This window comes from Oceanobacillus aidingensis, from assembly GCF_042654105.1.
Classification (GTDB): Bacteria; Bacillota; Bacilli; order Bacillales; family Amphibacillaceae; genus Oceanobacillus; species Oceanobacillus oncorhynchi.
The window spans coordinates 230,687-288,357 of record NZ_JBHSFT010000049.1; the positions used below are offsets into that span (position 1 = coordinate 230,687).

General features: G+C 39.5%; 45 protein-coding genes and 1 tRNA gene (2 of these 46 running past the window's edge). 40 read left to right on the plus strand and 6 right to left on the minus strand.

The annotated features are described in order from the left end of the window. The 13 genes from ACFO3P_RS20585 to carB form a co-directional block, all read left to right on the plus strand. On the plus strand, positions 1 to 228 hold the final stretch of the coding sequence (locus ACFO3P_RS20585) for a DNA-deoxyinosine glycosylase (protein ID WP_193062028.1). The gene continues 288 nt to the left of window position 1, outside the view; 228 of the gene's 516 nt are visible here — the last part of the coding sequence; its start codon lies off the left edge, out of view; the stop codon is at positions 226 to 228. 17 nt (positions 229 to 245) lie between these two features. After that, complete coding sequence (locus tag ACFO3P_RS20590; protein WP_256706207.1) at positions 246 to 1,319, plus strand: sensor histidine kinase; 1,074 nt, start codon at positions 246 to 248, stop codon at positions 1,317 to 1,319. A gap of 28 nt (positions 1,320 to 1,347) precedes the next feature. Next, positions 1,348 to 1,986, plus strand: a complete 639-nt coding sequence (locus ACFO3P_RS20595; protein ID WP_193062030.1) for a response regulator transcription factor — start codon at positions 1,348 to 1,350, stop codon at positions 1,984 to 1,986. A gap of 113 nt (positions 1,987 to 2,099) precedes the next feature. Continuing rightward, positions 2,100 to 2,915, plus strand: a complete 816-nt coding sequence (locus ACFO3P_RS20600) for a cytochrome c oxidase assembly protein (RefSeq protein ID WP_256706208.1) — start codon at positions 2,100 to 2,102, stop codon at positions 2,913 to 2,915. A gap of 183 nt (positions 2,916 to 3,098) precedes the next feature. Then, on the plus strand, positions 3,099 to 4,031 hold the full coding sequence (locus tag ACFO3P_RS20605) for an ABC transporter ATP-binding protein (protein ID WP_042533733.1): 933 nt from the start codon (positions 3,099 to 3,101) through the stop codon (positions 4,029 to 4,031). A 12-nt stretch (positions 4,032 to 4,043) separates the two neighbouring features. Next, positions 4,044 to 5,300, plus strand: a complete 1,257-nt coding sequence (locus tag ACFO3P_RS20610; protein WP_256706209.1) for an ABC transporter permease — start codon at positions 4,044 to 4,046, stop codon at positions 5,298 to 5,300. Then, the gene (locus ACFO3P_RS20615; protein ID WP_193062034.1) at positions 5,297 to 6,409 is read left to right on the plus strand and encodes an ABC transporter permease; all 1,113 of its coding nucleotides are present in this window, start codon (positions 5,297 to 5,299) and stop codon (positions 6,407 to 6,409) included. The genes ACFO3P_RS20610 and ACFO3P_RS20615 overlap by 4 nt, the downstream gene beginning before the upstream one ends. Positions 6,410 to 6,587: 178 nt before the next feature. After that, a complete protein-coding gene (locus tag ACFO3P_RS20620; protein ID WP_042536207.1) occupies positions 6,588 to 7,556 on the plus strand; it encodes an alpha/beta hydrolase in 969 nt (322 codons plus the stop codon). 324 nt (positions 7,557 to 7,880) lie between these two features. Next, positions 7,881 to 8,918: an N-acetyl-gamma-glutamyl-phosphate reductase gene (argC, locus tag ACFO3P_RS20625; RefSeq protein WP_042533738.1), complete on the plus strand. Its 1,038-nt coding sequence runs from the start codon at positions 7,881 to 7,883 to the stop codon at positions 8,916 to 8,918. Positions 8,919 to 8,954: 36 nt separating this feature from the next. Next, a complete protein-coding gene (gene argJ, locus ACFO3P_RS20630) occupies positions 8,955 to 10,175 on the plus strand; it encodes a bifunctional ornithine acetyltransferase/N-acetylglutamate synthase (RefSeq protein WP_042533740.1) in 1,221 nt (406 codons plus the stop codon). 9 nt (positions 10,176 to 10,184) lie between these two features. Beyond that, a complete protein-coding gene (gene argB / locus ACFO3P_RS20635; RefSeq protein ID WP_256706210.1) occupies positions 10,185 to 10,982 on the plus strand; it encodes an acetylglutamate kinase in 798 nt (265 codons plus the stop codon). After that, positions 10,975 to 12,168 carry an aspartate aminotransferase family protein gene (locus tag ACFO3P_RS20640; protein WP_256706211.1) on the plus strand — a complete coding sequence of 398 codons (1,194 nt, stop codon included), beginning with the start codon at positions 10,975 to 10,977 and terminating at the stop codon, positions 12,166 to 12,168. Before argB ends, ACFO3P_RS20640 begins: the two co-directional genes overlap by 8 nt. A gap of 3 nt (positions 12,169 to 12,171) precedes the next feature. Further along, entirely contained in the window at positions 12,172 to 15,423 is a 3,252-nt protein-coding gene (carB, locus tag ACFO3P_RS20645) for a carbamoyl-phosphate synthase (glutamine-hydrolyzing) large subunit (RefSeq protein ID WP_289584603.1), read from the plus strand. A gap of 109 nt (positions 15,424 to 15,532) precedes the next feature. Here the strand turns inward: carB and ACFO3P_RS20650 are convergent, their stop codons facing one another. Continuing rightward, positions 15,533 to 17,539 carry a S9 family peptidase gene (locus ACFO3P_RS20650; protein WP_193062041.1) on the minus strand — a complete coding sequence of 669 codons (2,007 nt, stop codon included), beginning with the start codon at positions 17,537 to 17,539 and terminating at the stop codon, positions 15,533 to 15,535. 201 nt (positions 17,540 to 17,740) lie between these two features. Between ACFO3P_RS20650 and ACFO3P_RS20655 the strand changes: the two genes are divergently transcribed. Continuing rightward, entirely contained in the window at positions 17,741 to 18,496 is a 756-nt protein-coding gene (locus ACFO3P_RS20655; RefSeq protein WP_289584602.1) for an STM3941 family protein, read from the plus strand. 379 nt (positions 18,497 to 18,875) lie between these two features. Further along, positions 18,876 to 19,499, plus strand: a complete 624-nt coding sequence (locus tag ACFO3P_RS20660; RefSeq protein WP_193062043.1) for a histidine phosphatase family protein — start codon at positions 18,876 to 18,878, stop codon at positions 19,497 to 19,499. A 289-nt stretch (positions 19,500 to 19,788) separates the two neighbouring features. On the opposite strand, the gene dat is transcribed toward ACFO3P_RS20660, so the two are convergent. Then, positions 19,789 to 20,661: a D-amino-acid transaminase gene (gene dat, locus ACFO3P_RS20665; protein WP_042533752.1), complete on the minus strand. Its 873-nt coding sequence runs from the start codon at positions 20,659 to 20,661 to the stop codon at positions 19,789 to 19,791. Positions 20,662 to 20,911: 250 nt separating this feature from the next. Here dat and ACFO3P_RS20670 point away from each other — a divergent pair. The 8 genes from ACFO3P_RS20670 to ACFO3P_RS20705 all read left to right on the plus strand — a co-directional run bounded on the left by ACFO3P_RS20670 (position 20,912) and on the right by ACFO3P_RS20705 (position 32,551). After that, positions 20,912 to 20,985, plus strand: a tRNA-Gly gene (locus ACFO3P_RS20670). A gap of 455 nt (positions 20,986 to 21,440) precedes the next feature. Further along, positions 21,441 to 23,141 (plus strand): ABC-ATPase domain-containing protein, encoded by a 1,701-nt coding sequence (locus ACFO3P_RS20675; RefSeq protein ID WP_193062044.1) that lies wholly within the window; start codon positions 21,441 to 21,443, stop codon positions 23,139 to 23,141. Positions 23,142 to 23,210: 69 nt separating this feature from the next. Beyond that, complete coding sequence (gene queG / locus ACFO3P_RS20680) at positions 23,211 to 24,347, plus strand: tRNA epoxyqueuosine(34) reductase QueG (protein ID WP_042533755.1); 1,137 nt, start codon at positions 23,211 to 23,213, stop codon at positions 24,345 to 24,347. 85 nt (positions 24,348 to 24,432) lie between these two features. Beyond that, the gene (locus ACFO3P_RS20685; protein ID WP_193062045.1) at positions 24,433 to 25,287 is read left to right on the plus strand and encodes an amidase domain-containing protein; all 855 of its coding nucleotides are present in this window, start codon (positions 24,433 to 24,435) and stop codon (positions 25,285 to 25,287) included. 86 nt (positions 25,288 to 25,373) lie between these two features. Next, a complete protein-coding gene (locus tag ACFO3P_RS20690) occupies positions 25,374 to 25,847 on the plus strand; it encodes a tRNA (cytidine(34)-2'-O)-methyltransferase (protein WP_042533758.1) in 474 nt (157 codons plus the stop codon). A gap of 737 nt (positions 25,848 to 26,584) precedes the next feature. Beyond that, positions 26,585 to 29,455 (plus strand): 2-oxoglutarate dehydrogenase E1 component, encoded by a 2,871-nt coding sequence (locus ACFO3P_RS20695; RefSeq protein WP_139089118.1) that lies wholly within the window; start codon positions 26,585 to 26,587, stop codon positions 29,453 to 29,455. Position 29,456: 1 nt separating this feature from the next. Beyond that, positions 29,457 to 30,731, plus strand: coding sequence for a 2-oxoglutarate dehydrogenase complex dihydrolipoyllysine-residue succinyltransferase (odhB, locus tag ACFO3P_RS20700; RefSeq protein ID WP_193062046.1), 1,275 nt, complete (start codon positions 29,457 to 29,459; stop codon positions 30,729 to 30,731). 632 nt (positions 30,732 to 31,363) lie between these two features. Then, positions 31,364 to 32,551, plus strand: a complete 1,188-nt coding sequence (locus ACFO3P_RS20705) for a NupC/NupG family nucleoside CNT transporter (protein WP_193062047.1) — start codon at positions 31,364 to 31,366, stop codon at positions 32,549 to 32,551. A 72-nt stretch (positions 32,552 to 32,623) separates the two neighbouring features. Here the strand turns inward: ACFO3P_RS20705 and ACFO3P_RS20710 are convergent, their stop codons facing one another. After that, a complete protein-coding gene (locus ACFO3P_RS20710) occupies positions 32,624 to 33,973 on the minus strand; it encodes an MATE family efflux transporter (RefSeq protein WP_193062361.1) in 1,350 nt (449 codons plus the stop codon). A gap of 103 nt (positions 33,974 to 34,076) precedes the next feature. Between ACFO3P_RS20710 and ACFO3P_RS20715 the strand changes: the two genes are divergently transcribed. After that, positions 34,077 to 35,159 carry an undecaprenyldiphospho-muramoylpentapeptide beta-N-acetylglucosaminyltransferase gene (locus ACFO3P_RS20715; RefSeq protein WP_193062048.1) on the plus strand — a complete coding sequence of 361 codons (1,083 nt, stop codon included), beginning with the start codon at positions 34,077 to 34,079 and terminating at the stop codon, positions 35,157 to 35,159. Between the two features lie 70 nt (positions 35,160 to 35,229). On the opposite strand, the gene ACFO3P_RS20720 is transcribed toward ACFO3P_RS20715, so the two are convergent. Further along, positions 35,230 to 35,784 carry a beta-class carbonic anhydrase gene (locus ACFO3P_RS20720; protein WP_042533770.1) on the minus strand — a complete coding sequence of 185 codons (555 nt, stop codon included), beginning with the start codon at positions 35,782 to 35,784 and terminating at the stop codon, positions 35,230 to 35,232. A 607-nt stretch (positions 35,785 to 36,391) separates the two neighbouring features. On the opposite strand from ACFO3P_RS20720, the gene ACFO3P_RS20725 reads away from it, so the two are divergent. The 7 genes from ACFO3P_RS20725 to ACFO3P_RS20755 all read left to right on the plus strand — a co-directional run bounded on the left by ACFO3P_RS20725 (position 36,392) and on the right by ACFO3P_RS20755 (position 45,721). Next, on the plus strand, positions 36,392 to 38,125 hold the full coding sequence (locus ACFO3P_RS20725) for an ABC transporter ATP-binding protein (protein WP_193062049.1): 1,734 nt from the start codon (positions 36,392 to 36,394) through the stop codon (positions 38,123 to 38,125). Positions 38,126 to 38,137: 12 nt separating this feature from the next. Next, complete coding sequence (locus tag ACFO3P_RS20730; protein WP_193062050.1) at positions 38,138 to 40,162, plus strand: ABC transporter ATP-binding protein; 2,025 nt, start codon at positions 38,138 to 38,140, stop codon at positions 40,160 to 40,162. Between the two features lie 599 nt (positions 40,163 to 40,761). Then, positions 40,762 to 41,577, plus strand: a complete 816-nt coding sequence (locus tag ACFO3P_RS20735) for a S1 family peptidase (RefSeq protein ID WP_226894669.1) — start codon at positions 40,762 to 40,764, stop codon at positions 41,575 to 41,577. 177 nt (positions 41,578 to 41,754) lie between these two features. Continuing rightward, positions 41,755 to 42,474, plus strand: coding sequence for a PRC-barrel domain-containing protein (locus tag ACFO3P_RS20740; protein ID WP_193062051.1), 720 nt, complete (start codon positions 41,755 to 41,757; stop codon positions 42,472 to 42,474). A 731-nt stretch (positions 42,475 to 43,205) separates the two neighbouring features. Further along, entirely contained in the window at positions 43,206 to 43,535 is a 330-nt protein-coding gene (locus tag ACFO3P_RS20745) for a hypothetical protein (protein WP_193062052.1), read from the plus strand. 594 nt (positions 43,536 to 44,129) lie between these two features. Continuing rightward, a complete protein-coding gene (gene sigI / locus ACFO3P_RS20750) occupies positions 44,130 to 44,870 on the plus strand; it encodes an RNA polymerase sigma factor SigI (RefSeq protein WP_193062365.1) in 741 nt (246 codons plus the stop codon). Next, positions 44,867 to 45,721 carry an anti-sigma factor domain-containing protein gene (locus tag ACFO3P_RS20755; protein ID WP_193062053.1) on the plus strand — a complete coding sequence of 285 codons (855 nt, stop codon included), beginning with the start codon at positions 44,867 to 44,869 and terminating at the stop codon, positions 45,719 to 45,721. The genes sigI and ACFO3P_RS20755 overlap by 4 nt, the downstream gene beginning before the upstream one ends. 173 nt (positions 45,722 to 45,894) lie before the next feature. Here ACFO3P_RS20755 and ACFO3P_RS20760 read toward each other — a convergent pair whose 3' ends face one another. Next, positions 45,895 to 46,134: a YhdB family protein gene (locus ACFO3P_RS20760; RefSeq protein WP_042533781.1), complete on the minus strand. Its 240-nt coding sequence runs from the start codon at positions 46,132 to 46,134 to the stop codon at positions 45,895 to 45,897. Between the two features lie 194 nt (positions 46,135 to 46,328). Between ACFO3P_RS20760 and ACFO3P_RS20765 the strand changes: the two genes are divergently transcribed. The 6 genes from ACFO3P_RS20765 to ACFO3P_RS20790 all read left to right on the plus strand — a co-directional run bounded on the left by ACFO3P_RS20765 (position 46,329) and on the right by ACFO3P_RS20790 (position 51,957). After that, positions 46,329 to 46,907, plus strand: a complete 579-nt coding sequence (locus ACFO3P_RS20765; RefSeq protein ID WP_042533783.1) for a YhcN/YlaJ family sporulation lipoprotein — start codon at positions 46,329 to 46,331, stop codon at positions 46,905 to 46,907. 234 nt (positions 46,908 to 47,141) lie between these two features. Continuing rightward, positions 47,142 to 47,603: an S-ribosylhomocysteine lyase gene (locus ACFO3P_RS20770; RefSeq protein ID WP_042533784.1), complete on the plus strand. Its 462-nt coding sequence runs from the start codon at positions 47,142 to 47,144 to the stop codon at positions 47,601 to 47,603. Positions 47,604 to 47,747: 144 nt separating this feature from the next. After that, positions 47,748 to 49,109 (plus strand): dipeptidase, encoded by a 1,362-nt coding sequence (locus ACFO3P_RS20775; RefSeq protein WP_042533786.1) that lies wholly within the window; start codon positions 47,748 to 47,750, stop codon positions 49,107 to 49,109. A gap of 199 nt (positions 49,110 to 49,308) precedes the next feature. Then, positions 49,309 to 50,061 (plus strand): (S)-benzoin forming benzil reductase, encoded by a 753-nt coding sequence (locus tag ACFO3P_RS20780; RefSeq protein WP_193062056.1) that lies wholly within the window; start codon positions 49,309 to 49,311, stop codon positions 50,059 to 50,061. Positions 50,062 to 50,663: 602 nt separating this feature from the next. Continuing rightward, the gene (locus ACFO3P_RS20785) at positions 50,664 to 51,368 is read left to right on the plus strand and encodes a cytochrome c biogenesis CcdA family protein (RefSeq protein WP_042533789.1); all 705 of its coding nucleotides are present in this window, start codon (positions 50,664 to 50,666) and stop codon (positions 51,366 to 51,368) included. A gap of 121 nt (positions 51,369 to 51,489) precedes the next feature. Further along, entirely contained in the window at positions 51,490 to 51,957 is a 468-nt protein-coding gene (locus ACFO3P_RS20790; RefSeq protein ID WP_193062057.1) for a CcdC family protein, read from the plus strand. Between the two features lie 30 nt (positions 51,958 to 51,987). Here ACFO3P_RS20790 and ACFO3P_RS20795 read toward each other — a convergent pair whose 3' ends face one another. Further along, positions 51,988 to 52,461 carry a DUF2621 family protein gene (locus tag ACFO3P_RS20795; protein WP_193062058.1) on the minus strand — a complete coding sequence of 158 codons (474 nt, stop codon included), beginning with the start codon at positions 52,459 to 52,461 and terminating at the stop codon, positions 51,988 to 51,990. A gap of 413 nt (positions 52,462 to 52,874) precedes the next feature. On the opposite strand from ACFO3P_RS20795, the gene ACFO3P_RS20800 reads away from it, so the two are divergent. The 3 genes from ACFO3P_RS20800 to ACFO3P_RS20810 all read left to right on the plus strand — a co-directional run. Further along, positions 52,875 to 53,981 (plus strand): ATP-binding protein, encoded by a 1,107-nt coding sequence (locus ACFO3P_RS20800; RefSeq protein ID WP_193062059.1) that lies wholly within the window; start codon positions 52,875 to 52,877, stop codon positions 53,979 to 53,981. 286 nt (positions 53,982 to 54,267) lie between these two features. Next, on the plus strand, positions 54,268 to 56,979 hold the full coding sequence (gene acnA, locus ACFO3P_RS20805) for an aconitate hydratase AcnA (protein ID WP_042533797.1): 2,712 nt from the start codon (positions 54,268 to 54,270) through the stop codon (positions 56,977 to 56,979). 156 nt (positions 56,980 to 57,135) lie between these two features. After that, on the plus strand, positions 57,136 to 57,671 hold the 5' portion of the coding sequence (locus ACFO3P_RS20810; RefSeq protein WP_042533799.1) for a TlpA family protein disulfide reductase. The gene runs 64 nt beyond the window's last position; only the first 536 of its 600 coding nucleotides appear in the window; it begins with the start codon at positions 57,136 to 57,138; the stop codon falls past the right edge of the window.

Genomic DNA, 57,671 nt, shown 5'->3' on the forward strand with positions numbered 1-57,671 from the left:
ATTGCAGGACTTTTAAAGGCATATCCTTCTATTCAGCTGATCGCTTGTAATGGAACAAAAGCATATCAAATGTTCCATAAGTTTATTGCTCCGGCGCTCCAACAGGAAATCGATGTGATAAAGCTTCCTTCTACAAGCCCTGTTCCCGGAAAATATAATAAAACATTTGAAGAGAAGATAGAAGTCTGGCGTGTAGTTACTACCTATTTAGAGGATATAAGGTCGTAAATCCAGAGGGGGACAGGATGAAACAATTTTGGCTGCAATTTCTGTTTTTTTCAATATTATGGGTTGGATTACTCTTATTTAACAGTACATTTATCCCTTATCATTTCTTTTTATTTGCACTGAGTCTGGCTTTTTTCTTTCTCTTATCGTTTCGAACGAAGAATCTGTATCTTTTCTTAGGCAATACCATCATTATTCTATGCGCCGGTTTCTTTTTCTCGGAAAATGTTTTATTTTCTATCAGTTTAATATGGTTTTTGCTGGTGTTAGCTGCCAGGCAGGTAGAAACACTGGCATATTATACGCTGTCAGCTGCAGCAATAGCAGCGTGTATGTTCTTTTCTTTTTTTTCATCGATTTCCCTTGAATTATTTCTTGGAAGCATTTTTATTTTGATAATAAGCATTCTTCTGCATCAGCAATGGAGTCATAACCAGTATTATAAGCGTTTATACGAGGAGTTGAATGATTCCTACAGGCAGCTGAAACGGCAGCATGTGGATGCGGAGAAAAATGCAAAAACAGAGGAAAGAGCACGTATCGCCAGAGATATGCATGATTCTGTCGGACATCATTTGACTGCATTAATGATGCAGATAGAGATGCTGTCGATTCAATATCCAGAGCTGGAAGTTGGACAGATGAAGGAATTGGCAAACAGAAGCCTGCAGGAAACCAGGGATGCTGTCAAAGCTTTAAAAGTGGAGGAATCGGAAGGTATCGCAACGGTCGTCCAGCTGATTCGGAAGTTGGAAAGTGAAAGTCATTTGAATGTGCATTTCACGATGAAGAACGGGGTTTTATCCGTGCCGATTTCTAATGCTAAAAGTGTTGTTCTTTATCGGGTGATTCAGGAAGGGATTACCAATGCCATGCGTCATGCCAACAGCCGTGAGGTTTTTGTAACTTTAAGTAAATCTGCAGATAAGGCAATCCATTTTGAAATCAGTAATAAAATACATCAAGTAAAAGCATATGAACCAGGATTTGGTCTGACAAATATGCAAAGTCGTGTGGAGGAATTCGATGGGAAATTAGAGATTCTTCAGTTACCTGATAAGTTTGTTTTATCAGGAAGGATTCCCAGCTGATATTGATGACGGAAGGAGATGATAATGTATGTTCCACGTGATGCTTGTGGAGGATCAGGAAATCGTACGTCAAGGGCTGCGTATGATCTTGGAGCAGGATGAGCAAATTCGGATAAGCTGTGAAGCAAGTAATGGCATCGAGGCGATGGAAAAGATGAGCGCGCATCGTGTTGACATTGTTTTTATGGACATCCGGATGCCGGATATGAACGGTATTGAGGCGACTAGAAAAATCAAAGAGCGGTGGCCGGATGTGCCTATTCTCATTCTGACGACCTTTAATGACGATGAATATGCACTGAAAGCACTGAATGAAGGAGCAAGCGGTTTTTTGTTGAAAACCTCTGACGGCAAAAAGCTTATTGAAGCAGTTTACAGCGTGATGAAAGGCGGCTTGGTGCTGCATGATGAGGTGACCGCGAAAGTAATGCCGAGATTGTTAAAGCAATCTAAAAAAACAAGCGCTGCAGCAAATATTGAGCTAACAGAAAGGGAAAGAGCAATTATTCAGAAGGTTGGACAGGGAAAAACGAATAAAGAAATCGCTGCTGAATTGTATCTTTCTATAGGAACGATAAAAAATCATATTTCTGTTATTCTGCAAAAGACTGATTTACGTGACCGGACGCAGCTTGCCATTTATGCGGTTACTCATGATATTTCGTAAATGAGGAAGTTTCAAGAACGAATGTCAAGAAATTGTACGAATTCCCTGCTGAAGTCCGCCGTTACATAATTTAAAATAGAAGTAACCTTAAATAAAAGTTTGGTGAAGAAGAGATGATTGCAATATTTTTAGATGAATTTCATTTTTCAACCCTGTGGAATGGCGGAATCTTTTTGTTTTGTGCATTTATGATTGTTTGTTATTTTTTTATGATTCCTTCCAAGGGAAAGAGCGGTATGCTTTATATTATCTCTTTTCTCTTCGGCATGGTTGTCTTATTTTTGTCTGTGGGAAGTCCATTAAATATTATTGGCAGGCTGACCCTGCAGGCACATATGTATCAAATTGTCGGTTTACTTTTTGTTGCGGCTCCCTTGCTTGTTATTGGATGGAGGCCAAAATCGTGGATCAGTGAAAAAATCAGCTGGATACAAAGCGCACTTGCTTATTTCCGGAAGCCTGCAGTAGCTATTACCCTGCTGACGGTCTTTTTTTACGGTTATCATCTGCCATTTATGTTTGATATTGCCCGTATAGAGCTGTACTGGAATCATTTCTTTATGATGTGTCTGTTTTTGGCTGCATTGAATTTCTGGGCTGCATTTTTCTATTATTGGCTGAATAATCGTGTCAGATGGTATGCAACGGCCGTTCAAATATCTGCATTCTTACCCTATTGCTTTTATGGTCTTTTAGCAGGTTCAGGCATTTATCAAACCTACAAGGATCCGGCTGTTTTTCTAGAGTCCTTACGCGTATGTATTCCGGTCGATTTGCAAATGCCGGATGAATTCTATATTGGTTTTCTGCCTTTTGACCCGGTTTATGAGCAGCAGATGGGAATTTTGATTTTTCTGTTCAGCATCGCACTCGTATTCGTTATTACGCTGGTTTGGTCTCAAAGGCAATTTAAAAATGAAAAAGGATGAATTACTTAATGACAGCAGAGCTGAAAATCAGTTCTGCTGTTTTTGTGTTAAGCAAGGAAAGAAGAAGTGTTGGATGAAAAAATGACTGGAGTCACTTTTTTCCATCCGATTAGTGACGGAGGAAAGTGTTGCTTTGCTCGGGAAGACGATAAAATATAAGTAGATTTGACAGGAGGGGCTAACATGCTGGAATTAGTTGATATTTCAAAGCATTTTAAAAAAATAGAAGCAGTAAAGGCATTAAATATGTTTATTGAACAGGGAGAAATCGTCGGTCTGCTCGGTCCGAACGGAGCTGGTAAATCAACGGCTATTTCTATCCTTTCTACATTGATTGAGCCGACACAGGGAGACGTCCGGTTTTTGAAAAAGTCTGTCATTAAAAAGCCATCTCCATTACGGAAAGCCATTGGGGTTGTACCGCAGGAAATCGCACTTTATCCGCAGTTATCGGCGGAAGAAAACCTGCTTTTCTTTGGAAGAATTTATCGTTTGAAGGGCTCAACTTTAAAACAGCGGGTGAATGAGATTTTAGAGCAAATTGGTTTAACAGAGAAGCGAAAAGCGCTGGTAGAGTCTTTTTCCGGAGGGATGAAAAGACGGTTGAATATTGGGGTAGCTATGCTCCACAGCCCTCAAATTTTAATTATGGATGAACCGACTGTCGGCATCGACCCGCAATCCAGAAGCTATATTTTGGAGACTGTCAAACGTTTGAACAAAGAAAATCAAATGACGGTCGTCTATACAAGTCATTACATGGAAGAAGTAGATTATCTGTGTGACCGTATTTATATTATGGATCAGGGGAATTTAATTGCTTCTGGGACGAAGGAGGAAATCAAGCAGATTCTTTCTTCCGAAAATACGATTTCAATCCAGGCTGACCATTGGAGTGAAGCATTTATTGCCCGTTTGAAGGACCATGAATCGGTGACAAATGTGCATGTGGAAGAAAAAGAGATTACATTAATTACGCCAAAGGAAGTCAATTTGTTTTCTGAAATTATTTCGATGACGGATAAATATGATATTTCTTTACGCTCGCTGCATGTGAAGTCCCCAACGCTGGAGGATGTATTCCTGCACTTAACCGGAAGAGCATTACGTGATTAGAGGAGGATTGCTATGATATTTCAACTAGTTAAAAAACAATTGCTCCTGCTATGGCGTAATCCTGTCCAGATTTTTTTACTTCTGGGGTTGCCGATTATCCTTATTCTTATTTTAAGCTTTGCATTGGCAGGGTTTATGGAAAGCGGCAGTCCAAAGCTTGAATTAAAAGTAGCCTGGCTGGAGCATGAAGATGAAGCGGATCAGGTCGAGCGATTTATCAATGAAATGGAAGCAATTGGTGCGCCGGCAGAGGCGTTTGGTGACAGCGAAGACCTGCATATGATTACGATGCTCCGGGAGGATATTTTTCAAGGGGAAGATTTGCAGGAAATGATTGAATTAGAGGTTATACAGGAAGACGAAAAAGCAGATGTGCTGGCGGATGATTCCTTTTCCGGTTTAATCGAAGTACCAGAAAATTTCACCTATGATATGCTGCAGGCTATCTCAGGGCAGGACACTGCCAAACCAGATTTAACGCTGCATGTCAATCAGGAGGATGGAATCTATTCATCTGTCTTATCACAAATTTTGGAGCAATTTGATGAGAATCTGACTACGCAGGCCTTTCTGCAGCAAAATGATTTGGATGTAGATATGAATGAAATGCAGGCTGCCTCAAACGTTGGCGAGCAGACACAGATTGAACAGCTGGATCCGATTTCCTCTCGTGATTATTATACGGTTGCCATGGCAGTTTTTACCGGGTTATATGTTGCTTCTACCATTGGTTTCTTTGCAACCAGGGAAAGGCAGGATCAGGTGTTTGACCGTATTATTGTCGGTGATATGCCGAGATGGATGTACTTCTTCAGTATCCTAATTTCTGGTATGATCATTGCCTTTATTCAGCTATTGATTATTTTTGGTTTTTCTTATGTTGTTTTCCAAGTCACATTTCAGGATGTGCTGGCATTTTTGTTAACTACCTTTTCCTATGCTGTTGCAGTAGGTGGAATCACCGTACTATTAACGGCTATCAGCTATCGTTTTAAATCAGATGCGATTGTTGGCTTTTTCTCAGGGGTTGTTACTTCTATTTTGGCATTTATCGGAGGGAGCTTTTTCCCGATTGGAGAATTATCGGAAATGATTCAGCGTATCGGTAATATGACACCGAACGGCTCTGGATTAAGTGCTTATATTCAGTTACTCCAGGGAAGCGGCATAGAGGAAATTTCGAATTATCTTATTTACATGATTGGTTTTGGTGCTCTGATGATTATAGTTGCTGCGATAAGCTTTCCAAAAAGGGGGTCCACACGATGAAAGGCATATTATTAGCACGGATAAGGGAGTTTATTCGTAATCCATTTACTTTTCTCCTTTTTACAGGAATGTCGATTGTCTTTGCCTGGGTTATTTCTTCTTTAAATGTAGGGGAAGGAGGCGGTGGAATTCCAGTTCCTGTCTATGTGGAAGATGGAGCAAGTGATTACCAGCAATCTCTGGAGGAGCAGGAAGCCTTTCGTTTTTATGAAGTTGATAAAGAAGCATTGCAAGAAGAGTTAAGGGAAGGGGATGCAGATACGGGCGTTATCTTATCTGTGGATCGTTTTGATATTTTAGTAGGAGTAGAATCTCCGAATGCAGGTCTGATCCAACAGACGGTCCAGGAAGTATATACAACAGATATGCAAGAGGCATTAATCCGGGAGGCAGCAGACGCAGAAGGAATGGAAGCCGATCAAGTCGTTTCATCCTACCAGGAAGCTGCCTCGGAAGGTACATTTGATTTGTCGGTACACAGCTTTTCAGGAGAGGAATCCTGGCAATATGATGATAATGTACATCGTGTGGGCGGCTTTGCATTATTTTTCGCTATTTATACCATCGCGTATGGGGTAGTCAAAATCCTGACAGAAAAAAGAATGGGTGTCTGGGACCGGATGATTTTATCGCCAATTAAGAAATCAGAAATGTATATTGCGAACCTGTTTTACAGTTTTATAGAAGGCTATCTGCAAATTATAATTATTTTTAGTTTCTTCTATTTCTGGCGGGGAATTACCTTTAATGATCGAATGATTGAAATTTTACTGATGCTGATTCCATATGCTTTAGCTATTGTTGCTATGTCTATTTTGATTACAGCACTTGTTAAAAATGTGGAGCAGTTTAATGCAGCGATCAGTATTATTACAGTAAGTTTAGCCATGATTGGCGGCGCATTTTGGCCGTTAGAAATTGTCAGCAATCCTGTCCTGCTGTTTTTAGCAAATTTGAATCCAATCAAATATGGTTTAGATATTATTCAGGGAGCAGCAGTGTACGGTTATTCCTTTACAGAGCTCCTGCAGCCAATCAGTATTTTAACATTGATGACTGTCTTATTTACCGGACTAGGCATTCATTTAATGGAAAGACGACATATTTAATCAAACAGCATGTGTAAAACGTATAAGGCTTTGTGCGCTAACAAAGCCTTATACGTTTATTTGTGTATGTACGATTAAACAAATTTCCTGGCATTCTCCCATAACTTGGATTATATACTTCAGGGAATTTCTAGTATAATAGGTAGTTAGAATGTTAGATAGAAAAGAGGGTCAGGGTGTGAAGAAAAAGAAGAAATGGATTTGGATTATTTCAGGAGTTGTGCTGATACTCCTTATTATAAATTTTGCTGCTGCGATTTTCTTTTATAACCTCGCCATTGAAAGGAATGTAAAAGATTTTTTAAACGATAATGATGACCTGGAAGTGGAAGCAGAGACACTGGATATTTTATTAGAAGGTGATTGGCGGGACTGGTCGGATGAACAGCCGTTTGAAACTTGGCATCAGACTTCCTATGATAATCTTGATTTACAAGGATATTATCTGGAAGCAGAACAGCCTACGAACAAAGTAGTTATTTTTGCTCATGGTTATTTAGGGCGCGGAAAAGATATGGCTTTATACGGACAGCATTATTATGAGGATTTAGGATATAACATTTTTACAGCGGATATGCGCGGACATGGAGAGAGTGAAGGAGATTATATCGGCTTTGGCTGGCACGACCGTTTAGATTTGCTTGATTGGATTGATAAAGTAATGGAACGTGTGGGTGATGATGCTGAAATTGTATTACATGGCGTTTCCATGGGAGGCTCCTCTGTTTTGATGGCAAGCGGGGAGGAACTGCCGCCGAATGTGAAAGCCGTTGTAGCGGATGCTTCTTATACAGATGTCAATGAATTATTCTCTTACCAAATTGACCGGATGTTCCATTTGCCTTCCTTTCCGTTTATCCCATCTACCAGTCTCGTAACACAGCTGCGCGCCGGTTACGGGCTGAAGGAAGCCTCTGCTTTAGATCAAGTTGCAAAAGCGGAAGTTCCGATATTATATATTCATGGAAAAGAAGATGTCTTTGTGCCGACTGAGATGACAGAGGAGCTCTATGAAAATACCAAAAGTGAAAAGGAGCTTCTGCTTGTGGATGAGGCGAGCCACGGGGAGTCCTTTGTGAAAGATGAGGAATTATATAAGGAAACATTGGATGGCTTTCTGGAACGGTTTGTGCGGGAAGCTGAATGAGGATGCAGGAGGACTGCATAAATTTTTTTCTGTTAGAAACAAGAGAAAATAACAGGAATCTGAGTTGAGATACTACGAAACTTGATTTAAGGATGCTTCAAAAACTCCGATATACAAAGGTTTGGATTCCATTTATTTAAGATGTGTGATAAGAAAAAGACATTGATCATAAAGCTTGATCAGTGTCTTTTTTATTCATATATTATACAAGTAAACAATTAATCTGAAGAAATTTCATTAATATTTATAAATTCCCTTGCATAAACATACATAAAAATTTATAATAATGAATAATTCATTTTTCAGACAAGGGAGAGAGCGTTTTTGAAGAAAGCAGCAATTATTGGCGGAACCGGGTATGGGGCGATTGAACTTATCCGGCTTCTCCAATCACATAAAGAAATCGAGATTACTAAAATTATATCACAATCACAGGCAGGAGAGGAGTTATCAGCTACTTATCCGCATTTAAACGGTATTATTACGAAAGAGATGGAAGCATTAAATACCGAGGAGCTAGAAAAAGAGATTGATATTTTATTTTTAGCAGCCCCAGCTGGTGTCGCTAAAAATATTATTCCTTCTTTCCAGGATACTTCCGTTCAATGTATCGATTTATCTGGCGACTTCCGGCTTACTTCAGAGGAATATAAGGAATGGTATGGAAAAGAGCCTGCTTCTGCAGATGTGCTGGAGAAAGCAGTATTTGGACTCAGTGATATTTTTACAGAGGAAATCAAATCAGCGTCGATTATTTCTAACCCGGGCTGTTTCCCGACTGCTGCTTTATCCGCATTAATCCCGCTTATTGATGGGAATAAAATTCAGACAGAGGGTATTCGCATCGATGCGAAAACAGGGATTTCCGGAGCTGGAAAAGGTTTAAGTGAAAAAGCCCATTTCTCTTCAGCAAATGAAAATGTTGTTCCATATAAAATTGGTCAGCATCAGCATATCCCGGAGATTGAACGTTATGCATCCCAATTTGCAGATAATGATGTAAAGGTTTCTTTTACAACGCATTTGATTCCAATGACAAGAGGGCTGTTATGCACAATATATGCAGATTTGAAAAGTCAGGAAACCACCGCCTCCATTTTAGATTATCTACAGGAATACTATCAGGAGAAATCCTTTGTCCGTATTTTGCCAGAAGGTCATTTTCCGGCAACAAAAGGGGTAACGGGCAGTAATTACTGTGATATTGGAGCGTATGTAGACGAGCGGACAAACAGCATTGTGATAGCGTCGGCGATTGATAATTTAGTAAAAGGAGCGGCTGGCCAGGCAATTCATAATGCTAATCTGATGAACGGATGGGATGAGACAATGGGATTGGAGTTTATTCCAGTATTTCCATAATCTAAAGGAGAACAACTTTGAGGAGGAAAATCATAGGTGGAACATACATTATCGAAGTCATTTAAAATTTTAGAAAATGCACATATTGATCAGCCTAAAGGATTTACTGCAGGAGGCATACACGCAGGGCTGCGGAAATCTAAGCGTGATTTCGGCTGGCTTTATTCCGATGTACCAGCAAATGCCGCGGGAGTGTATACGCAGAATACATTTCAGGCAGCCCCACTGGATGTAACACAGCAGGCACTAAAGCATTCCGGCCAGCTGCAGGCAGTCGTTGTCAATTCTGCTAATGCCAATTCGTATACAGGTGAACAAGGCTATCAGGATGCGTTAGAAATGCAGCAGCTTACAGCCAAAAAAATAGGAATTGACTCTTCCTTAGTGGCTGTTGCCTCCACGGGAGTCATTGGTGAGATGCTTCCAATGGATGTTATTAAAGGAGCCATTGCCCGTATTGGGGAGAGTGAAGCAGCTGTTGATTTTGAACATGCCATTTTAACAACGGATACGAAAACGAAGCATATTGCTGTCGAGGTTGAAATAGATGGAAAAGTCATCACCATTGCCGGCGCTGCGAAAGGGTCGGGTATGATTCACCCGAATATGGCGACCATGCTTTCCTTTATTACAACCGATGCAAACGTAGAAACGGAAAGTCTCCAGCAGGGATTAAGACAAATAACCGATCAGTCCTTTAATCGTATTACAGTGGACGGGGACAGCAGTACGAATGATATGGTACTTATCTTAGCAAACGGAATGCAGAATAATGAAACACTTCATCCACAGCATCCGGAATGGCATCAATTTATGGAAGCGTGGCAATTCGTCAGCCGGGAGCTTGCAAAAATGATAGCTAAGGACGGAGAGGGAGCAACCAAGCTGGTTGAAGTAAGTTTAGAAGGAGCTAGATCGGAGCAGGAAGCGGCGCAGATGGCGAAAGCAGTGATTGGCTCCAGTCTGGTAAAAACAGCAATTTATGGTGAAGATGCCAACTGGGGAAGAATCATCAGTGCTCTAGGTGCAAGCGGCGTAGCATTTGATAAACAGGGGTTATCGCTTGCGATTGGATCAGAGCAGATTATTAAGGAAGGGCAGCTGCTTGCCTTCCATGAACCGAATTGTGTAGAGGAATTGGTTAAAGATACGGTTCACCTTTTTATCGGGTTAACAGACGGCGTGGAGAAAGCAACTGTCTGGGGCTGTGATTTAACCTATGATTACGTACAGATCAACGCATCCTATCGAACGTGAGGTGTTCTAATGACAAAAGTAGTATTTAAAGTAGGCGGAAGTATTTTGCAGGAGCTGCCAAAGGCTTTTTATGAGCTGTTAATCGAGCTGAAAGAAAAAAAGATTTGTGAACCTGTTATTGTTCACGGCGGCGGTCCGGAAATCAATCAGGCGCTGGAGCAGATGAATATTGAAAGTACATTTGTCGATGGGCTTCGGGTTACTACGGAAGAAGTGTTAGAAGTTGCGCAAATGGTAATGAGCGGAACCATTAATAAACGGATTGTCAGTTCCTTTCAAAATCAAAATGGAAAAGCAATTGGTCTTAGCGGAGTGGACGGCAACCTGCTGCAGGCAAAACAAATTCAAAATGGGAAGCTTGGTTTTGTCGGAGAGGTTACCAAGGTGGAAACGTCCTGGATTGACATGATTCTGGATGCAGGCGGTATTCCTGTTATTTCCCCGATTGCAGCAGGCGAGGGAGAAACCCGTTTCAATATTAACGGCGATACAGCGGCTGGTGCAGTAGCAGAGGCATTAGGCTGTAAACTTGTTCTGATCAGTAATATTCCGGGTGTGATGGAAACAATCGACCAAAAAGAAGTAATCCACCACCATTTAACCAAAAAAGATGTTGAAGCATTGATTGATTCCGGCGTCATTTATGGCGGCATGATTCCCAAGGTGCGTTCGGCGTTGGCAAGCTTGCAGGGCGGCGTAGAGGAATCGGTTATTTTAAATGGATTAGAACCTAATGATATTTTGAAATATTTAGACGGAGAAAAAGTAGGGACGATTTTAAGTGAAAAGGAGTTTGAGCATGTCTAATACAATGACAACATCAGCATTAATGAAAAATTATCAGCGTTTGCCGCTTACTATTGTAAAAGGAAAAGGAAGCTATGTATGGGATGACCAGGGTGTGAAATACCTGGACTATACATCCGGGATTGCAACATGTAGTTTAGGCCATGTGCCGGATTATGTACAGGGAAAGTTATCCGAGCAATTAGAGAACTTATGGCATGTTTCTAATTTGTATCAGATTCCCCAGCAGGAAGCATTGGCAGAAAAGTTAGTTTCGTTAAGCTGCTTTGATCAGGCCTTCTTCTGTAACAGCGGTGCTGAAGCAAATGAAGCAGCAATCAAATTGGCTAAAAAATATGCAAAGGACCAACAGAAGCCGGAAAGAACAGAGATTGTTACTTTTTCAAACTCCTTTCACGGAAGAACCGGTTATACGATGGCTGCAACTGCACAGCCTAAAATCCATAAAGGCTTTACCCCATTAACACCTGGTTTTACTTATTTGCCGTTTAATCAGCCGGAAGCGCTGGAGCAAATAGATACCGATAAAACAGCGGGCGTCTTACTGGAGCTGGTCCAGGGAGAAGGCGGCGTTCATCCGGCGGATGCAGAGTGGATAAAAGCACTGTATGACTATTGTAAGCAGGCAGATATTCTGTTTATGGTCGATGAAATTCAGACTGGGGTCGGCAGGACGGGTACTTTGTTTGCCTATGAACAGTACGATATTGAGCCGGATGCTATCACCTTGGCTAAAGGATTAGGCTCTGGTTTCCCGATTGGAGCATTACTAGCAAAAAGTAAAGCTGCGGACAGTTTTTCACCAGGAACCCATGGCAGCACCTTTGGGGGAAATCCGCTGGCAGCAACAGCTGGGCTGGCTACATTAGAGAAAATTGCAGACCCGGCATTTTTACAAGATTTACAGGAAAACTGCACCCTGTTAGTTGAAGGGTTAATGAAGATAGCTGAAACCAATTCACTTATTACAGGGGTAAGAGGAAAAGGATTTCTTATCGGGCTGGAAGTTGAAAATAAAGCAGGGGTCTGGGTGGAGAAATTAAGAGAAAAACAGGTTCTTGTATTAACAGCAGGAGAGCATGTCGTGCGTATTTTGCCTCCATTAACAACAGAGAAAGAAGAGTTATTCACTTTTATCGGAGTGATAACGGCTATTGCAGCAGACATAGAGGAGAAGGGAGAATAAGATATGCCAATACATCAAGGGATGAAGAAAGTACTTGTTTTAGGATCGGGGCCGATTGTTATCGGGCAGGCGGCAGAGTTTGATTATGCCGGGACGCAAGCCTGTCTTGCTTTAAAGGAAGAGGGGCTGGAGGTTGTGCTTATCAATAACAACCCTGCGACCATTATGACAGATGAAACCATCGCCGACCAAGTCTATTTAGAACCGTTAGAAGTAGAGGTCGTCGAAAAAATTATTGAAAAGGAAAAGCCGGATGGTTTAATTGGAACCTTAGGCGGGCAGACAGGGTTAAATCTATCCTTAGAGCTTCATGAGAAAGGGATTCTGAAGAAACACGATGTAACCCTGCTCGGGACCTCCATTGCTTCCATACAAAAGGGAGAGGACAGAGAAAAATTCAGAGATTTAATGATTTCCATCAAGGAGCCCATTTCTGAATCACAAATTGTGACAAATATAGAGGATGGCCTGGCGTTTGCAGAGAAGATAGGCTATCCGGTTATTCTCCGTCCAGCTTATACTCTTGGCGGAGAAGGCGGAGGATTTGCAAATAATAAGGAAGAATTTTGCGAGCTGTTGGCAAAGGGGCTCCATCTAAGTCCGATTACGCAGGTGCTTGTTGAGCGCAGCATTAAAGGCTGGAAAGAGATGGAGTATGAAGTGATGCGCGATGAGAATGACGCATGCCAAATTATTTGTGACATGGAGAATGTCGATCCTGTCGGTGTGCATACCGGCGATTCCATTGTAGTCGCTCCTGCTCAGACATTAACTGCTGAACAAAGTAAAATCCTGCGTGACGCGTCGATAAAAATAATTCGTGCGCTGGAAGTGGTGGGCGGCTGTAACATTCAATTTGCCTTCCATCCGGAAACAAATGAATATTGTATTATCGAAGTAAATCCCCGCGTTAGCCGTTCTTCTGCACTGGCTTCGAAAGCAACAGGCTATCCGATTGCCAGAGTGGCAGCAAAATGTGCAGTCGGCTATCATTTGGATGAATTAGTTGATCCCGTCAGCGGAGCGACCTATCTTCATTTTACACCGGATTTGGATTATACCGTTGTAAAAATCCCGCGTTTTCCATTTGATAAATTTTCCGAAGCAGATCGTACGCTTGGAACACAAATGAAAGCAACAGGAGAAGTCATGTCCTTAGATAAAACCTTCGAAGGCGCATTAAATAAAGCGGTCCGCTCTCTGGAAATGAATATTCAATCCTTCCGCTGGACAGCCTTTGCAGAAAAGTCAGATGACGCATTGACAGCATTGCTTGAAGAGCCGAATGATTTACGTCTTTTCGCTATCGGTGAAGCCTTATGGCGCCAATTCTCTGTAGATGAGATTGCAAAGCGGACACTGATCCAGCCTTATTTTCTGGAAAAAATAGCAGCTATCATCCAATTGGAAAAGGAATTGGCAGCAACCGGCTGGGAGAATATAACAGAAGAGAAAATCTTGCAGGCAAAACAGTATAATATCAGTGATGTCCAATTAGCAAAACTTCTCCATATTGAACCGGCTGTACTGCGTGAATTTTATAAAAATCATGAGTTGTCGCCTAATTATCGTTTTGTTGATACGTGCCCGGGAACGTCGGGGAAACATTCTACCTATTTTTATTCAACCTGGTCAGGATCCAATCAAGTGCAGACCGTATCGGATAAGAAAAAAGCGCTGGTTATCGGCTCTGGTCCTATCCGTATCGGGCAGGGGGTTGAATTCGACTATTGCTCTGTGCATGCTGTGCAGGCACTGCAAAAAGCCGGGTATGAGGCAATTATGATCAATAATAACCCGGAAACGGTGAGTACGGACTATACAGTAGCTGATCGCCTTTATTTTGAACCATTGGCTCTGGAGGATGTATTAAATGTCATGGAAAAAGAGAATATTCAAGACGTCCTCGTCCAATTTGGCGGACAGACAGCTATTAACCTTATGAATCAGTTAAAAGAAGCCGGTGTCTCTGTTTTAGGAACAGCGCCTGAAAATATGGATAAAATGGAAGACAGAGAGCGATTTTATACCTTCTTAGAGCAATTAGATATTGCTCACATTCATGGCGAAATTGTCCATAGTGTGGATGAAGCGAAGGAAGCAGCCCATCAGCTCGGATATCCTGTTCTGATTCGTCCATCTTATGTGATTGGCGGTCAGTCGATGTTTGTCTGTTACAATAAAGAAGAATTACTCAGCAATGTACAAAGAGTACAGGTAGATACCTACGATCAATGCTGGCCGTTATTAATGGATTCCTATATGCCTGGATTAGAATGTGAAGTCGATGTCGTGAGCGATGGAGAAAATGTGATTATCCCAGGGATCTTTGAACATATTGAAAAAGCAGGGGTGCATTCAGGAGACAGTACGAGCGTATTCCCGGCTATCACATTAACGGATCAGCAAAAAGCGCAAATCTATCAAATCTCTAAAAAGATTGCCAGAGAGCTTCCGATTATCGGGATGATGAATATCCAGTTTGTTCTTTACCAAGATGAAGTATATGTTCTGGAAGTAAACCCTAGATCTTCCCGTACGGTTCCGGTTGTCAGCAAGGTAACAGGGATTCCGCTGGTGGCTTTAGCTGTCAATGCACAATTAGGGGAGTCTCTGCAGGATTTTATGAAAGAATTCTCTTCTTACCAGGAGCCGGAATATTACACGGTGAAAGCACCTGTCTTTTCTAAGAATAAATTAAAAGGTGTTGACCATATTTTAGGTCCGGAAATGAAATCAACCGGGGAAGCTATCGGGATGGATATAACGCTGGAAAAAGCAATTCGTAAGGCGGTGTTTCCTTCCCAGCACAAGCTGCATGATACAAAAAAATGGTTTGTATCGATCAGTGATCACCATAAGGAAGAAAGCATCCCGTTTATTCAGGAAATTGCCGGAAATACAGAAATAATCGCTACACAGGGAACGAGTACTTACCTGGAGAAAAACCAGATTCCTTCTACTGCGGTAAACCGTGAAATAGCTAACCTCAAAAAGCTGTTTTTACAAGATCCGCCTGCCTATGTGATTAATGTGCCAAGCGTCGGCAGAGATAAAGAACGATTTGGTTTTCAATTGAGAGAGCTTTGTACACAGCTGAATATTCCGTATTTCACCAGTCTGGAAACGGCAAAGCTCGTATGGCAATACCAGCACTTGAAGAATGAAGATATTCAATCCTTACAGACGTATTTACAGACATTGCGAACGCAGGAGGGTTATCACGCGCCAAAAGTTGGCAGTGTATCATCATAGGATAATTAAAAATAGAGGCTGACAGAAATTGTCGCCTCTATTTTTTAATAGACATTATGCTTATTGCTGAGAAGCCATCTGCAAAACTTCCGTTGAGTGAAGCTTCGTTTTACAAATATTTATTAAACCAGCGACAGATATTTTCCAGCCGGGCTGTACGCAGAGATGGATTGCCGCTTCGGCTTAATTCATGATTAGCATCCGGGAAACGGACGAATTCCACTTCTTTATTTAAATGCTTTAATGTGATAAACAATTGTTCTCCCTGTTCGATTGGACAGCGATAATCTTTTTCACCATGCAGGATAAGAAGCGGTGTCTCCACGTTTTCTGCATATTTCAACGGAGATATATCCCACAGTCCGGTTGGATCCTCTAATAAATTCACGCCGTGCTCCCACTTGGTAAAGAAGAAGCCGATATCACTGACTCCATAAAAGCTTAACCAATTGGAAATGGATCGTTGTGTCACTGCTGCTTTGAAACGGTTCGTATGACCGACAATCCAGTTCGTCATAAACCCGCCGTAGCTTCCGCCGGTCATACCCAAACGGTTTTCATCAATGAAGGAATACTGTTCTAAGCAATAATCGACCGCCTCCATCAGATCGCGATAATCTCCTTTGCCATAGTTCTCCCGCACCCCGTTAACAAATTCCTGTCCATACCCATGGCTGCCGCGCGGATTGGTATAAAGGACAACATATCCTTTCGCTGCAAGAAGCTGGAGTTCATGGAAGAAGGTTTGACCGTACATGGCATGCGGACCGCCGTGAACCTCCAGAACAAATGGATATTTCTTTCCCTCCTGAAAGCCGTAAGGGCGAAGCAGCCAGCCTTGAATTTCTAAGCCATCGCTTGATGTATAGGAGATTTCTTCTGGTTCACTTAAAGCTGCTTCATGAATAAAGGCTTTATTTACATCTGTCAGCTGCTTTAAGGTATTATCTGCATCCAGCTTATAAAAATTACAAGGATCTTTTGGTTTGCTGATTCCTAAAATAAAGCTGTCTGTCTCTGGATGATAAGAAAAGCCGAATACGTGATTATCATCGCTGTAACGTGTTTTTAAATTTCCTTCTAAATCTGTTTCATATAGATTGACAGCTCCAGCATCTGATCCAAGAAAATAAATGGATGCATTGTCATGTGACCAGACAGGACCAGTTTCCGAGCTGCCAAGACGCATGTCCGCGACCATTGTATCACCTGGCTGGATGCTCCAATCTCCAGAAAGCAATTTTCTTTCTTTGCTTTCTACATCGTATAGAAACAGCTTAGTGAGCGTTGCGCCTGCATATTCAAACTCATGCCCGCAAGCAATAATTTTTTTACTGTCTCTGGAGAATTTGGCGTCGTGGTAGCTGCCTTTACTGTCTGTTAATTTAGTTATTTCCTTTGACTGCAGCTCCAGTAAATATAAATCAGAAACCAGGGAAGCATCCGCATCTTCTTCAAAATTAGCTGCAAAGACAAGATGTTCGCCGTTCGGTGCAAGGTCAACCAAATGATGATCTGCCTCTTGGGTTGTAAGCTGATAAAATTTGTCTGCGTTTATATCATATTGGATGATTTGTACAGTGGATTGGTCATGGAATCCTCTGGCATCCGACTTGTACTTTAAACGGTCGACAATAAGCGGTTTTGTTTGTGCTTCCTTTTGTTTTGCCTTTTTTTCTTCGTTGCTTAACTCTTTTAAGGAAGCAATATCATCATCTTTTTCCAGAAAGGAGCAGAATATAATCGACTTTCCGTCGTTTGCCCAGACAGGGGAGGAGACGCCGTTTGGAAAAGTAGTAATCTGTTTTGCTTCCCCGCCGTCAACAGCTATTAGCCAAATCTGTGAAGCTCCGCTGCGGCTGGAAAGGAAGAAGGATTTATCCTTATTCGGAGAAACGCGGAACGTATGATTCCGATGATTGTCTGTAGTCCATTGCTTGTGAGAATCATCTTTCAAGTTATGTACATAAATCTGTGATTCATAGTCTTTATCTTCATTCACAGAGGTGATGACATAACTATATTTATTTTTTGAAATAAACTCCGGTTCACTAAGAACCTTAATATTCTGAAAATCGGTTGTGGTAACGGGTCTTTTTTCTGTTGATGCAGACATGTAATTCCTCCTCAATTTTTAAATGAATTTCATTCTATATGATTTTAGTTTAAACTATTTCGGAATGCGAATCAATGAGGATTAACTGTACAGGTGGGATTAGCTATAGAGCTTATTTGTATATTTTTTAAATGTATATCAAGTAAAATATGGTAAAATAAAGAATCAATAGAGTGATACGAAATTGATTCGGAGGTTATGATGTTGGGTACACAGGAAGTTTATTTATACGTATCAAAAGGGAAGAGTTTTTTAGCTCTTATTCTCTCTCTTACTTATTTTATACTGGGAATGGCGGTATGTATCTATTCTTTTAAGGAAGGGAATACGGTAGATGGTTATATTTTTACTATCCTTCCCTTGATTTTTGGGGGTTCCACACTTCTTGCGATTAAAATGCTTGTTGATTTAAAACCGTATCTCACGCTGACAAAGGATATGTTTATTATCAAACATCCATTAAAACGTGCGATTTTTATTCAATGGCAGGATATTAAAAGGTATCAAATATATAAACATCAATTTACCAGTTCGATAGAAATTTATTTAGCGGATAAAGAAGAATATAAAGCATTTCGAAAACGTTTAGTTGCAGGAAAGCTATTAGCCAAGCGTTTACAAATAGACGAGATTCCTCATATTATAAAAGTAAATTTTTTATTAAGCTTAATCAAGCGGAAGGATAGAGCAAAATTGCTGAAGGAACTGGACAGACGTGCGTTTGGAGCAGTAACAGATGAGCGTATGTTTGAAATAGCAGAGCACAGACAGCTGTTTGGAATAACGGCATCAGATACGGTGCCGTCGAAGATGCTTTCTTATCAAGTGGAAAAAGAAGCAATGAAAGTAGAACAACCTAGTAAAATAAAACGGAAATCCTTCTTGAAAATTATAGCAGTCAGCCTAGTAATAACGATTGTTATAGTCTTTCTTTTATATCAAATAATCGGGAAATGAATTGTCGGTGATTTTAGCATTTTGCTTATATTTTAAAGACTATAAAAAATGAGCGTGTTCGGTTGCGATCTTGTCATAGATATACATATACAGGAATAGGATAAAACTAATTTGGAAGTTATGACGATGGGTACATAGGAAGTCTATCTTTATCCTCAAAAGAGGATGTATGAAAAAGATAACATTTGAACTGAAATGACGGATGTTAGTTAAATACTATACTAATTATCTCTAAAAGGAAGAGTAGTTAAATACCTTTTACAAGAATTTCGATTTTAATAAAAAGATATTGTTGTTAATAAGGGAAATCAATATTAAACAAACTGCTCAGATTGGGAATTAAGTATAATTTAATTAAAATAAAAGCGGGGAGGACAAAATGAGCAATATTATCTTGATACAACATTGTCATTCGGAACATCATCTAAATAATATGTCGGGTGGTTGGACAGATACTCCTTTAACTGAAGCAGGAAAGGGTCAAGCGAAAAAAATTGGAGAAAAATTAAAAGAATTTGTGGAGAAAAATGCCTGTGTCTTGTATTCATCTGATCTATTAAGGGCGTTCCAAACAGCAGATATAGTTGGAGCAGAATTAAAATTAGACGTTATTCAGGAAAAAGGATTACGTGAAATAAACAGTGGTGTTGCTGCAGGGAAAACAAAGGATTGGACAAGAGCAAATAGAAATCCCAGAGCAAAAAGTGAATTTGATCTAGATTATCGGGAATTTCAAAGCGGTGAAACCTGGCGAGAATTTTATAGTCGGGTTTCCAATTGTATGGATAGGATATGTGAATTAGAAAATGAGAAAAGCATTTTAATTGTTTCACACGGAGGAACATTAGGGTACATACTAGCCTGGTGGTTGAAATTTGAACCAGAGATGATTGTTAATGCATACTTTTCTTCATCAGCAGGTGGTGTAACTGTTTTAAGCCAAAATAGTTTTCAGCAGAATGTAGTGAATAAATTTAATGATACCTCCCATCTGGAATATTAAGAAATCGGGCGTGATTGTGGAAAAAAGTAAAGAAGAGAAGGATATTATACATGACTAATATGTTTATCTTCTTATTTTTTACGGTTGGAGTCTTGATAATAAAAGAAATAACTTAATATCACCGCAAATTATATTCGATTAAAAAAGGAATCCATTATTTAAATGAACGCAGTGGGAAGAGTAATATGATTAACTAGTCGATGTGATGTAAGGCTGTCATTAGCAGGGTTTCCGGATATTTATATCAGGATAATAAAACTGCCGCCCATGGTCAAGGCGACAGTTTTCATTACACATTTTTAATTAACTTATCAGTAATTTTAGCATCCTGTTCATACGCTCTTTGCAGGGTACGGGTAATTTTTCCGGGTTCACCATTTCCGACAACTACATTGTCGAGCTGAATAACAGGCAGTACCTCTGATGTACTGCTGGATAAAAACATTTCATCTGCATGCTGGATATCTTCAATTTGGAAAGCCTCTTCAATCAGCGGAATATTTTCAGCTTTTAAAAAGCGCTCCACTGCCATTCGTACACATCCATGTAAAATATTATTAGTAGCTGGATGCGTGTATACTTTTCCGTCTTTTACGAGATAGATATTGGAAGAGCTGCATTCTGTTACCACGCCATCTCGATGCAGAATGGCTTCATAGCAATTATTTTCTTTTGCTGTCTGCTTTGCTAAAACGTTTGGCAGCAGATTTAAGCTTTTGATATAACAGTTTTCCCATCGGACATCACGCTGTGAGATGGTCTTTACCCCGTTCTCCAGAATCTTTTCATTTCTGGGCAGATCCTGAAGGTAAGCATAGATATTAGGTGTGACTTCATATGGAAAGGCATGATCCCGGGGAGCTGAGCCGCGTGTGATTTGCATATACACCTTTCCATCATTTTTCATATTATTTTTTTCCATTAATTGATGTAATAGGTCTGTCATCTTTTCTTTATGATAAGGGATCTTGATTTTGATGGCTTCGGCAGAACGGTACAGGCGATCCACATGTTCTTTCAGGAGATAATACTCTCCTTTATAAATCCGAATCACTTCATAAACGCCATCGCCAAACTGTAATCCTCTTTCTTCAAATGGGTAGCTGAGACTATCCTTATCTACAAATTCCGATTGGGTAAGAATAGTTGAATATACTGACATTTTAAAATTCTCCTCTCCGTGAAGCATAATAATAGTTTATTACGCGACCAGACGAATGTAAACAGATTATACGAGAAACATTTGGGCATTATAGAAGTATATGCACTGGTATTATAAATTATTCTTAGGTATATTTTCATTAAATATTAATTTTCGGTTAAGTTTTCATGAAAAAAATTAAATTTATTGTTGATTTTTATCGAATACGTTGCTATAATAAATTTTGTCGTTGAAAACAACTATAAATCATGCGGGTGTAGTTTAGTGGTAAAACCTCAGCCTTCCAAGCTGATGATGAGGGTTCGATTCCCTTCACCCGCTCCATACATATGTGATAACGCAGTGTTTCGTACTTAGTCTACGAAGTGTTGCGTTTTTATTTTGTAAAATATTTGTTTCCTCACCTATAAGAGGAAGTTCAAAAAATCCAATAAAAATGACACGTCGGGAAAAGGATCTTCTACTAAGAACGCCCACGTCGTGTGGGCAGCGCAGAAGCCACCGCATCCTGCGGAAGTGCGTTGACAAGCTATTTCCAATGGGACTGCGATTACTCGCCCCACCAAAACCGTTACTCACGTATTATAAAACAAAGAGGAACTTCTGTTAAAACCGTCCACGTCCTGTGGACAACACAGAAGTCACCACATCCTGTGGAAGTCCGTTTGGAAATAGCTCGTCGCCTTGAACTTCTTGGTCCTATTTACCGGACTTTTTGAACTTGCACTTTAAGTATAGTACCCTGTTTATAAAGAATAAAGCAGAATGGAGGAGCCAGGATGAAGCGTCTTGAAAATAATTTATTACAAATTGACCGAAAAAGCTACAAAGCATATAAACAAATTGCGGGAAGCTACACGTATCCGAGGTATACACTTTATATCGACTATGTTCAAGGAGACCCATTTGCCAGCCCTTCTAAAATAAGAATCGGGATTCCAGAGAAGGAACGGCATATAGCTGCTGAGTGGCTGGAAACAAAATCTCGACAGACAGCAGTAGAGGATGCGTTTGCGAGAGTGATTGATAAAGCAGTGTATCAAAATAAAACATTTATTAAAGGTTCTGGCAAAAGCGGCATGATTGCTTTTGATGGACCGGGCCAGGAGATATTAGAGCGGACAGCAGTACGTATTTCCGAGCAGGGATTAACGGTTTGTCTGTCTGCAGGTCTGCCGGCTAATGGACGATCCATTAATGGAAAGGAAGCAATCAAGTTATTCGATGAGGTAATTCCATCTATCATCGAGCATTCTGTTTTTCATATTCAGGATAAAACGATTCAGCAGGCGGTTCAATTAGCTGATCAGCAAGAGGCCATATGGCAAGCAATGAAAGAAAATAATTGGGTGAGCTTTATTGCCAATGGCTCTGTATTGCCAAGAAAAAGCGGCGTAAGTAATCTGCCTGCCAAAGGTGCGGTTGCTTTTCAAAGTCCGCAGGAGGATGAGGTAGAATTAAAGCTTCCTCATGGCAAAACAATAACAGGAATGGCGGTCAAGCAGGGAGTCACCTTGATTACCGGAGGCGGTTATCACGGGAAGAGTACACTGCTTCAAGCGATCGAACGCGGCGTTTATCCTCATTGCGAGGGAGATGGCCGGGAATTTATCTGTACAGACCCGAGTGCTGTCAAAATTCGGGCAGAAGATGGAAGGGAAATCTCATCGGTGAATATTTCTCCATTTATTTCTAACCTTCCGCATGGAAAAGATACAACTGCTTTTTCAACAAGTAATGCAAGCGGAAGTACTTCTCAGGCGGCAAACGTGATGGAAGCTTTAGAGATTGGAGCAGACACCCTGCTGATTGACGAGGATACCAGCGCAACCAATTTTATGATTCGCGACAGCCGCATGCAAAAACTGATTGATCATAAAAATGAACCAATCACCCCGTTTATACATCGTATCAGACAATTAGTCGATGAAGCAGATAAATCAGTTATTTTAGTAACTGGCGGCTCAGGAGAATATTTTGCCGTGGCAGATACGGTTATTCTTATGGAGGAATATAAGCCAAAGAATGTCACACAAAGAGCACAGGAAATTATAAAAGAAGATCCTATTGCCGATAGTAAGGTAGAGCAGACGAATTTCAAGAACGTAGAAAAGCGGCATCTGTCTGCTTCTACATTTCCGAAGCAGACAGATAAAAGGTTTAAAATCCAGGCTAAAGGCCAATTTCAAATTCTATTTGGAAAAGAACCCATTTCTTTTGCTTATACGGAACAGCTGGTAGATGCTTCGCAAACAAGAATGATTGCAGAGATTATCCAATATCTTTACCGGAATGAAAAGAAGCATTTTTCTTCGTTTGCAACATTGATCGATCAGATTGATAAAAAAATGGATCAAGGATTGGAAACTTTGACGAAAAGCAACGGGAAACATCCAGGAGATTTAGCCAGACCAAGGAAAAATGAAATTGCTGCGGTATTGAACCGGATGCGAAGAGCAAGATTTTTCATGGATGCATAACTGAAATCCCGGTCCGGATGTTTAAAGCGAGTTCATCAGGATAAGAAATAATAGAAGGGAGGCGGTATGGTGAAAGTAGAAGAGCTGAAAAAGGATATCCAGGCCTACGCGAAAACAATCGGTATCGATAAAATTGGTTTTGCAACGGCTGATATTTTTACAGAAATGAAAGAACGGTTAAGACGTCAGCAAGAACTAAAATACCAATCTGGTTTTGAAAAAGGGAGTATTGAGGAAAGAACGGAGCCCAGGCGGTTACTGCCGGAAGCGAAGTCTATCATCTCCATTGCCGTCGCCTATCCTTCGAGAATGGAAACAACACCGAGAGGGACAAAAGGAGACAGACGCGGCATTTTTGCCCGTGCTTCATGGGGGATTGACTACCATGTTGCCTTGCGGGAACGGCTGGATAAGCTGGGAGAGTATATAAAAGATAAAGTGCCGGATGCTGTTATCAAGTCAATGGTAGATACTGGGGAATTAAGCGACCGGGCTGTAGCTGAACGAGCCGGCATTGGCTTCAGCGGAAAAAATACCTCCATTATTACCAAGGAATATGGCTCGTTTGTTTATCTGGGAGAAATGCTGACTAATATTCCGTTTATCCCTGACTCGCCGGTAGAGGACGGCTGTGGTGATTGTACAATTTGTTTAGATGCCTGTCCTACAGGTGCTATTGTACAAGGAGGACAATTGAATGCGCAGCGCTGTATTGCGTTTTTAACCCAGACAAAGGATTTTCTGCCGGAGGAATTCCGTAATAAGATAGGAAATCGTTTATACGGATGTGATACGTGTCAGCAGGTATGTCCCTGGAACCGGGATAAAGATTCTCATTTCCACCAGGAATTAGAGCCAGAGCCAGAATTGGTTAAACCAAGACTTAAACCAATGCTTCATTTATCAAATCGGGAGTTTAAAGAAAAGTTCGGGCATATGTCCGGCTTTTGGAGAGGGAAAAAGCCGATTCAGCGTAATGTTATTTTAGCGTTGGGCCATTATAAAGAAGCATCCGCGGAAACTGATTTAATAGCTGTTATGGAAAACGATCCGCGGCCGGTTATTCGTGGTACTGCTGCCTGGTCATTAGGGAAGATAGGAACAGATGCTGCGAGAGAAGCGCTCTCTAAAGCCCTGGAAAAAGAGAATCATGAACAAGTACAATTTGAAATGGAAAATGCGCTGTCGGCCATGACAGTAAAGTAGAAGAAATACTCACGGCCATTCCAGCGGTTTCTAAGACCTAATTCGCCTCCTTTATGCATAAGCTGTGATGAGGAGGCGATTTTTTATGGGCGATATTACAACATATTGGCAGCAATTTTTCAAGGGCAGCAAGGAGGGCCAAGATTGGTGGCGTAAGAAGCAGAGACTTTGTAAGAAGCGAAAGGCGCAAATTGTGAAGATAAAAGGAAAAGGCCTCGTCTTCAGCAAACAGTCCTATGACACAACCAGAAGCACGCGATATGCGGTACACTTGGTATATTTAATGAAGCAGGACGATTTTTTTTATACGGAAGAGCAGGTCGTCCCTTATCAGCTTGTGAAACAATCGGATAGAGAAATCAGACATCAATCGATTGAAAAGCCTCCAGCGGAAAACGGCAGTAATCAGCCCCCTGTATTAAAACAAGGAAACCTCAAGGATAATAATCGTGAAATAGAATATAACCGGCTGGGAGCAGTGAAATATGCAGAGCGCTGGTGGAACAGCTATAATCCGGAATATCGTCGCTTTGAAGATGATTGCACGAATTACATTTCCCAATGTCTGCGGGCGGGAGGAGGCCCGATGTGGGGGGAGCCGGTCCGGGAGCGGGGCTGGTGGTATGGAAAAGATTCTTGGAGCTTCAGCTGGTCTGTGGCGCATTCGTTCAGATGGTATTTAAGCGGTTCAGAACGCGGAATCAGGGGAATCGAGATGCAAACACCGGAAGAATTAAATCCCGGAGATGTGATTTGCTATGATTTTGAAGGCGACGGTACATGGAATCATACAACGATTGTAGTAGCTAAAGATGCTGATAATATGCCGCTTGTCAATGCGCATACCGATAACAGCCGCAACCGTTATTGGTCTTATGAGGACTCGGCTGCCTGGACTCCGGAAATTGAATATAAGTTTTTTCGGATTGAGATAAGTTAGTGTATAATTGATTTTGGGATAGAAAGAAGAGAACCAGCTTTTAGGGATATCCACTTTTAGAATTTGCAATTGAAGGAGAATGAATGGTGAGTTTGCATGTAGTATTATTTGAACCAGAAATCCCGGCAAATACGGGGAATATCGGGAGAACATGTTTAGCGACCGGGACGACGTTACACCTTATCCGTCCGCTTGGCTTTTCAACAGACAGTAAAATGGTGCGTCGCGCCGGTTTGGATTACTGGGAGCATGTTGATGTTAAAGAATATGATTCCATCGATGAATTATATCAAACCTATCCGGCAGGGAGCTTTTACTATATAGAGAACTTTGGAACCAAATATTATACTGATTTTGATTTTTCCTCCGTGGAGCTGGATCAATTTTTTGTATTTGGAAAAGAGTCTACAGGGATCCCGCGGGAACTGCTGACAGATAAAGAAGATAAATGCCTGCGAATTCATATGAATGACGAGGTTCGTTCATTAAATCTGTCCAATACAGCTTCCATTATTATCTATGAAGCGTTAAGACAGCAGGGGTTTCCTGATTTACATTAAAAAAGATGTCTCCGCAAAATGGAGGCATCTTTTTTTGATTGTACATAAAGTGATTTCTATAAAGTTATTTTAAATCTTAAGTACGCTGATCTTCTTTTGGTACTCCCGGTTTTGCTTCGTAGCCAGCTGAAAAACAGGAAACAATAAATGTAACAGCAACTCCTAAAATCAATGCTAATTTCATGATAAGATTCCTCCTTTTATGTAGTGATGGTATCCAATTTAACATCATAAAGAAATGCGTTGTATTTTCATTTGGGTTATGGATACGCTTTTATCTTGCAGCAGCTGTATGTAAACATATCTCTTCTGTTATAGAAATTGTTGAAAGAAGAATGAAGAACTGCCTGCAAGCCTGAAGCATGTAACTGCCAATCTGCAGAAATCGGGATGCTCTGACAGAATGAAGTTTTGTTTACTAATTTGTCCTTATTATAACGGAAAAATCACTGGTTGTGAACTATTCCTATATTAATTTTAATTAAATGTATTTTTACCGGAAAATATGTGTTCAAAAGTCACTGAATTAATTGTTAGAAAAATATAAAAAAGGGACTGTTTTGATATATTTTTATGGAAGAATAGAAAATGTCGAATTATCCCAATAAATCGGTTCTGATTCCTTGTAACCTCCTTAAAAATCATGTATATTAGTTGGTGTAAAGAAATCAATAGGATTATTAATAATTTGAACCGTTTTCACGAACGGATTAGTTAATTCAATGGGGGTATCAGTCGTGCCAGGAAATGAAGAGTCTGCAGAAAAATTTTGGGGACAGTTTCACGGACCAAATGCGGGGTATTTAGAACAACAGTATGAATTGTACAAAGAAGATCCAGAACAAGTGGAATCTTCTATTAAAGCATTGTTTGATGCATATGGAGCGCCTGCTTGGATGACAGGGGCAGAAGTAGTCTTTCCTATCAGTGAACAAACAGCTTCCAATGGGAATATATCAGAAGATTTTGATGTGACGAAATTAACCTCAGCAATCAAACTTGTTGAGGCTATTCGGCGTTACGGTCATACAGATGCGGATATTTATTCTGTTGGCGGCTATAAAAGTGCTCCGTCCGTAATGCTTGATTTAAAGCATTACAATTTAACAGAAGAAGATTTGAAAAAAATCCCGGCCTCCTGGATCTGGGAACGGGAAAAAGAAGATGTTCAAACAGGTTTGGATGTTATTAACCTGCTGAAGAAATACTATACAGGAACTATTACGTTTGAGTATGACCATGTCAATAATGATGAAGAGCGGACCTGGCTGTTTGATTTGATTGAAGAAGGAAATGCAAGATTTGATCCTGATCAAGAGGACAGAAAGGATATTTTAAAGCGTTTATATGAAGTAGAGGGTTTTGAAAAATTCCTTCATAAAACATTTGTCGGCCAAAAGCGTTTTTCCATCGAAGGCTTAGAGTCAATGGTTCCGATGATCGACTATCTCGTAAAATATGCAAACGAAGATAACATTGAACATGTAATGATGGGAATGGCGCACCGCGGACGTTTAGCTGTGCTTGCGAATGTATTGAAAAAGCCATATGATAAGATTTTTTCCGAGTTTAATTATACAAGAGACAAGGAATTGATGCCGTCAGAAGGTTCTAAAGCAATTAACTATGGCTGGACCGGAGACGTAAAATATCATTTTGGAGCAGAAAAAGAAGTTATCCATGGAAGTAAAGTAAACACAAAAATTACACTTGCGCATAATCCGTCACACCTTGAATTTGTCAACCCGGTTGTGGAAGGATTTGCCCGTGCGGCACAGGATGAACGTGATGTAAGCGGTTATCCTGTTAGAGATACGAATAAAGCAATGCCGCTGATTATTCATGGGGATGCAGCCTTTATCGGGGAAGGTGTCGTTGCAGAAACGCTTAATTTAAGCGGATTGCCGGGGTATACAACAGGCGGAACTGTTCACCTGATTGCGAATAACCAGCTTGGTTATACAACAGACCGCGTAGACGGACGCTCTACACGCTATGCAAGTGATTTGGCTAAAGGTTTTGAAATTCCGATTATCCGGGTCAGTGCAGATGATCCGATTTCTTGTATTTCTGCAGTGAAAATAGCTTGTGAGTATCGTAAAAAATTCCATAAAGATGTTTTAATTGATTTAGTAGGTTATCGCCGTTATGGACATAATGAAATGGATGAGCCGAGAACGACACAGCCGCAATTGTACAGTGAAATCGATAATCATCCATCGGTATCTACCTTGTTCGCACGTGCGATGGAAGAAAGAAACCTATTGGAATCCGGCGGATTTGACGAAATTAAAAACGAGATTGATACAAAACTGTCTGATATTTACAAGGGCATGACAGAAACGGAAATAGGTGAGCCGCAGCCGAAGTCTATGCCGGAAGTATTATCTAATAGATTAGATCAATTTGAAACTGCAGTAGATTTAGAGACTTTAAAGGGAATCAATAAAGAACTTCTAAAACGTCCGGAAGGTTTTGAAGGCTTTAAGAAAACCGAAAGAATTCTGAAGCGCAGAGAAGATGCATTAGAAGAAGGAAACAAAGCTGACTGGGGAACCGGGGAAGCGTTAGCATTTGCCTCTATATTAAAAGATGGCACACCAATTCGATTAACAGGTCAGGATACAGAAAGAGGAACCTTTGCGCATCGCCATGTTGTCCTGCATGATGTGAATACAGGTGAAAAATATAGTCCGATGCATGGATTGTCAGATGTCAAAGCCTCCTTTGATGTTCGCAACAGTCCGCTATCAGAAACAGGAGTTTTAGGCTTTGAATATGGCTATAGTGTGTATTCTCCAAGCACACTTGTTATCTGGGAAGCACAATTCGGTGATTTTGCCAATGCGGGTCAGGTGATTATTGACCAATTTATTGCTTCAGCGAGAGCGAAATGGGATGAAAAATCAAATATGGTATTGCTGCTTCCTCATGGGTATGAAGGACAAGGGCCAGAGCATTCCAGTGCCCGCTTAGAACGTTATTTACAGATGGCTGCAGAGAATAACTGGATCGTAGCGAATGTTACTTCCTCAGCGCAGTTATTCCATCTGCTTCGTCGTCAGGCAGCAATGCGTTCCCGTCCAGAGGCACGTCCTTTGATTCTGATGACACCGAAAAGCAGTCTTATCAGAGATTATAAGATGGCTTCCAGTGCGGAAGAGTTTACGACCGGTGGATTTAAAACGTTGCGTGAACAACCATACTTTGATACAGATCCGAAAAAAGCGACACGTCTGTTATTGGGAAGCGGTAAAATAATGATTGATATTGAAGGGGAAATGGAAGAAGCAGAAGCGAACTGCGATTGGATTCGCGCCTTACGTGTAGAGCAAATCTATCCGTTCCCTAAAAAAGCAATTCAAGAAGAAATCCAAAAACTTCCTAACTTAAAAGAAATCGTCTGGGTGCAAGAAGAGCCAAAAAATATGGGTTCATGGGATTTTGTAGATGATTATTTAAGAGAGCTTCTTGAAGAGGATCAGGAATTACACGTTATCAGCAGACCGAAGCGTGCAGCACCAGCTGGAGGCATACCTACTGTGCATAAAACAGCGCATCAATATATTATTGACCAGGCATTGAACGAATTTGAAGGAGGAAAATAAAGTGCAAGAAATTAAAATACCTGAATTAGCGGAATCTATTACAGAAGGAACAATAGCAGAATGGCTTGTAAAAGAAGGCGATAAAGTAGAGAAAGGCGATGCAATTGTAGAGTTAGAGACGGATAAAGTAAACGTGGAAGTCAACTCAGAATTTTCTGGTGTTATCGCTGAAATTACCAGTAATGAGGGCGAGGATGTTTCTGTAGGAGATATCATCGGCAAATTAGATGAAAATGGCGAAGCGGGTGTATCTTCCGGCAAGGAAGAAAGTAAGACAGAAGAAGCTGATAAAAATGAAGAAGCTCCTAAAGAAGAGCCTAAACAGGAAGCTTCTGAGAAAAATAAGCAGGAAGCTGCACCTGAACAAAGTAATGGTGATGTGATTGCTTCTCCTGCAGCAAGAAAACGCGCTCGCGAACTGGGTATTGACTTAAGTGAAGTACAAACACGTGATCCGCTTGGCAGAGTTCGTCCAGACGATGTGAATGCTCATAATAATGCTCCTAAAAAAGAGTCTGCGCCATCGAAGCCGGCGAAAAAAGAAGAGCCTAAATCAGAGAAAACAGAGTTTGATAAGCCGGTAGAACGTGTTAAAATGACACGCCGCCGCCAAACAATTGCTAAAAACCTTGTAGAAGTACAGCATAATACAGCTATGTTAACTACATTTAATGAAGTAGATATGACTTCTGTAATGGAGCTTCGTAAGCAGCGAAAAGATAAATTCCTAGAGAAAAATGGTGTCAAGCTAGGGTTTATGTCTTTCTTTGCTAAAGCTGTAGTAGGAGCATTAAAAGAATTCCCGCTTCTGAATGCAGAAATCCAAGGCAATGAATTAGTCATTAAAAAATTCTATGATATCGGTATTGCCGTTTCTACAGATGATGGTCTTGTTGTTCCGGTTGTTCGTGACGCAGATCGCAAGGACTTTGCAGGAATTGAGCAGGATATCGTTGATTTAGGTACGAAAGCACGTGACAATAAATTGTCCTTAAATGACTTGCAAGGCGGTTCCTTTACAATTACAAATGGCGGTACATTTGGTTCTATGATGTCTACACCAATTTTAAATGCGCCGCAGGTTGGTATTTTGGGAATGCATAACATCATTAAGCGCCCAATCGCTATGCCGGATGATTCCATTGAAGTGCGTCCGATGATGTATATTGCATTATCCTATGATCACCGTATTGTAGATGGAAAAGAAGCCGTTCAATTCTTAGTTCGAATCAAGGAAATGCTTGAAGATCCATATGATTTATTGCTAGAAGGTTAAAAATGTAAAAGTCTTGATATGAGCTGATATGCTCGTATCAAGACTTTTTTTATAAGAGTAAGAAAGGGCTCTCGTTCTGAGGTCGGGGTTGGGACTGGGACTGGGAATGCGATTACTCGTTCCATCGAAAAGAGTCGCATCGGAAATCTTTTTGGCAAGAACACCGAAGTTTTAAAAATCAAGTGGTGTTCTTGTTTTTTTCTTATATGTCAAGAAAGTAAAATTAGCCTCTTCAGTAAATATCTAATTCAAACTCTGCTGAATCATAAAGAAACCAAAATAGTTCCGAATTTCGACAGGTGCAGACAAATTGAAGTTGTATTTTCTTAAGCAATTAGGAAATATTATATATGATTTATTTAACATGACACAAATAGAGTATTTATCCTAAATATTACAATTTATTTCTAATTTTTTTAATTATTAATTCTCTTTTCCAAGCATTGAAATTATTTTCAATTACTAATATGATAGTAATTGAATGGGAGTTCTTAATTAAATAATTACATTTATTTTTTTAGGGATTGCAATGTTTTGTATTGTTTTAATATGTAGATTTGAAACTTTTCCTGTAAATTTTTTATTATATATGATAAAGCGTTTACAGGAAATAATGTGGAGGAGGCGGTAATATGGACATTTTGTTGGGGATTTTGGCAGTTATCATTACACTCGGCCTAGCATTTTTAATGTCGAATGATAAGAAAAGAATCAACTTCTATGCCATTGGTATTATGTTAGTTATACAATTGCTTATTACATGGTTTATGTTTTCCACGCCAATTGGTGAAGACATTATCAGGTGGATTTCAAACTTATTCAATAAGTTAATTGAGTTCGGACAAGAAGGTATTGGATTTGTGTTAGGTGGATTTGAGTTGGCAGAGGGCGGCGTATTCTTCTTCAATGTGCTTCTCTTAATTATCTTTTTTGCAACCATTCTCTCCGTTCTTACTTATTTAAAAGTTCTTCCAATAATTATTAAGTATATTGGAGCTGTTATTTCCAAAATAACAGGGTTACCTCGAATTGAATCATTTAATGGTGTAAATAGTGTTTTCTTCGGTCAATCTGAGGCATTGATTGCAATACGCTCGCAATTTCACCATTTAAATGAAAATCGTTTATTTATTGTCTGTGCCTCGGCAATGAGTTCTGTATCAGCTTCTATCGTGGGATCGTATATTCAAATGCTGCCTCCAGAATATGTTTTGGTTGCTTTGCCGTTGAATATGTTCAGCTGCTTGATGATCGCTTCAATCATTGCCCCTGTAAACGTTCCAAAGGAAGAAGACAAAGTGGATATTTCGGACGTCAGTCAGGATAAAAGTATTTTCGAAGCAATGGGAAATGGTGCATTAGAAGGCGGGAAAATTGCACTGATTGTTGCTGCAATGTTAATTGCTTTTATTGCCTCATTAGAACTGGTTAACTGGATTATCCAAGCTGTTTTCGCTGGAATTACCCTGCAGGAAATTCTTGGTTATATTATTTCTCCACTAGGCGTACTAATGGGAATTGCGCCAGGTGAAGTTGTTCAAGCTGGATCGATTATGGGTACAAAAATTGTAACAAATGAATTTGTAGCAATGCTGGAATTACAACCATTGCTGGATCAGCTTTCTGAAAAAACAGTTGGTATTGTAACAGTATTCTTAACAAGCTTTGCTAACTTCTCTTCTATCGGTATTATCGCAGGTACTGTAAAAGGGATTGATAATGCCAAAGCTGTCATTGTTTCTAAATTTGGAATGAAGCTTTTGGCAGGGTCTATGCTGGTATCTATTCTTTCAGCAACCATCGTTGGACTATTCTTGTAGGAATAACATCAAAGCACCATGAATCAATCAAAATGATTCATGGTGCTTTTTATAATTCTTATTAAAACATTTTCAACCGCGCTTTGCTTTACGCTGAATGTGTAATAGTCGGAGCAGCAGAGCAATTGCGCCTGCACTTAAACCGACAATAATTCCAATCCAGTAGCCAAAGGCATCAAAATTGGTATAGTTGGCAAATAAAAATCCAACCGGCAAGCCGATAAGCCAATAAGAAATTAATGCGAGAATAAGGGTGACGTTCACATCCTTATATCCTCTTAAAGCTCCTTGGATAGGAGCGCCGATGGCATCTGCAAGCTGATAAAATATCGCAAACAGAATAAATTGTTTTGTTAAGGCAATCACTTCTGGGTTATTATGGTATAGCGCTGCAACGGCATCATCGAATACAAACAAAATAATGCCGATAAATAGAGCAATAATCATCCCGCCTGTAATTCCAAGATACGTATAGGTTCGTGCATCCTGAAAACGTTTCGCTCCTATTTCAAACCCGACTGCAATAGTAAGCGCCATTCCGACGCTTAACGGCAGCATGTATAATAATCCGGCAAAGTTCATTGCTGCCTGGTGGGCGGCAATTGTATTTGTATCATACACACTCATCATCATCGTTACCACAGAAAAAATACTTGTTTCAAAAAACATTGCCATTCCGATTGGCAGACCAATTTTTAATTGACTGAGCCAATAGGAAATCTGTGGTTTAAAGCGTACCTGAAAGACTTGATACGATGTAAATGGAGCAACCTTATGTATCATATATAAAGAAATGATACTGACTATCCAATAGGTAATACTCGTTGCAATTCCAGCGCCGATGCCGCCAAATGCCGGTATTCCCAGTTTGCCAAAAATAAAGATATAGTTCAAAAAGGCATTGATTGGCAGAGAAATTAAAATAATAATCATAGAAGCTCTCGTCTGTCCAAGCCCATCCATAAAGCTTCGGACCGTGTGAAAAATAAATAATGGCATAATACCCGCAGCAAGAAAAATTAAATAATATTTCGCCACATGATGTACATCCGGTTCCAGGCTCATCAGCTGTAATACAGGTTCTAAAACAAAAAAACCGGCAATGAGAATAATGAAGGATAAACCGACAGATAAATAAATACCCTGCTGAATTACCTGCGGAATATCTTTTTTCTCTTTGGCGCCAATAAGTTGAGAGATAATTGGAGTTATTGCGAGAACAATCCCATTTACAGCTGTTAAAATTGGTATCCAAAGGCTGGATCCGATTGCAACCCCTGCTAAATCAACGGCGCTGGCTTGTCCTGACATGACCGTATCAAAAAAATTCATCAGATTCATACTGACTTGGGTCACAAGGATTGGCAGCATAATGATAATAAAAAGTTTGATTTTTTGTCTTCGATTCGTTGTTTCGTACATCATTCATCTTCCTGACATTTCGTAATTCGGTTTTTCATTACATTAATAGGTGCATTGCCCATTATACGCTGATATAATAATCTGGGAAAGGATGAATTGATCCATGGAAAAAAGAAATAAAAAACGTATTTTATTTACTGGCGGCGGAACTGCCGGCCATGTCATTGTTAATTTAGCACTTATACCATATTATCAGGAGCAGGGTTATGAAGTAGACTACATCGGATCCTATGAAGGAATCGAACGAAATTTGATTGAAAAATTGGAGGGCGTGACCTATCATCCGGTATCTACCGGGAAACTGCGCCGCTATATGTCCAAAGAAAACTTTAAAGATCCGTTTAAGGTTTTAAAGGGAACGATACAGGCTTTTCGTATTTTAGGCAAGAGAAAGCCATCTGTTGTTTTTTCAAAAGGCGGATTTGTCTCTGTCCCGGTAGTTGCAGCAGCAAAATTAAGAGGCATCCCCTCAGTGATTCACGAATCTGATTTCACACCGGGACTTGCAAATAAGCTTTCTATTCCATTTACCAAAAAAGTATTGGCGACATTCCCGGAGACCATGCAATATCTTCCGGAGAAGAAGGCTGCTTATGTTGGAGCGGTGATTCGGGATGAATTATTTACAGGTGATAAAAAGGCAGGGTTAACATTTGCCCAGCTTTCAGGAGAAAAACCCGTGCTTTTGGTTATGGGGGGAAGCGGCGGATCGGAAAAAATTAATTCAACGATCCATGAGGCGTTGGATGATTTACTGACGCATTTTGAAATTATTCATATTTGCGGAAGCGGAAAAGTAGATTCAGCTCTTCATGCTCCAGGATATGCGCAATTTGAATACGTACATGAGGAACTAAAAGATATTTTCGCGGCTACGGATTTTGTTGTATCCCGTGCCGGCTCCAATGCGATTTTTGAATTTTTAGCTTTGCGAAAGCCGATGCTGTTAATCCCGCTTTCTCGCGGGGCAAGCAGGGGAGATCAGATTATTAATGCAAATTCTTTTAAAGAAAAGAAATATGCGAAGGTTGTTGAAGAGGAGACGTTAACAACAGAAAAGCTGATTCAAGAAGCGGCTGCACTAAAAAAAGCTGCGCCAGTCATGCTGGATGAAATGAAAAAATATAAGAGTGAAGAATCAAGAGATAAAGTTATTGAAATTATTCAATCGATTCAAAAGAAATAAGCTAATAGCATTTTTAATGTTTAAAAAGGGCCTGCTTCATAAAATGAGCGGGCCCTTTCTTTGTATTATTTTAGTCTTCTCTGGAAACGACGTCTAATTTTCCAGTTTCCGGGTCAATAACAAGCCCGTGAACCTTCACTTCTTTAGGAAGAAGCGGGTGATTGCGAATAATTCCTACACTTTGAGTCACAGAGTCCTCAATTTTCTCGAAACCATGGAATTCTTTATGAAGGTTAATACCAGAATGCTCCAGGGTATGTAACGTGTCTTCCGATATACCGCGGTCAAGCATAGTTTGTTGTAGCGCTTCTGTATCTACATTGGACATTCCGCAGCCATGATGACCGATAACAACAACTTCCTCTGCTTTTAAGCTGTAAATAGCCACTAATAAGCTTTTCATAATACTGTCAAATGGCTTCCGGATAATAGCTCCGGCATTTTTCACCATTTTCACATCACCGTTCCGGATATTCAGTGCTCTGGGAAGCAGTTCCACTAAACGTGTGTCCATGCAAGTAAAAATAACCATGCGTTTATTCGGGAACTTGTCCGTTGTATAAGCTTCGTAATCTTTGCTGTCTACAAATTTTTCGTTGAAATCTAAAAGTTGATCTAAATTCATATCTTTCATCTCCCTTAAATAAAAATAATAGCACGGAATTTATTATATGAAAATAAATAGGGTGAAAAAAATCGTGAGAAACATATAAAAAAATGCTTTCAAATAATATAATTTTATTAAAATTAAAAAAACAATTGACTTGGGAATTGTAGGAATATATAATAAAAAGGCATTCAATTTTCAAGTAAATAAAAAAGGAGGGAATCACAAAATGATGAATTTACAGTATCAAATCAACCAATCAAATCAAATACAACAGAATACAATTTTGTGGCCTCCAGTAAACGGGTTTGCTTTCTCTTAATTTTTTAAGGGAGAAGTGTTTGTATGGCCGCAGGTTTCCGTGTGGCCGGCTGATAATGGAATAAGCAGGATGATTATTATAAGCGTATGCCGACAGATGGCGTGCGCTTTTTTTGATGCATTTTTCAACCAGAAAATGGGGTGTGAATAAGGAGAGGCGACCTGGCTGCCGTTTACTATGTGGAATTGACGTGTTTTCTTAATAATTGAAGCAGGGAGGAAACTTCCAGGTCGTTTTACGGGGAGGATTTCAACAGAAAATGAATTTAGAATGCAAAACTTGGTATAGAAAGCAGGTGAAAGGATGTTTGCCGTATTTAAGAAATTAAGCTGGTTTTTTGCGCATTACTGGAAACGATATACGTTCGCTATTATCGCTTTAATTTTGGCAAGTGCAGTTGGATTGATTCCTCCAAAATTAGTCGGATATATTATCGACCATATCCAATTTGAAACATTGACGGTACAAATTCTGACGGCAGTTATTACAGGTTACATTGTACTGCTGATTGTCCATTATATTATTTCATTTTTATGGGATTATACGCTTTTTGGCGGAGCGGTTATTTTAGAACGATGGATGCGAAGCAAGCTGATGGATCATTTTTTATCGATGTCTCCGACGTTTTTTGGGAAATACCGTACAGGAGATTTAATGGCAAGATCGACCAATGATTTAAAAGCAATCAGTCTGACAGCTGGTTTTGGTGTCCTGACATTGGTTGATTCCAGTATATTTATGCTGATGATTATTGCGGTAATGGGGCTGACCATCAGCTGGCCGCTGACTTTTGCAGCTTTGCTTCCATTACCCATTATGGCTGTTATGATGAATTTTTACGGAAGCGCGATACATCGTCGTTTTACCAAGGCACAGGATGCTTTTGGGGAAATGAATAACAGTGTTTTAGAATCCATTCGCGGTGTTCGTGCAATTCGTGCTTTTGTCCAGGAAGAACAGGAAAAAACACGGTTTGAGAATATGACAAAAGATGTGTATGACAAAAATATGGAAGTTGCCCAAATCGATGCGTTATTTGAACCGACAATGAAAATTCTGGTCGGCTTGTCTTATACAATCGGAATTGGCTACGGAGCAATGCTTGTCTTTGAAAACAGGTTAACTTTAGGAGATTTAGTGACTTTTAATGTTTACTTGGGGATGCTGATTTGGCCAATGTTCGCAGTTGGTGAGCTAATCAATATTCTCCAGCGGGGAAATGCCTCCTTAGACCGGGTGAACAAGACATTGTCCTACCCGCCTGATGTGCGGGATGTCAGGGAGCTGAAGCAAGTTGAAGCGGTGAAAGAGCTTCAATTTCATAACGTATCCTTTGTCTATCCAAATACGGCAGAGAAGGCTTTAAAAGCAGTTTCTTTTAAGGTGCGGGTTGGAGATACGATTGGAGTTGTCGGGAAAACAGGAGCAGGGAAAACAACGCTGTTTAAATTATTGCTGAGACAGTATCCGGATGTACAAGGAAAGATAGTGATTTCTGGAGAGGAAATAGAAAGTCTCCCGTTAAAGCAGCTACGTGAATGGATAGGGTATGTTCCTCAGGATCAAATGATGTTCTCCAAATCCATTCGGGAAAATATTCAATTCGGCAAAGAAGCTGCGACCGATGAAGAAATATTCCGGGCACTTGAGCTGGCGTATTTCGCAAGTGACATTCTGCAGCTGCCTGAAGGGTTAGACACCCAGGTCGGTGAAAGCGGAATTACATTATCCGGGGGTCAAAAGCAGCGTGTGGCTTTGGCACGTGCCTTTATTAAAAATCCGGAGATTCTTATTTTAGATGATTCGCTATCAGCAGTTGACGGTAAAACAGAGGCAGCTATTATTGCTCATCTGAAAGAGGAACGAAAAAATAAAACAACATTTATAGCTGCGCATCGCCTCTCTGCAGTAACGCATGCAGATCATATCATCGTTTTGGAGGATGGCGAAATAGCGGAAGAGGGCACCCATGAGCAATTGATGAGGGAAAAAGGATGGTATTACAAACAATATGTTCAGCAGCAGATGAGAGACTAGGGAGGTGGAAAGATGAAGAGTACGGAGAGACGGTTATTTCAATACGCCTTAAAATATAAAAAAGGAATTATTTTAGGTCTTGTCTGTTTAATGATAGCAGTTGCTTTGGAATTAGCTGGGCCATTGATTGCTAAACGGGTCATTGATAATCATATTCTCGGTGTCGAAGGATATTGGGAAGCTGTAGAAACAGCAGATGATACAACAGCTCCTTATCACGAACAGCTGTTAAAACGATCGGACCGCGTGGAAAATGAAGATACCCCCACAGGGGCTACCTACACCTTATTACAAATCGGAATTTCTTATTATGTTTTTGAAGGTGAGCTTCCTCTGACAGGAGAACGGGAGATGAATAATGGAGAACTGACGATTACCTCGAATAATGATATTGTTCGAGCGGAAGGGGAGCGGTTATCTGTTCAAGAAGCATATCCGTTCTTCGAGCCGGAGAAGGCACCAATCATCGGTTTGCTAGTATTATATATGGTTTTATTGATTATTGCGGGTGTTTTTCAATTTTATCAAACCTTTTTATTACAAAAGTCTGCAAATCAGATTGTCAAGCGGATGCGGACAGATTTATTTGCGCATACGGAGCGGCTGCCGATTAATTATTATATCGACCAGCCGGCGGGAACCATTGTTGCAAGAATCACCAATGATACGGAAGCGATTCGCGATTTATATGAGCGCGTCCTGTCGATTGTAGTCGCCAGCTTGGTTTATATGGCAGGAATCTTTGTTGCCTTATTTATTTTGGATCCGCAGCTCGCAGCGCTTTGCTTGCTTGTGATTCCATTATTATATGGCTGGATGCGTTTTTATAAGTATTTTGGCGGTAAATATAATCAGGTGATCCGAAAAACGATTAGTCAAATTAACGGTAACATCAACGAAGCAATTCAAGGTATGCCGATTATTCAAGCTTTCAACAGAGAAAAGGCGATGAAAGCGGATTTTGAAGAATTAAATCATCGCAATTATACATTCCAAAAGAAATTAATCCGCTTAAGCGCACTGACCTCTTATAATTTAGTGACTGTATTTCGTAACATCACCTTTGTCGGGTTTATCTGGTATTTTGGAGCTTCTTCTTTTGATATGGCAAGTATGATATCAATTGGTGTTCTGTATGCTTTTGTCGATTATATTAACCGCTTGTTTGAGCCAGTAACAGATATCGTGAATCAGCTTCCATTAATTGAACAGGCAAGAGTAGCAGGCAGCCGTGTATTTGAGCTGTTAGACCAGCCTGCGGAAGAAACGGATAACCGGGCAATCGATAAATACAGAGGAACGATTTCTTTTGACCATGTATCCTTTGCTTATCAAAAGGACGATTATATCTTGAAAGATATTTCCTTTCATGTAGGCGCGGGGCAAACCACTGCTTTTGTAGGGCATACAGGCTCTGGCAAAAGCTCGATTATGAATTTATTATTTCGTTTTTATGATCCGCAAAAAGGAAGGATTACCATCGACGGGATGGATACATTCTCCTTGTCCAGACAGCAGGTTCGCAGTCATATGGGGGTTGTGCTTCAAGATCCATTTCTATTTTCGGGTACGATTTTGAGCAATGTCACGATGCAGGATGAAAAAATAACGAGAGAAACAGCGATTGCTGCCTTGAAAGCGGTCGGGGCAGACCGGTTCATTGAAAAGCTTCCAAACGGTTATGATGAAGAAGTGACGGAAAACGGATCTACCTATTCATTAGGAGAACGGCAATTAATTTCCTTTGCACGGGCGCTTGCCTTTGACCCATCGATTCTTATCTTAGATGAAGCTACAGCAAATATTGATACGGAAACAGAGCTGCTGATTCAGCATGCACTGGAGGTACTGAAGCAAGGAAGAACGACACTTGTTATCGCTCACCGCTTGTCTACTATCCAGCAGGCTGATCAAATTATTGTTCTGGATAAAGGAAGACTTATCGAACAGGGGAATCATGATACTCTGATTGCAGAACGTGGAACGTATTATCAAATGTATCAAATGCAGCAAGGTTCTTTGAAGGTAAGTGTTTAAGTATAATAATTAGTTAATATAAGTAACTCAACTTTCGCACCTAAGAATAAGCAAATATATCTTGCTATTCCAGGGTGAACATGTTCTTCATTACCATACAGCATGAAAAACATGTTCTATCGGTTCAAACTTCTGTTTGGTAAGTTGTTTTTCACGTATAGAATACCTACTAGCGGAGGCGGACCGTTTTGACTCCTGAGGGATCAGCACCATCTGAAGATCCACTTTTGCCAAGTGCTCTTCTTGGCAAAAGTTAGCTGAAGAGTGTGCCCCTAGGCAGACTAATGTCGCAACGTTCTGGGGTTGCGATTACTCACCCCATCGAAAACATTTGTACGTCGGAAAGCAAAATGGTCCGCCGCAGTGGTGCTTTACACTTCACCTTCTATTTTTTGTCAAGGGAGTTATCGAAGGCACGATCAACCCCTGTTTCTATAGAAATGAAGTTAGTTTTTAATGTGCGAAAGTTGAGTAAGGAAGAAGAAAGCGTATCTCCGCCTAAACTGCAGGGGAGATACGCTGTTTTAATAGAAAAGCAGGGCTCCTTCTATTAAAATAAAATGAAAGTGATCCACTAAGCAGAGAAAGGAGGCCGGACGTTGAACGAAGAAGAGGAAAATGACAAGTTCAAAAAATCAATGGACGAAGATTTAATAGAAAATATTGATGAGGAAGAAATGCAGGAGCTGGTTACGCAAGCAAAAGCAGAAGCGTGGGAAAGAGCCCGCGCAGAAGAAGAGACTAAACCGAAGCGCCGTTTTCCGAAAGTATTAGTCATCCTGATAGCCTTTGCGATGACGTTTTATGTACTTTCCTTATTCCCGAAAGTAATTTCGGTTCCTGCTGTAGATTTCCTTCAAGCGTCCAGCCGGTTATCGCAGGAGGAACAGATAGCAGCATCCAAGGAAGCTGTCGTGGTTATTGAAACAAATGATGGAAGAGGCACCGGTTTTGCTGTCTCCGATGATGGCACAATTTTAACAAATTATCATGTGATTGAGGATGAGCAGACGATAACGGTTGCTTTTCCGGAAGAAGGCCTATTTCAAGGAGAAGTAGTGGAAGAAATGCCGGAGATAGATTTAGCAGTTGTGGAAGTTGAGGGGAATGGCCTTCCTTATTTAACATTAGATGAAACAGCACCCGTCGAATATGAAGACGATATCCGTTTTATAGGCAACCCTTTATTTTTTAACGGAATTGCCAATGAGGGCACGATATTAGGTCCGCTGCAGCTTTCCGGCTGGGAAAAGGAAGTCATGATGATCCAGGCCCCCGTTTACCGGGGGAATAGCGGCAGTCCTGTTATAAATCAGGAAGGCAATGTTATTGGAGTTATTTTCGCAACGTTAAATCATGAAGAGCATGGACGTGTCGGTCTTTATGTGCCGATAAGTTATTTTACAAATAATTAACAATTATAATAGATTTGTTTAACACCTTGCTGAAAGGGTATTAGATAATAAAATGATTCAGGGATTCAGCCCGCCTGATCTTCCGTCTGTATTATGCATTTTCATTCTTTATAATAGAGGCGTTAGAGCGGAGTTTAAGGGCGATTTCCAGGATAAACCCTTTTTGGAGGTGTTGTCATGTTTCTAGGTTCAACATTAACGAATTTAACTATTCATGCAACAGATGGAGAAATAGGAAAGGTAAAAGATTTATATTTCAATGATGATTGGGAGCTGCGATTTATTGTTGTCGATACAAGAAAGTGGCTTCCGGGTAAGAAAGTACTGCTTCCTTTCCATGTACAGGAAGAAATTAATCTGGAGGAAGGTTATCTTAAGGTAGACAGGGATAAGGAAACGATTCGAGAGAGTCCTGAGGTGCCTGAAGATAAAGATTTCGTTTCTTCCTATCAAGAAGTGGTATTGGATTATTTCGGGTGGAACAGCTATAAGGAAAACGCGGTGTTAGATTCTGATCACGGTCCGGTAGCAACTGGAAACGGACAGCTGGAGGATGCCAGTGTACCGCCGGAACCGGATTTAGCTGCACCTGAAAATGCAACTGATAACCTGAGAAGCATAGAAGAGTTTATGGAATTTAAAGCACATGCAACAGACGGTAAAATTGGACTCGTCGATAATATTATTTTAACAGAAGTAGGAAAGATACAATATCTTGTAGTAAACAGCAACGAAAGCTATGTAGAAAATAACCTATATTTATATCGGACAGATCAGGTGACATCGGTAGATTGGTTTGAAAAAGATTTGTATCTGGATGATTCTGTGGAAGGTTTAGAGCAGGTAACACCATTTAAAGATAAAGAAGAAGTATTTCATCACTTAAATCATTCCTAAGTGGATTCATGCAATGCAAGATGCTGATTCATAAGATAGGGGAGTGGCCCCAGTGAATTTTAAATTAAAACAGATTATCCTTTCTTTGACTTTTATAGTGATAGCAGTAACTTTAAGATGGACTGTGGGCTTCTCTGTCTTAACAGATAGCTTCGTTTTGCTTTTCTTTGTTCTTTTGGGATGCTGCTTTACTTACGAAAATGATAAAAGGAAGATATGAAGATTAAATTCCCCGAAATAAAATAGTACAAATGTGATGTTTATACAAATTGAAATTAATAATTACCGCTGCAGGAAAACACTACGCTCTCCCGCAGGAGTCTCCGTATTTTTCTTTCGCTAGTTACTGTTTTTAATCATTATTTCGTCATGGCATACGCATAAGCAGCACCGAGTATAGCAAAAGCCAAATGCAGTGACTACGGCATACCAATCTCCTGATAGTTTTCTTTAATCTTGCATTTCTTCAAACGGAGTATTTGTAATATAACCCATTTTAGCAATAGGCTTATCTGCATCACAGCTTACAGCTTGAGGTTGAACATTTTCTTGCTTTCCTTCACCATTATCTTTAGAACAAGCAAAGCATTCGTAACAAGTACTACAGACCAGATTGACATGATAATCTTTCTTTTCACAATTAGTCTCTTAGTATTAGTTATTTTGACCTTTTATGTAAACGGAAACATAAAAGGGTGAAGAAGTCTGAAAGTTTGAGAGGGTGAAAAATCATGAAGCCTTCGATAAAATCATTAAAAAGATATTTAATTGGAAATATAATAGTTGCTACTTTGATAACAATCGTATCCTATCTTAGTTATCAAAGTAATGATTTCCCGTTATTCTCTGTAGTAAATTTTCTTCTTGTAATCGCAGTTACTATGTTAATTATTTCAATAATTGCGTATGTTTCAATAAAAATATATGAAAAAAGGGAAAAAAATCGAATAATGCCGATTATTTTATCCTGTTTTGCTAAAGGCAGAAAAATTCACTTGATTTTCCTCCGCATTTTCGATAAAGAATTTAATTCAAAATCCCAACAGCGAATGCTGGATTAGCAATCCTTTTTAAAATTCATTAAATCCCAAACCCCAGCATTTCTCCTTTTTTCATCATAGACAAAGGATAATGCTTTTTCATTTTTACATATTTATTTCTTATTTAAACATTTCATTACAAATTCCAACATTTTTCGAGGATGTTTTACAAAAATATGGATTTTCGTCATATTAATTTAAATGAAATGTTATTCATTTGTGATAGTAACCATTTTGGATATAGGGTAGTATTATATGTACAGGCTAGAATGGCCTGTATATATTTAACCAATAAACTAGATTTTATTGCTACGAAAAATAAAACGGATTAGACAAATAAATTTTGATACGTGTGGAGAATATCCTCACCTACGAGAAGCGGTTCAGGAAATGATTGTCCATCCTCTCTCCTCATATCAGATTTGCTTTCCTTTTGAATTTTGAGGAGAAAGGGTATGGGCGATGATACCGCAATAACTAATAAGAATGATAAAAATGGAGATTATTTGATATGAAAATAATAAATAAAAATAAATATTTGATGAATATAAATTTAAAACCCGGAAAAATAAAAATAAAAACGAATGATATAGTGTTAGGGGGAGCTGACAAATGATGATGACCAATCAATTAACAGACACCCCTATTGAAGAAAAAATTGAAGCAATCCAAAAAGGAGATATTGTACTGCAAAATGAACTGCTTCATACGTATAAGCCATTTATCGCTAAATGTGTATCAGAAGTTTGCAAACGATATATTGATCCTAAAAAAGATGATGAATTTAGTGTCGGATTAATGGCTTTTAATGATGCTATATTTTCTTATGAACCAGATAAAGGCAGTTCATTTCTATCCTTTGCAAAGCTTGTTGTGAAAAGAAAAGTGATTGATTATATCCGCTATCATCAAAAACGCCCGAATCTGCTGTCTTTAGATGAAATAAATGAAGAGGAGCAAATGGAAAATCCGCTTGTTATTGCTGCCGCAAAAGAAAAACACCAAATGGAAGCAGAGAACAGCAAAAGACGGGAAGAAATTATTTTATTCAAGGAGAAGCTAAAATCATACCGGCTTACACTGGAGGAGTTGACAAATGCTTCCCCCAAGCATCGGGACGCCAGGGAATCTGCAGTACAGGTAGCTTATATTTTATATCAGGATAACCAGTTAAGTGAGTATGTTTATCGTAAAAAAAAGCTGCCAATTAAAAAGTTATTAATGAAAGTTGAAGTAAGTAAAAAAACATTAGAACGGAATCGCAAGTTTATTTTAGCTATTTTTATTGTGCTAGGCAGTGAATATGCTTATCTTAAGGACTACCTTAAGGATTACCTCAAGGATGTGGAAAAATGAAAAAAGGAATTGTGATGGAAATCCATCGCAAATACGCCATTTTGCTTACCAAGGATGGCAGTTTTGAGAAGGGAATTATATTAACAGAGCATGCGGAACGAGGGGATGAAGTTATTTTTCAACCTGTATCTGGAAAGCCCAGATGGAGAAGGTATTGGGATAAGACGCCTATCGCAGTAAGATTATCAGCTATTGTACTTTTGATGCTGTTGATTTTTGGATATCCGCTTTTTCACGGAATGGGTGATACAGAAACGCATGCTTATGTTGCCATTGATATCAATCCCAGTATTGAATTAGAATTGAATGATGAATTAATGGTTACAGACGTCAATGCATTGAATGGTTCTGCAGATAAGCTGCTGGAGGAAATCAACAGTGTTCAAGACAAGCCCATCCACTCTGTATTAACGCATATTGTTGATGAGAGTGAAAACAGAGGACTGGCAGAGCAAAGAAGAATGATTGTAGGAGTGAGCTGTGAAAATCAAAACGGAAACCCGAGAGAGCTCATTTCGCAAATTAATCCTTACATAGAAACCTTGCCTGATTGGGATGTTGCAACGTTGATTATTCCAGAAGAGGTGAGGGAATTAGCAAAAAATGAAAATAAATCAATGAACGAAGTAATGGCTACAGAATTGGCAAATCATAATGTAGATGTAGAACAGGCACATTTTGATATGACAGACGCAAATAATCGTGCAATTATTAATTTTTTTTATGGTGAACAAGAGTCTGATATTAGCCGTTCTATAAAACATGAAAAAACGCCAATAAAACCAAAAAATAATGAGTTAACAGATGATGTTTCTGATGATGAAGACAGCGGCCAGGATGAATCATTATAGAACAATGAAGTACAAACGTGATTAAAATTTCACCGGGTTCGTTAACAGCCGTCTACAAACAGACATTTGAATACCAGTTAAAGCTGTAAAAAGCAGATGGAATTCCAGTTTTGACCGGCATCTGCTTCTTCAGCACGGTAAAGTGAAACTACAGCTGGTTACATTGCGGTAAATTATTCAAATTCATACATCCATGGACTGCTGAATTGAAGGGCATGCTCTAAATAATAAAGCAGAGTATCGTGTGATTGATCAACATATTTTTGACTGGAAGAATGATGGTAGGCATACAGAAAATGCTCAATTTTTTTAGCGAGTAAATCATCATTAGTCCGTGACATTAATATGAATAAATTGTCCCACTGTCCCCATATGGTGTAATATAAAGCTTTATCATAATCAGGTATCAACATTTTCACTCCTTTATCAAGAAGGAATTCCGGTAAACAATCTTATTGGTGAAAGGCTTCTTCCATAGCTTCTCCATTATTTCTTAAATATCACCGCTACTTTCATGGTCAGCTTTCCATAAATTAACGTTTTTCATATGCATAATTCCTTATCTGTCTAACCATAATAAGAGGCAAATAGGTAAGGAGGAATGAAAATGAAATTACGCTTATTTGCGGTATTAACCGTTCTTATGATGGTCTTAGTTGCTTGTCAAAATACGAATAACGACGATACCAATCCGAATAACTCGGATGGAAATGTGGAGCCGACTCGATATCAAGGTCAGCATATCGATGATAATGCAAGAGACCGTAATCGTGACCATACGATAGACAGAGTTTCTGACCGTAATACAGACGCAGAATATAATGTGTCCAAAGAGGCAGCTGAGAAAATAACGGATGAAATGGACGAAATTGATCATGCTTATGTATTAACAACTAGAAACAACGCTTATGTAGGAGCCAACTTGGATATAGATAATGAAGGAAACAGGAATAACCAAGAAAATAATGAAGGCAGTATGGAGATTACAGATGATGTAAAAGAACGAATTGCAGATATTGTACGTTCTGTTGACTCATCCATTGATAACGTATATGTAACATCCAATCCGGATTTCTTGGATTTAGCTGACAGATATGTCAACGATATGGACAATGGAAATCCAGTTGAAGGCTTCTTTGATCAAATTGGCGGCATGATTGACCGCGTTTTCCCAGACGCAAAATAATATCAAGCATTTTATGATTCGCGTTTTTTCAATCGTATAACATGGTACAAATCCAATTCCGTTAGCTATATAAAACTGCGGGATTGGATTTTTTTAATCGGAATCTGACATAGAAGGATATATCAGCTGGTATACATCAGCGCTCTCCACTTTTCTTACACGTTTTTTTCATGTATGATGGAAAAAGATACAGTTCCTGCTAAAGGATAGAATAGAGAAGGGATGAAGGACAATATGACCCAAAAAATGAATGTGGAGAGTTTTAATTTAGATCATACAAAAGTAAAAGCTCCTTATGTACGGCTTGTAGGTATAACAGAAGGAGCACACGGAGACAAAGTCCATAAATATGATATCCGTTTTACCCAGCCGAACAAAGCACATATGGAAATGGACGGATTACATTCCATAGAGCATTTAATGGCTGAAAATATTCGTAATCATTCAGATGCCGTATTAGATATCGGTCCGATGGGATGCCAGACCGGTTTTTATCTTTCTTTAATAAATCATGATAATTACGATGAAGTTCTTGATATGCTGGAAAAAACACTAAAGGATGTTTTAGAAGCAACAGAAGTTCCGGCATGTAATGAAGTACAGTGCGGCTGGGCAGCTAACCACAGCTTAGAAGGAGCAAAGGAAATAGCAGAAGAAATGCTGAAGCATAAAGATGCTTGGCATGAAGTATTTTAAGAAAAGAATGGCAGTTGCCTAACAGGTGATATTTGTTATGCGACTGCTGAATTTTGCGTGCTTGGAATAGATATCGTGTTTAGTGGAAAGCTTTTGACACAGTGAAAAGGCTAATATTTAAATGCTGAAGGAGGAATAAAAGTAATGAGTGAACAAGCAATTGCTTATCTGAAAGAAAATCAGGAAGCTTTATTACAAAAGCTGTATGATTTTTTAGCAATTCCAAGTGTCAGCACGGACCCGGCGCATAAAGAAGATGTACAGCGTGCGGCTGACTTTTTAACAGGATACTTAAATGAGTTGGGATTTGAAAATGTAGAGAAAATGGAAACAAAAGGTCATCCGCTCGTTTTTGCAGAATATACAGAAGCAGGACCAGAAGCACCGACTGTTTTGCTTTATGGTCATTATGATGTACAGCCGGTGGATCCGATTGATTTATGGGACAGTGAACCCTTCCAGGCAGAAGTACGCGATGGAAGAATCTACGCCCGTGGATCAAGTGATGATAAAGGACAAACTTTTATGCATCTTGCTGTTTTTGAAGCTTTCTTAAAAACAGAAGGAAAATTGCCGATGAATGTAAAAGTTTGTATTGAAGGAGAAGAAGAGATAGGCAGTGAAAATCTTTACGAGCTCCTTCAGGATAAAAAAGAACAATTCCAAGCTGACTTTGCCGTAATTTCGGATTCCGGGATGGCAGAGAAAAACCAGCCGACGATTTTATATGGATTGAAAGGATTTACAGGAATTGAAATTACATTAACCGGTCCAGATCATGATCTTCACTCTGGAATGTACGGTGGTGCAGTCCGAAACCCATTAATGGCAATGAGTCATTTGCTGGCATCGATGAAGGACGAGAAGGAAGTTATTACAATAGACGGATTTTATGATGACGTCGAGGACTTAACATCAGCAGAGAGAGAACTGATGGAAAAAGCGCCAGGAGAAGATTTTGTAAAAGCAACAAATATTCCGGAAACTGTATCGGAAAAAGGATATACAGCAAAAGAACATACGATGGGCAGGCCGACATTGGAAGTGAATGGATTATTTGGCGGTTACCAGGGAGATGGGACAAAAACAATTATTCCATCTACAGCAACTGCTAAAATTACGTGCCGTTTGGTTCCCGGCCAGGACCCGCAGGATATTCAAGAAAAATTAGTGAATCATGTTCAAAAGTTTGCACCGTCGGGTGTACATGTTCATGTTGAAAAAGAAAAGCTCTCTGCGAAAGCTTATAAAGTAGAGCCAGATCACCCTTTGATAAAAAAGGCTGCCAAAAGTTACAGCAAGGCTTTTGGAAAAGAAACGGTTTTCCTGAGGATGGGAGGATCCATTCCGGTTGTTGAATGGTTGGAGGCAGCTTATCAATATCCAATTGTTCTGTTAGGTTTTGGTACGCCAGAAGACAGATTACATTCTCCAAATGAAAGCTTTCCGGTAGACAGCTTTCAAAAAGGGATGGAAACATTAGCTTATTATTGGAATGAACTTTAACTTGAAAATGAAATAGTTAATAGAAGGATGTAAAAAAGATCTGCTTTCAATGCGTAAGACCTTGTTGAGAGGGATCTTTTTTATTTTAGAGAGGATTTCTGCTTCTAATTTTATAAGGCAAAACAACAAAAATTTCATGTGCAAAATATAGAAAAATGGGGAATAGAATAATAATTAGAAATAGAGAGGAGCAGAATTTATGGAGACTGCAATCATTACAGGTGCTTCCAAAGGGCTGGGAGCATCCGTTGCTAAGCTATTCTTGGAGTCTGGAATAAATGTGATAGGAATTTCGAGGACGGATAATACCAAGTTATATGACTATGCGAAACAAAATAATGCGACTTATCATTTCATAGCATGTGATTTATCTGAGCAGGCCTCTCTACAAAAAGCATGCAAAAGCGTGGATGAAATGCTGTTTCACGAAACGTTATCTAAAGTATACTTAATTAATAATGCGGGCTTAGTTGATCCAATTGACCGTGCCGAAAATATCGAGATGGATGATTTGATGAAACAGGTTCAAATCAATACAGTTGCACCAATGGCTTTAACGAATCATTTCTTAAAAAAAGCTTCGGAACATCATGTCCAGCTTCTGGCAGCGATGATAACTTCAGGAGCAGCAGAAAAACCGAAGTATGGATGGAGCGTATATTGCTCTACAAAAGCCAGTATAAATATGTATACGCAAGTGGCAGCAATAGAACAGGAAGGAACAGAGCATGCTGTTATTGCATTTAGCCCGGGTGTAATGGATACAGAAATGCAAGAGACAATCCGTTCCAGTTCACAGGAAGCGTTTAAGGACGTAGACAGCTTCCGCGCTCTAAAAGAGAATAATCTGTTAAGGGGAGCAGACATCATTGGAGGCGTTTTAATCGACATCTTAATGGATGACGAAAATGTTAAAAACGGAAAAATTTATGATGTACGAGAGTATATTTAATCCATTCAGTTTATTTTTACTCAGCTTTTGCACATTGAAAAGGAACTTTATTTCCATAGAAAATGGGGTTGATTATTCCTTCGATAACGTTCCTGACAAAGAGTAGAAGGTGAAGTGTAAAGCGATGGACCGTTTTGCTTTCCGACGTCCTGGGCCGGCGATTACTCGTCCCATCGAAAACATTTGTACGTCGGAAAGCGGAGTGGTTGTCCGGAGTAGAGCTACGCACAATCTGGATGCTTATAAAGGGATTCCGGCTTTATGATGGACAGCGCTTACCGATGTTGTCAGGTTCATGCATTTTCTCAATTTATCTCAGATAGCAATAAAACTATCTAGTGTAGTGTTTTTCCAGGGGACGGTTATGCGCCTCACCATAACCCGTCGTAGCGGTCGTACTAACCTGACAGCATTGCTGCAATTACTCGTCACGAAGGAATTCACCAGAATGCTGAAGCCGGTGTCCTTGATTGAAGCGAGGAGAAATATCTGCATTATTTGAAAGCCCCTTTCATAAAAATGTATAGATATTGTCATAAATTTGACTTTTATTTTTTAATTTCTCTGTTAGAATAGAAATGATTGAGTAAGGGGGGCTTCATATGGAAGAAATTAATGTTTTCTTGGCTTTTGCAGCTGGGTTTCTTTCATTTATTTCGCCTTGTGTTCTTCCGCTGTATCCGGTGTTTCTTTCTTATATTACCGGGATGAGCATGGATGAAATAAATCAGGATAATAAACGGCTTGATCGAAAAGCAATATTACATACGGTCTGTTTTTTAATTGGTTTTTCAAGTATTTTTGTAATGATTGGATTTACGACGACATATGTATCCGAGTTTTTAATGACCTATCAAGATACCATCAGACAGGTTGGCGCAATTTTAATTATCTTTTTTGGCTTGGTTATTGTGGGTGTATTGAATTTCGAGTTTCTTATGAAGGATCGTAAAATTCATTTTAAAAATCGTCCAGCAGGGTTTTTTGGTTCTTTCCTTATTGGAATGGCGTTTTCTTTAGGCTGGACACCATGTACCGGACCAATTTTAATGGTGGTATTCTCATTAGCTGCAACTAATCCTAATCTTGGACTTGTTATGATGATTAGCTATATTTTAGGTTTTTCCATTCCTTTCTTATTACTTGCTTTCTTTATTGGTAAATTGAAATGGTTTCGGAAACACAGTAAAAAAATGGTGAAAATTGGCGGCTGGGTAATGGTTTTAATGGGAATCGCATTATTCTTTGACTGGATGACGAAGGTTACTGCATTTTTAGCTAATCTATTTGGATTTACCGGATTTTAAAATGAAATAATATGATTTAAGATCAGGGTTAAGACATTATTTTTATGGAACGATGAAAAGTATCGGCCTAAATCGTTTTGGCCGATATTTTTTCAGCGTATAAAGAAAAGAGTTGTTATGTATGTATTTAGCAATTGCAACTACTGCTGTCTTTGCATTTATGGCGATTGTGATGATATTTGTACGTATGCGCGCTTCTAGAAAGCCGGCATCTGTAAAAAAGATTATATTACCGCCATTTTTTATGAGTACGGGAGCACTGATGTTCTTGTTCCCCATGTTTCAGATAAGCTGGCTTCAAGTCGCAGAAGCACTGACTGTCGGAATAATATTTTCTATCTTTTTAATTAAAACATCAAAATTAGAATTCTCGGACGGAGAAATATATGTTAAGCCGTCAAAAATGTTTCCGGTTATTTTAATTGGATTATTAGTTATCCGAATTATAATAAAACTGATTATTGGTACAAGCATCTCAGTTGGCGAAACTTCAGGAATGTTCTTTTTGCTGGCGTTTGGGATGATTGGTACCTGGAGAATAGCAATGCTTTATCAATATGTACAATTAACAAAGAAGCAAAGTGCGTAAATTTCTGCACTTTGCTTCTTTTTCGCTAAACTAAGATTTTTTCTGCTTGAATTTTTCTTCCCAATTTTCCTGATAATCCTCTTTGGATTGTTGGAAGAAAGGCTCGTAGGGTGCGATATCGATATTTTTTTCTTTTAGCTTTTTTCGCAGAAATTTATGGTCTCTTTTGGGGGTTGCTAAAATATACCCTTCAATCAATGTAGAGCGTGTAATGCTTTCCTCGTCCTTTTGAATAGAAAGCTCTCCAATTTTACTGGCGATTCTTTGTCTGGCGACATCTCTGAATAGTTCGGGAACAGGAGAAACCAGCTCTTCCAGGAAATCTTTTTCTGCTTGAGACCATTTATGTAATGTTTTTTCGAAATAATATTCCTCCCAATCCATAATGGAACGCCCATCCTCTTTAGGGAGCCGCTTTAAAAACTTTCGAAACATAAAATACCCACCGATTGCCATCAGACCAATTAATAAACATCCCCACAGGATAATAAACAGTGATATCATCGTACACCTCACCTTAATTTTACATAAAAAAATTACGAATATTGCTAATTTATTATCAACTATCAATTTATTTTTTTAGAAAATTGTAGTAACATTAATTTAACCTTTGTTATTATTCCTCACTTGTACATTATAAAGTTATTAAGAAATATACACAAGTAATCATAATTGTTTCGTCATAATCATACATATTATTTATCGCAGTTAAACTGGCAGTAAACCACTCACTTCAAAAAACGAAAAAATATGTAGAAAGGGTAATTAGGGACTAATTGCCGGTATAAACTCGATTGGTTCAATGAAAATCGTTTTTTTATGAGTGAGTAATCTAGCGTTTTATTCCCTTGGGAACGCAGCAAAATCCCAATGGAATGAAATTATACTTTTTAATAACTTCTGAAAGGAGCATGGGTATGGATAAAAACCACAAAAATAAGAACCCCAATGACTTGCAAAGTTCTGAAAGTCGTCATAATTTACACCCCGATGCAACGCTTTCAGCGGCCATTATTTCTTGGCTGAGTAAAAAAACAGAAGGAATAGTGATCGTGATTAATACAGATAGTGAAATAGAATATATAAGTGATTCCGTATATGAGATTCTTGGCTATGAGCCAAAAGAAGCAGTCGGGAAAAAGCTGGGCGATATTCCGGTTAAAATAGATTCAAAAATCATTTCACAAGCACTTGTTGGCAACGAAATAAAGCATAAAAAGCTTTTAATAGATATTCCGACCAAAGAAGGGGAGAATTTATCTTTCTCATGTGAGTTAAATGATGTTTTTCAGGATATTGATGTCGAAAAAAAGTTTTTACTTTATTTAGAAAGAAAAACAAAAGATATGAGGCTGGATGATATCATGATACGTTCAGAGAAGATGAATGTAGCTGGACAGCTTGCAGCAAGTTTAGTTCATGAAATACGCAACCCGCTGACATCATTAAAAGGATTCCTGCAATTGCTTCAGGCTGGTGCACAGCATAAAGAAGAATACTTTCATGTGATGATTGAAGAAGTGGAGAAAATTGAGTCAATCACATCGGAATTGTTATTTATTTCAAAGCCCTTAACAGATAACCGTTCTAAAGAAAGTGTTACAAAAATGATGCAGGACGTGGAATTATTATTACAGTCCCAGGCAAATCAAAAGGATATTCAAATTCAGCTGCAAAGCAGTACAAATGCATCCGTTCTTTGTGATCGTTCCCAGATTAAACAAGTTTTAATTAACCTGATTAAAAATGCAATTGAAGCTATGGAACAGCCTGGAAAAATAATTGTAGAAGCAAAAGAAGCAGATCAAAAAATAATTATATCTGTTATTGACGAAGGCTGCGGATTATCTGAGGATATTTTACATCGGCTTGGAGAGCCATTTTTTACGACAAAGACATCGGGTACAGGGCTAGGGTTGCTGATTACCAAGAAAATCCTCCATAATCATGATGCAGATTTTCATATGTATAATAATGAACATAAAGGAAGCACATTTGAAATTATTTTTTCAAAAGCTGATTAATGCGTTTTATCAGAAAGAATAATTGTAATTTCGCAGAATTTCTATCTTTTTTGCAGGCAGCTATTATTTTCACTATTAATAATTCAGTAATTATATAAGTAATATTTATCTCTTGGCATAACTTTTTACTATCTACTATTTAACAATAATTATTTGTTTTATTTGCTAGATTCCTATATTATATATATTGAAGGCTCTATTTAGTTGAATAGCAGTATGGATTAAAAAAAGTAATACCTTCTCATTTATTTGCGAGAAGGAGAGGAAATGAAAGGGGTAACACAATATGTCGAACACAAATGCGTACAATGCAAAAAAGCAGTTCGAATTAAACGGTAAGACGTACAATTATTATCGTTTAAAGACGCTGGAAGAAGCGGGGCTAGGTAAAGTAGATCGTTTGCCTTTTTCTGTCCGTGTTCTTTTAGAATCATTATTAAGGCAACAAGACGGCCATCAAATCAAAAATGAACATGTTGAATCATTAGCACATTGGGGAACGGATAAAGCAACTGGAGCAGATGTTCCATTCAAGCCTTCCCGTGTTATTCTTCAAGATTTTACAGGGGTACCTGCAGTCGTTGACCTTGCGTCCCTCCGTAAAGCAACGGTTGATCTTGGAGGAGAGCCGGATAAAATCAATCCGGAAGTTCCAGTGGATCTGGTTATTGACCACTCTGTACAGGTTGACCAATATGGTACTCCAGATGCGCTGCGTGCAAATATGGAATTGGAATTCGAACGTAATGCAGAGCGTTATCAGTTCTTGAACTGGGCACAAAAAGCGTTTAATAACTACCGTGCAGTTCCACCGGCAACTGGTATCGTTCACCAGGTTAACCTGGAGTATCTGGCTGACGTTGTACATGCGCGAGAAAATGAAGATGGAACTTATGAAACGTTCCCTGATACACTTGTAGGTACTGATTCCCATACAACAATGATTAACGGTCTGGGTATCCTTGGCTGGGGTGTTGGCGGAATCGAAGCAGAAGCAGGCATGTTAGGACAGCCTTCTTATTTCCCTGCACCGGAAGTCATCGGGGTCAAATTTACTGGTTCCTTCCCGAACGGAACAACAGCGACAGACCTGGCGTTAAAGGTAACGCAGGTGCTGCGTGAACAAAGTGTAGTTGGCAAATTTGTAGAGTACTTTGGTCCAGGACTAAAGGATATGCCATTGGCTGACCGTGCTACAATTTCAAATATGGCTCCAGAATATGGCGCTACTTGCGGATTCTTCCCGGTTGATCAGGAAACACTTGATTACATGAAGCTGACTGGACGCAGTGATGAATTAATCAGCGTTGTTGAAAAATACTGTAAAGAAAATGATTTATGGTATGACGCAGATGGTACTGATCCGGAATATACAAAAGTAATTGAAATCAATTTGTCCGAATTAGAGCCGAACCTTTCCGGACCAAAACGTCCGCAAGATTTAATCGCGCTTTCTGACATGAAGAAAGAATTTAATAAAGCAATTACTGCAAAAGAAGGTAACCAAGGATTCGGATTAGATAAATCTGAATTTGATAAAGAAGTTGAAATCAACCATCCAAATGGAAAAACTTCTGTTATGAAGACAGGAAGCCTTGCTATTGCAGCAATTACATCTTGTACAAACACATCTAACCCATATGTTATGTTAGGTGCAGGTCTGGTTGCTAAAAAAGCTGTCGAAAAAGGCCTGGAAGTTCCTGAATACGTAAAAACTTCCTTAGCACCAGGATCAAAAGTGGTAACTCGCTACTTAGAGGACGCCGGTTTACAAACATATTTAGATAAACTGGGCTTTAACCTTGTAGGTTATGGATGTACAACATGTATCGGTAATTCCGGTCCTTTACGTGAAGAGATTGAAGAAGCGATTGCAGCAAATGATTTAATTGCATCTTCCGTATTATCTGGTAACCGTAACTTTGAAGGTCGTATCCATCCGCTGGTAAAAGCAAACTACCTTGCATCTCCACCGCTTGTTGTAGCATATGCGCTTGCTGGAACAACAGATATCGACCTTGTAAAAGAAGCGATTGGTAAAGATAAAGATGGTAACGATGTTTACATGAATGATATCTGGCCATCACTTACTGAAATTAAAGAAGAAGTGGAAAAAGTAGTTACACCTGAAATTTTCCGCAAAGAGTATGAAAATGTATTCCAATCTAACGAGAAGTGGAATGAAATCGACACGACAGATGAGCCTTTATTTGAATGGGATGAGGATTCTACTTACATCCAAAACCCTCCATTCTTTGAAGGATTGACTCCGGAAGCTGGAACAGTTGAACCGCTAAGCGGATTACGTGCTATCGGATTGTTTGGCGATTCTGTAACAACAGACCATATTTCACCAGCAGGTGCTATCGCAAAAGATATGCCGGCAGGTAAATTCTTGCAAGAGAAAGGAGTTTCACCAAGAAACTTTAACTCTTACGGTTCTCGCCGCGGTAACCATGAAATCATGATGCGCGGTACATTTGCTAACATTCGTATCCGTAACCTGCTGGCTCCTGGTACAGAGGGCGGTTATACAACTTACTGGCCAACTGGCGAAGTCATGGCAATCTATGATGCTGCAATGAAATATCAGCAGGATGGAACAGGTCTTGTCGTTATCGGCGGAAAAGATTACGGAATGGGATCATCCCGTGACTGGGCTGCCAAAGGTACCAACCTTTTAGGAATTAAAACAGTAATTGCTGAAAGCTTCGAGCGTATTCACCGTTCTAACCTTGTTATGATGGGCGTATTGCCGCTTCAATTTGAAAAAGGTGACAGCGCGGAAAGCTTAGGATTAACTGGTAAAGAAACATTTGCTGTAGAAGTAGATGAGTCTGTTAAACCAGGCGATTTAGTGAATGTAACTGCAACAGATGAAGACGGAAAAGTAACTTCATTTAAAGCAGTTGCCCGTTTCGACAGTGATGTAGAAATTGATTACTATCGTCATGGCGGTATCCTTCGTATGGTATTGCGTGAAAAAGTAAAAGCATAAGCAGTCAGCTGCTTTGTAAGAGAAAAAGGGTCTTTGCTTTTTATAGAGCAAGGCTCTTTTTCTATGCATTCCTATTGAGGTCTGTATTCTTTACAAAAGTGAAGTTTCTCTTTACGATAGAAGTAGGAAAACAATGTGGATGGTGGGAGATACAAATTGTATAAACGGATATTTTCGCTTGTTTTATTATTAGTGCTTGTTGGAATTGTTATCGCGAATGTGCTTCAGAACAGAGCTGCGGACAATGCTGCTGAAGAAGAGGAAGCAGTGCTTGTAGACGATGGATCTTCCAGTCAGGGAGCTGCGATTGCACCTGCGGAAAGTGCCGGAGTAGAGCCTGGTGAGCCAGCTCCAGATTTTGAACTGGAGACATTAGAAGGAGAGACTTTCAAACTTTCTGATTTGCAAGGAAAGAAAGTGATTTTAAACTTCTGGTATTCCTGGTGCCCGCCTTGTATTGAAGAAATGCCTGAAATACAGGAATTTTATGAGGATTATCAGGATGAAGTTGAAGTTGTTGCTGTCAATATGACGAAGCATGAGAATCAGCTTTCGGATGTTGGCGATTTTATCGATGAGCATGAGCATACCTTTACGGTTCCTTTAGATAGAGAGGATACGTTATCGGAGCCGTATGTTGTCTATGCCGCACCGACGACATATTTTATAGGCACGGACGGAAACATACAACA

Coding starts and splice junctions, on each gene's coding strand:
- ACFO3P_RS20730 (WP_193062050.1), top strand. CDS start 38,138: ATGAAGAGTACGGAGAGACGGTTATTTCAATACGCCTTAAAATATAAA.
- ACFO3P_RS20685 (WP_193062045.1), top strand. CDS start 24,433: ATGGGCGATATTACAACATATTGGCAGCAATTTTTCAAGGGCAGCAAG.
- ACFO3P_RS20610 (WP_256706209.1), top strand. CDS start 4,044: ATGATATTTCAACTAGTTAAAAAACAATTGCTCCTGCTATGGCGTAAT.
- ACFO3P_RS20770 (WP_042533784.1), top strand. CDS start 47,142: ATGACCCAAAAAATGAATGTGGAGAGTTTTAATTTAGATCATACAAAA.
- ACFO3P_RS20795 (WP_193062058.1), bottom strand. CDS start 52,461: ATGATATCACTGTTTATTATCCTGTGGGGATGTTTATTAATTGGTCTG.
- ACFO3P_RS20615 (WP_193062034.1), top strand. CDS start 5,297: ATGAAAGGCATATTATTAGCACGGATAAGGGAGTTTATTCGTAATCCA.
- ACFO3P_RS20675 (WP_193062044.1), top strand. CDS start 21,441: ATGAAGCGTCTTGAAAATAATTTATTACAAATTGACCGAAAAAGCTAC.
- argB (WP_256706210.1), top strand. CDS start 10,185: ATGACAAAAGTAGTATTTAAAGTAGGCGGAAGTATTTTGCAGGAGCTG.
- ACFO3P_RS20780 (WP_193062056.1), top strand. CDS start 49,309: ATGGAGACTGCAATCATTACAGGTGCTTCCAAAGGGCTGGGAGCATCC.
- sigI (WP_193062365.1), top strand. CDS start 44,130: ATGATGACCAATCAATTAACAGACACCCCTATTGAAGAAAAAATTGAA.
- ACFO3P_RS20800 (WP_193062059.1), top strand. CDS start 52,875: ATGGATAAAAACCACAAAAATAAGAACCCCAATGACTTGCAAAGTTCT.
- ACFO3P_RS20590 (WP_256706207.1), top strand. CDS start 246: ATGAAACAATTTTGGCTGCAATTTCTGTTTTTTTCAATATTATGGGTT.
- ACFO3P_RS20740 (WP_193062051.1), top strand. CDS start 41,755: ATGTTTCTAGGTTCAACATTAACGAATTTAACTATTCATGCAACAGAT.
- ACFO3P_RS20775 (WP_042533786.1), top strand. CDS start 47,748: ATGAGTGAACAAGCAATTGCTTATCTGAAAGAAAATCAGGAAGCTTTA.
- ACFO3P_RS20710 (WP_193062361.1), bottom strand. CDS start 33,973: ATGTACGAAACAACGAATCGAAGACAAAAAATCAAACTTTTTATTATC.
- ACFO3P_RS20640 (WP_256706211.1), top strand. CDS start 10,975: ATGTCTAATACAATGACAACATCAGCATTAATGAAAAATTATCAGCGT.
- ACFO3P_RS20745 (WP_193062052.1), top strand. CDS start 43,206: ATGAAGCCTTCGATAAAATCATTAAAAAGATATTTAATTGGAAATATA.
- carB (WP_289584603.1), top strand. CDS start 12,172: ATGCCAATACATCAAGGGATGAAGAAAGTACTTGTTTTAGGATCGGGG.
- ACFO3P_RS20720 (WP_042533770.1), bottom strand. CDS start 35,784: ATGAATTTAGATCAACTTTTAGATTTCAACGAAAAATTTGTAGACAGC.
- ACFO3P_RS20760 (WP_042533781.1), bottom strand. CDS start 46,134: ATGTTGATACCTGATTATGATAAAGCTTTATATTACACCATATGGGGA.
- ACFO3P_RS20785 (WP_042533789.1), top strand. CDS start 50,664: ATGGAAGAAATTAATGTTTTCTTGGCTTTTGCAGCTGGGTTTCTTTCA.
- ACFO3P_RS20595 (WP_193062030.1), top strand. CDS start 1,348: ATGTTCCACGTGATGCTTGTGGAGGATCAGGAAATCGTACGTCAAGGG.
- ACFO3P_RS20755 (WP_193062053.1), top strand. CDS start 44,867: ATGAAAAAAGGAATTGTGATGGAAATCCATCGCAAATACGCCATTTTG.
- ACFO3P_RS20725 (WP_193062049.1), top strand. CDS start 36,392: ATGTTTGCCGTATTTAAGAAATTAAGCTGGTTTTTTGCGCATTACTGG.
- ACFO3P_RS20705 (WP_193062047.1), top strand. CDS start 31,364: ATGGACATTTTGTTGGGGATTTTGGCAGTTATCATTACACTCGGCCTA.
- dat (WP_042533752.1), bottom strand. CDS start 20,661: ATGTCAGTATATTCAACTATTCTTACCCAATCGGAATTTGTAGATAAG.
- ACFO3P_RS20790 (WP_193062057.1), top strand. CDS start 51,490: ATGTATTTAGCAATTGCAACTACTGCTGTCTTTGCATTTATGGCGATT.
- ACFO3P_RS20655 (WP_289584602.1), top strand. CDS start 17,741: ATGTTGGGTACACAGGAAGTTTATTTATACGTATCAAAAGGGAAGAGT.
- ACFO3P_RS20600 (WP_256706208.1), top strand. CDS start 2,100: ATGATTGCAATATTTTTAGATGAATTTCATTTTTCAACCCTGTGGAAT.
- ACFO3P_RS20765 (WP_042533783.1), top strand. CDS start 46,329: ATGAAATTACGCTTATTTGCGGTATTAACCGTTCTTATGATGGTCTTA.
- ACFO3P_RS20715 (WP_193062048.1), top strand. CDS start 34,077: ATGGAAAAAAGAAATAAAAAACGTATTTTATTTACTGGCGGCGGAACT.
- ACFO3P_RS20660 (WP_193062043.1), top strand. CDS start 18,876: ATGAGCAATATTATCTTGATACAACATTGTCATTCGGAACATCATCTA.
- acnA (WP_042533797.1), top strand. CDS start 54,268: ATGTCGAACACAAATGCGTACAATGCAAAAAAGCAGTTCGAATTAAAC.
- ACFO3P_RS20650 (WP_193062041.1), bottom strand. CDS start 17,539: ATGTCTGCATCAACAGAAAAAAGACCCGTTACCACAACCGATTTTCAG.
- ACFO3P_RS20605 (WP_042533733.1), top strand. CDS start 3,099: ATGCTGGAATTAGTTGATATTTCAAAGCATTTTAAAAAAATAGAAGCA.